The organism is Cellvibrio sp. PSBB006 (assembly GCF_002162135.1).
In the GTDB taxonomy this organism is placed as follows: domain Bacteria; phylum Pseudomonadota; class Gammaproteobacteria; order Pseudomonadales; family Cellvibrionaceae; genus Cellvibrio.
In genome coordinates this window covers 692,058-749,728 of record NZ_CP021382.1, presented here as the reverse complement: position 1 = coordinate 749,728, position 57,671 = coordinate 692,058, and the positions used below count along the sequence as shown (strand labels likewise).

Below are 57,671 nucleotides of genomic sequence, written 5' to 3'. Positions count from 1 at the left end.
CATCATAATATAACTGGTCACGAGGCAGAAGAATTGAGATGTCATCATAGAAATAGTTACGCACACTGGTGAAGATAGCAGGGTTCACTTCTTCAAGCGTTTCTACCGCAACCAACTGTTCGTTGCCTGAGGCCAACAGGTCAGACAGGTTTCCTTGAATGGTGGATGTATTCTCTACGAACTGCGGTGCGGTATCAAAGCCCCATAAAGGCGACCAACTTCTCAAACCACCAATAAATAATGAATCCTTCACATAAATGACAAGAGGCCGGCCTGGACTGCCAATATTGCCCGTGGGTGCAATCAACGCTGCATTGCGAGCAACGATATCAGGGTTGTTCAGGTTAGGTGTATTGATTGCAGCCAAATCACCCTGCGCCACATTGATTGTTAAGGTACCAATATCATAATTGGCATTCATGGTACCGCCTGCCGCTCTTGCATCAGGCTCATTGCGGCTGAAAAGCAAACCGTTTGTATTATCAAGCGTAACGCTACCGGAAAGATTGTTGAAGACGATATTTCCATTGGAGCGAAGTCGATCAACTGTGACTTCCTGGCTGTTCTGCAAACGAATATCACCCTGGTTATTGCTAACAGATAATTCACTTACCAAAGTTTCAATGACGTCACTGGCTCCAATGCCCGTTTCTGCATCGATTACTAGCCGCTGCGCCGTTACATTGACATTCTCCCCATTGCTGTCGGTCACCGCGCCGCGATGCGCCGTTAAGGTTACCGCGCCAGCTTCAGTTTTCATGCCGGTTACGGCAATATTGGCTGCCTGATAGATAATGCTGCCGGCAGCTTGTGTTTCACTATTCCCCGCCATGACCAGATCACCGTCAACATCAATTGCAATGTTACCTTGCTGTGACTGCAAGAGCCCTTGTTGCTGAAGTGCCCCGGTAGTCGACACAATATTAATGTCCGTTTCTGCTGAGAGATCACCTGCAAGATCAATATTCCGACCTTGAATGTCTATTGCGCCCGCACGTGCAACAAGGTTTTCATTAAGTTGGACATCGCCTAGCGCCGCAAGTGAAATATCGGTACCCGCATTGATATCTCGTGCAAGCAAATCCGCATCTGAATTTATGTAGATAGCACCTGTGGCTGCAGTTAAGCTTACACCGGAATTCATGGCAAAGTTTGAGCCTGCTACATTGATATCCCCGTTAGCCGTAGACAAATTGCCCTGTTGGGTAATTGCGCCACCCTCTACACGGATACCATTTTCAGCAGTGAGCATATTCATATTCAGGATGCCGCCCGCGGTAACGTCAATAGTATCAGCTTGCGTTGTGTAAGATCCGCTCATAAGTAAATCTGTACCGGCCTCCAGGATGATTCGGTTACTTGCAGCAATATTAGCGTTCTGGGTAAGCCCCTCGACAGCAGTAAGCCGCACATCAGTACCGGCGATGATCCGTCCATTTTGCACAATATTATTTGCGTTAACCGCGATGGCCTGGCCGTTGCCCGTATTAAGCTCTCCATTCAACAAGGTCTCGCCCTGTGCATTTAATTGAATGCTTGATGCGACAATATCGCCGGCAACGGAAAGGCTTTGCCCGCTAATAGTGGCTTCACCAGCCACGTCAATATTACTGGTCAATGTGACAGCACCTTGACCACCATTCAATATCAGGCTGTTTGCCGAAATAGCGCTATTGGCATTAACACCTTGCGCATTGATATTAACCGTTCCCGAAGCCGCCACCCCGATGAGGTTAAGCGTATCGATATTGTTGATCGATACACCCGCTGCAGAACCAATCTGTACGGAGTTAAAATTGTGCTCACGGTTAGCCAGATTAATATTGCCGCCTGATACAAAATTAGATAACCCGCTAATCTCGATTAAACCATTACCGTTAATAACACCATTCGAATTGATAGTTAATTGTCGCGCACTGATATTGGCAATGTTGGTAGCCGTCAGGTTGCGTAAATTGATATCACCTGATGCAGAAAGATTCAGGGCTCCGCTTAACGCGTTTTCTTTATCCAGAATTAAATTACCGTTGGTGGAGACCGCATTAAAGCCATGGGCAGAGGATAAAGCGATAGAAGATGTGAGATCACCATCAAGCCGTAAGTCAATTAACCCGTTGGCTGAAAACTCACTGATATTCAATGTGTTTTGTTCATTCAAATAAACGGCACCGCTGGTGGATCTTATGTACAGATCATTGACGTTAACATTAACGCGATTATTTTCGCTACCCACGGCGGCTGTACCGTCCAGGCGTAAGCCTGCAGCGACAATTGAACCACCCGAGGTAGAAGATACTTGCGCGTCCTGGATCGTGAGTAATTGCGGAATATTAACGGCACCACTGACGATGACCTGGTCATCCAATGATGCAGCAACCACTAAATTATTCTTGTTGTTATACGTCACAGAAGTCGTGTCGTTAAACGTATAAGCACGGTTGCGTAACACGATGTTATCAGCAGTCGCCGTTGTATTTATTGTTAGCGATGTTGCGGTTGTACTGTCAAGAATTCCGGTAACATCGGAATAGCTAATGGTGTAACCATTATTTGCACTATCCAGATAACGCAATTGCCCATTTCGATCTGAAGTAAACGTGTGTTGTGCAGTAAAACCTGCACCACCACCCGTTGTGGTCAGGCTGTTATTACCTGTTCCGCCAGAAAAATTTACTGTTCCGGTCGTGCCTGATGCAACAACGGTTTCCAATAGGTCATCACCACCTTCACCGTAAATGCCGCCAGAGATCACACCATAACCCAAGGTGAAGGTATCGTTACCCATTCCGCCAGAAGCGGAACCGGCCAGGCTACCTTGCGTTAAATTGAATTGATCGTTTCCTTCTCCACCAACCAGCGCAGTGAAACCTTCGAAAATGACGGTGCCATTGATATTGCCGCTGTTTTGTCCCATTAGATTCCAGGTGTTGGTACCCTGACGCCTTATCGTGCTGTCCTGATCATTACCAATAACCCGCTCGATACCACGGTATCCCAAACCCGAATCGGCCAGGAGTATATCAACACTGCCCAGCCGGCTCATATCAAGGCTGTCTTCGCCATCGCCTGGCTGGGTAGAACCGTCAATAAACCCATCCAGCGAACCCAGCTCGTAGAAAATAAATTGATCATTACCGGAACCGCCGACCAGGTTCCGAAAACCGATAAAGTTGATCTCGCTGCTTTCATTGCTCAGACTACCGATATTATTTCCTGATATCGACCAGGTATTATCGGCATTACTTGCCAGTAAGGTGTTTACAAAGTCGCTGTTAGCCTCAACCTGCTCCAAATTTATAATGCGCATCTCGCCATCAAGTGCCGCGTCTTCAGTCAATTGCAAACTGACGTCGCGATTTAAAGCAGTCAAATCGAGCGTATCCAACCCAGCTCCCACACCACCATCCATGACACCCGACAAGCTGGCATTTTCGTCAGCGAAGATAAAACTGTCATCGCCAATTGTGCCTGTCAGGTTTGCAAAACCGGAAAACATCAAGTCCGCATTGAGTGAACCTGTATTGGCGTCAGTGATCCGCCATACATTTGTTGCTGCATCACTAACCAATTCATTGCTGGCATGGTTATGTGCGTTCACCCTTTCGATGTCGAGAATATTAATATCAGCCGATACTGTTTCGCCTACACCAACGATCACGGAGGTATTGATATCCAGCTGCGAGAAATCAACCGTATCAATACTTATGTCGGAGCCGCCATCAATTAACCGCAATGGACTTTCAAGTGAGCGGATATAAAAGGTATCCACTGCCGTACTGCCAATCAGATTGGCAAAGCCTGAGAAAGCAATTTGGCGGTCATCTGTGGCCAGGTTATTAGTGCCATTAGCATTGATGTTCCACGTATTAGCACTTTCAGCACTGGCTAATATGCTATTCGTATCAGCATTAGCCGTAATACTGGCGAAGCCAAAAACCTGAGTAATATTTTGAACGGGAGCAAAGGTATCAAGGTTACTTAAATCCAGTGGAGCATTTTTTATATGTATCACCTGATCAGCGGTAGACGCTGATGGGTTGTTAGCGGAAATAGCAGCATTAAACGTATTGGTGCCCATACCGCCGTTGATGTAACCCAATAGCAACCCGTTGTTGTTATCGGCACGGGAGAAGTTAAACTCATCGTTACCGGAGCCGCCGCTGAGAATATTGAAATTCTCAAAAGAAATGATTTTGGACGATCCATCACCCAGCGTGATAGCAATCTGACCATCATTGATGCCATCCGTTACTGAGTCAAAACTACCGATAGTCCAGACATTATTGCCGCTTGTAATCCCCATGACACTGTTAAATTGTGCATCACCCGAGCCGCCGTTATTGCCAACAACACCCTCTATACCATTGATGCCTGTTACACCTAATGAACCATCGCCACCAAGAGCAACAGTAACGTGGGAATTGGTGTTTGAATAATCCGCGAAGTCTATACCTTCGCCATCACCACCATGAATTGTGCCTGCGATTGAGCCACCAGTAATGACTTCAAATCGATCATTGTTTTCCCCTCCGCGCAGTTGACCGAAATTAACGAAGCGGGTGGTGCTTTCATACGAAGGTGAATCAACACGGGCAACACTGCCTGCGTTGACATCGTCAATGGTCCAGATATACGCGCGGTCGCTGGCGCCATAGAGATAATTATTTTCGGCATAGCTATCTGAAGCAATAATCTGCTCCATATTCATAACGTGGAGATTGTCGGTGTCGCTGTCAAAAAGCTCTGCCGTGATCGCCTGATCGAGGACGCTGATATCAAGCGTATCCTGAATCAGATTATTACCGTTGGTTCCGCCATCTATCAGGCCGGTAATATCGCTGGTTATCGTGCTAAAAACAAAATTGTCCTGGTCACGACCACCGACAATATTCTCCATGCCGGTGAATACAAGATGCAATGTGGTATCGGTAATTGATAGACCTACACTTCCTGCATCTACATCGTCGATACTCCACTCATTTGTTTGATTCTGACCTATCAAGGTGTCTTCTGCGGTGCCGCCTTCCAGGGTATGAATGTTGTTAAACAAGGAGACATAATTGGTAGTACTTTGATCTTCAGCAAGGCTGCCAGAATAACTTCCTGTTAGCGTCCAGGTAGTATCCGCGTTTCTTCCTTGTAATATGTTAGTTCCCGCTCCACCATCGATGCTGTCTGCGGCCCCGGCATTATTAATACTGGCGAAGGTAAACTCATCATCACCACCCTCGCCGTCTACCGAATTAACATCGGCATTAATTGTAAAAATATCGTTACCATCACCGCCGTAAATATTGCCATTGAATGCGGCGTTAATTAGAAACTGATCAATGGCATTGCCACCCTGGAGTATTTGAATATTAATAAAGTCGGCCACATAGGTTTCATCACCACTGACGCCAAGATTATTACCGCTTGAAAGATTCCAGGTGTTGTTGAGGTTACGTGCAATTAATCTGTTTTCACCGTCGCCGCCATTAATGCTGTTGGTACTGCCATCGTTGCCCACGCTGGAGAACTCAAACTGATCATTCCCTGCTTCACCAAACAACGAATTTACAAATGCGTTAATGCTGAAAAGGTCATCGCCACTTCCGCCGCGGATTTCGCCATCAAATGCTGTATCAATCAGGAAATTATCAACTGCGCTGCCACCCTGAAGAATATCCACATCTTCAAATGCGGTCACATATGTGTTAGTAGAATCCGCCAGACTGTTACCAGCCGTTGTCAGATTCCAGTTGTTGGTGGCATTACGCCCAATCACGGTGTCATCCCCGTTGCCGCCCACAATGCGTTCAGCCCTTCCGGCATTACTTACACTGGAGAAAATAAACTGGTCATCGCCATCTTCCCCCCGCAGGGTGTCGGCGGCGGCATTAATAACGAACAGATCATTGCTATCACCACCAAAGATAGTGCCATTAAACACACTATTAATATTGAACTCATCAATCGCGCTGCCACCTTGCAAGAGTTGGATGTCTTCAAAGGAGGCAACATAGGTGATTCCATTGGTAGCTCCCAGCAGGCTGCCACTTGCTGCAATGTTCCAGGTGTTCGCGAGGTTACGTCCTACCAGCGTGTTTTCGCCATCGCCACCTTGAATGCTGGTGGCATTCCCTGCGTTGTCGGAGCTGTTGAACAGGAATTGGTCGTTACCGGCTTCACCGGCGAGAAGGTTAACTGTGGCATTGATATTGAAGGCATCATTGCCGGCACCGCCAAATATATTGCCGCTAAAGTCGGCGTTTACATTATAGGTGTCGGTATTGTTACCGCCCTGCAGTATCTGCATATCAATAAACAGTTGAACATAATCACTACCGCTGCCGGTGACCCGTAAGCTGCTACCAATATCGTCAATAAGCCAGCTATTGGCTGTATTGCGCCCAACCAACATATCGTTACCATTTCCGCCATCCAGAGTATCGGCACTACCGGCATTGTTTGCGGAAGAGAAAATAAACTGGTCATCGCCAGCTTCGCCGGAGATAGAGTTGACTAAGGCATTAATATTAAATATGTCGTTGTTGGCACCGCCGAGGATGCTGTTGAACAGATCATTCTCTATATTGAAAGTATCTACTGCATCCCCACCTTGAAGTGTTTCGATTGCTACAATGCCGCCAACATAAATATCACTACCTGCAGTTAAGGTATTGCTCGTGTTCAAGGCCCACACCGTTACCATATCGCGACCAATCAGGATATCGTTACCAGTACCACCATCAAGGACGTTGGCTATTCCTGCATTATTAATTCCCGAAAACGTGAATTGATCATCGCCTGATTCGCCGTATAGGTTATTAACCTCCGCATTAATATAGAAGATATCCGCGTTGCCGCCACCAGCAATGCTTTCCAGATAGTTGCTGTTGATATTAAAGGTATCAATAGCATTTCCGCCCTGTGCCAGCTGGATGCTCGAAAAACTTGTAACATAAGGTGTCCCTGAGCCACTGACACTGAGACTATTAGCGCCACTGTTCAAATTCCAGGTGGTTGATGTGTGGCGCCCCTGAAGCGTATTTTCGCCACCACCACCGTCTATAATGCTTGCGCTGCCTGCGTTATTGGTACTTGTAAAATCGAAATCATCGTCGCCATCTTCACCAAATAAATTAGTCGAAGATGCATTAATGATAAAAACATCGGCTCCTGCACCAGCATAGATATTTCCTCCAAAGTCATCATCAATAACAAAGGTGTCATTAGCATTACCACCTTGCAGCGTTTGAATATTGGAGAAATTTTCTACATATATAAAATTATCATTGCTAACGAGATAGTTGGCAGTGCCAGTAAACTGCCATGTTGTAGCGATATTGCGTCCCCTCAATATGTTTTGCCCTACCCCTCCGTCAATGTAAGATGTATGGCCACTATTATTTACGCTGGTAAAGTTAAACTGATCATTCCCATCTTGGCCAAATAATTCATCTACTGATGCATTGATATGGAATACATCATCACCAGCACCACCAAGAACGCTGCCGGCAAAGGCATTATTGATGGCAAAGATGTCTACATCATTGCCACCTTGAATAGTTTGGATTCCGGAAAAAGATGCAACATAAGTCGCGCCATCGGTAACGCCAAGGCTATTTCCCGCACCTGAAAGCTGCCAGGTATTAGTTGTATTTCTACCAATTATTGTGCTGTCACCGTCAGCACCACCTGAAACGCTACCAGTAATAGATCCAGAATTTTCATGATCAAATGTAAAGATATCTGTACCAGAACCGCCTTCCAGATTACTGAAATCAATAAAGGTTATACTTGAGCCATCCGCAAGATTCACTTCACCGTCATCCAATCCGTCTATTTTTGGATCACTCGCATTACTTGTATCAAAATCAAAGATCGTCCAGGTATTAGTTCCCGTTGTATTAGCTGTTTTTAATGTGCTGGTTGCTCCATTGCCAATAAATTGCTCGATACCGCGTACACCATTAAGAGTTGCTGTACCCAAAGTCACAACGACATTTTCAATGCCTGCAAAACTGATGGAATCGATTCCATCGCCACCATCCGCATCAACAATACTGCCATTGTTAGAGAATGAAAATGTATCAGAACTACTACCTCCAACCAGATTTTCAACTCCCTGAAATTTAGCGTAGGGTTCCAATGGGTTGGCAATTTCGTCGGTCACTCGTCCTTGATTTACACCATCAATAAGCCATATGTTTGTTGTGTTACGGGAAATAAGAGTATCCGTTCCATTACCACCAGTCACCGTACCTTCAATAATACCGGCATTTAAAAATGTAAAATAATCATTGCCGGCTCCACCGGTGATATTCTGCATACCAGAAAACTCAACGCGATCCGCAGAGCTGCCGTTAATTTGAACGTAGCCACCGTTTGAGGCATTAATTTGCCAGTCGTTAGTTTGATTACGTCCAACGAGAGAATCTGATCCACTGCCGATGAGTGTGTGAATATTGGTAAATTCAGCGATAGTGGAATTGGAGTCGTTTGTCAGATCGCCTTGACGGCTACCAATGAGAACCCAGGTGCTATTAGACGTATTATTGGATAATGTGTTAACTGAAGAACCAGAGCCGCCGTTAATCGTCCCGGTAATTGAAGCGCCGTCAAAAATTGAAAAATTGTCAGTAGCTTCGCTGCCAATTAAATTTGCAAAATCAATAAAGCGAATATTATCCCCATTGTTATTGGAAACCAGGCCATCATTTTCGCCATCAGCTTCTGCAACAATTTGCCCCACATCATTAACTTCCCAGGTATGGACGTCGGCCGCATCACCCTGGACCGTGATAGATCCCAGACCATTGCCCATCACGATGTCAGCATTCAAGACACCATTAATACTCTCGCCCAATACAATCGCAATATTCGCGTTGACATCCTCAGCGATACTGACAATGTTGTCATCGCCTACGGCATCTATAATACCGTTGTACTCTTCTTCCATGGCAAAGATAAAGGTATCTATCTGATTGTTGCCATTAAGATTTTCTACGTCGGAGAAACTCAGTAAGTAACTATCTGGAGCCGCAGTTTCCAATGTGCCTGAGGTGGGTGAAACCAACACCCAGGTATTCAATAAATTATCAGCTTGTAGAGAATCCACAGAACCGCCGCCGTTGATTTGCGCTACATTGCCGCCATTCAACACAAATGTATCAATATCTGACCCACCATTTAAAACCTGAATATTCTGAAAGCTAGCCAGATATACTTCTTCTGAGCTGGAAGAAAGGTCTGATATTGCGCCTTCATTAGCGCTTGTAATATTCCATTGATTCTCAGCGTCACGCCCCGTAACAGCATTTTCTGAGCCTCCACCGCCGGTTAACAAGCCAGAGATAAATCCTGATGTACCAAAGGTGAAATAATCGTTTAGATTGCCACCGCTGAGGTTTTCTATGGCAGAGAAATTGATGGTATCGGGCGGCGTTTCAAGTCGTTGAGCAAGTGTGCCCTCGTTATTACCTGTAATTTGCCAGTTATTAAGCTGGTTTCGTCCTTGTAGAATATCGTTTCCTGTCCCGCCATCAAGAGTCTCTATACCTGAAAAATTGATGGTAGCTCCGTTATTTATCAAGGTGCCAGCGTTTGCGTTAGTGAGCGTCCAGAAATTCGTGTTTATTGCATCATTGAAACCTTTGACGGTGTCATTGCCGTTACTTCCACCATCAATGTCAGCGGTAATGCCGCCTAAAAGTATATTGTAGGCATCATCACCGTCGCCGCCCATTAATGCTGATGTCACATTACTTGCGATATTAAAAACATCATTACCGTCATCACCATCAATGGACCCTGTGATATCAGCGTTTAACGAAAAGGTATCAATACCACTACCACCAACAAGATGCTCGATGTCACTAAAAGAAACCGAGTCTATATTGCCATTACCTATGTTTCCTTGATTATCGCTAAGGATCGTCCACCTACTATCAATATCAAAGCCGTGCAGTGTGTCATCACCGCTACTGCCAATGATGTTAATCATTGATGTAAAAAAGTTAGCAGGATTAAGAAAAACGGAGCCCGCCGATGCCAGTGTTATATCAACATTACCTTGAGCGCTGTTATCACCAGATAGTGCATTTATGTCGCCATTTAGTGTAATGGACGCATTTTCACCTGACGCCGTAACAGAAATAGAACCGCCACTGGCAACTCCGGTACCTGATGAATTCATAGCACCGATACTGATATCTTCTGCTGCGACGGTGATGGACCCGCCTGTTGTATCAGGAAGCTCTGCGAAGGTATTGATATCACCGGTATAAAAACCTGTGGCTAATGCGATCAGGGTACTTGCATTTAGACTGCGTAGCTCCGCGTCCATTGATTGCGCGGTCACATCGCTAATAGCATTTACATCCAGGAGACCTAGCCGATTAACCTCACCAACATTTTCTCTAAAAGTAATATCGTTTGCGACGAGATTAAGATTCCGTGGGGCGCTGTTATCAGAATTAAGTATGCCGTTAAAAACAATATTTCCTAGAACCACATCACCGGTAGCATTTTCTTTAACGCCTGCATCGATGGTTATATTATTAGCTAGTTGTACTGAGCCGCTGAAATTTATATTACCACCTGTGCCATTTTGATGGTTCGGGTTACCCGCTAGCCCACCTTGGGAGGACAAGTTTCCATTTAGTGTTATATGTTGTGCTGGAGCTTGTGCTGTTATTATGATGTTGCCAGCTTGGCCACCATTTCTGTTATTGTTACCTGTAGATTCGTGCCCATTTCCACCATCGGTATTGATAGTTACCACGTCAACCAAACCGTTAGTGGAGACAATGGATACCGTACCACCATTCCCTCCCGTTCTGTTGCCAGAATCGTTCAGCCCTTCTGCACCGATAGCAGAAATACTTGCGATCTCAATATTATTATTGGCGGAGAGTGTGACTTGCCCTCCATCGCGATTTGACGTATTACCTGTCGGACCATTTGCTGTAATAGCGCCAGTTACAAGGTTGCCACCAGCCGAAAGGGTAATATCTCCGGTTACGCGCGTTGAGTTACCACTTGTATTGATATCGCCAATGCTCAAATCATTACTGTCTGAAAGCACTAGCGAACCCACAGAAGAAACATTAATTACACCAACGAAATCATTAGCCTCATTGGATAGATTGATACTGTTATTGTCTGCGCTGAGTGACGTTTGCCCATACACCGTTAACGAAACCGTGTCATCAAACTGTGTCACTTCGCCGCCGCTGGTCAGTGTAAACCCTCCATCAATCGTCGATTGGCCAATAACCGTTCCAGCATCATTGCCGTTAACCAACTCAACGGTTCCTGCATTATTAAAAATAAGCGGCCCAGTGAAGCTGTTTGATGTGTCTGTTAGGGTTACACTACCAGCTCCAACATCAACGGTTAGCGATCCCGCTACCGATAAGCTTTCAGTTTGGCTAATGCTTGGAGAGTCTGCACCAGCTACACGGCCTTGAACTGTCAAGTTTCCTGTACAAATCGTTGCCTCAAGACAATCTGAATCTGTAACCATTTGTCCTAAAGTAATTGATGATGATGCTGATATGGTGATATCACCGCCGTCTGACCAGGTTGCTTCTTCTTGAAGCGTTTGGTTACCAGGTTCAGGTCCTTCACCACTATTGGCATGATCTGTATTGACCACAAAACCTGATGAGTCAAAGATGTTCCCGGAGGCAGTGAAGGTTCCGCCAGATGTGTAAATATCTGCATTGATATTCACGGTGCCAGTATTAGTATTATCCGCATCGGCAGCCAACCTGACTTCCATCAAATCACGTGCATCACCAATACGATCGTAGATCAAGGCATCAATATTAATATCGCCATTCGCAGAGAAATCGATGAAAACTTCTTCTCCATGATTTGGTAAGGTTCCTTCTGCATCAACATCCCTTGGCCCTGTGTCGTTATAGTTAAGTAATCTCGCTAGCGTTATGTTTCCTCCCGCTGTCGCGGTAACTGAACCGACCCTTACCGTATCGTTATCATTTGTGGTAGCGGCATAAGTAAAGTCCATCAGACCAAGGATAATATTACCATTGGCATTTATTTGGATATCTCCGCCTCCGGCTCCAACGGGTGCAGATGACGATGTGGATGTATCAATATAAGCGTCATTTATATTACTGTTAAAGGAGCCGGATTCGACCACAACAAAGTCGCCACCGCTGGTCGCGACGGTCGATCCAATGGAAACTGCACCAGAGGACGTCACTGAAAATACACCACCACCAGTACTGATTAGTGCATCTCCATCATTAAAGTTATTGGAAAACTCAGAAGAAGAATTGACGGTAAAGGTACCGCCCGCCGTATCAATGGCAGAGCCGATTGAAACTGCACCAGTGGAGTTAATAACCACATTGCCATAAAAGGTAGTAGCGTCCTCGTAAGTACCGAGTGTACTAATGCTTGCCCCGCCATCATCCGCCGTAGTCACAGAAGCTGAATTAAGAATTGTGACATTACCACCAGAAGTCGCAATGGAGCCCTGAATATCAACAGCACCGCCAGCGTCGAGTGTTATATCAAAGATATCCCTGTCATCGGTTCCATGGGAATCAGTAATTGAGCCAATAATATTGATATCACCAACAGAAGTAATTACTAAGGACGAATCCTCACCATTATTGGGATCAACATCACCACGAATTTCAGTGTTGTTAAAATCGATGTTCTCATGCAAATAAACATCGCCACCAGATCCGACAGTTACCGATCCTGAGCGCACAGCCTCATTTGTATAAAGATAGCTAAAATCAACCGCGCCAAGATTCACATCGCCAGTGGAGTTAATAGTAATGTCTCCACCGCCAAAATTATTGGAGGTGTTGATGGTTGCATCGTTAAAATTATTGGTAAAACTGAAAGAAGCGAGAACAGTAAATCCTGCACCACCCGTTACAATACTGGAACCCGCTGATACATCTCCTCCCATATTAATGATAACGGTACCACCTATATCATCAGTCCCGGTTGAGGTATCAATAGTAGCGAAGTCATCGTTATTATTTGCATAAGCAAGAAAATCATTTCCTTTGGGTGTTGCTATATCCTCTGGTCGAGCAACCAATTCGCCTTGTTCATTAGTATCAAATCTGACACCAGCAGAAAAATAGCCGCCAGAAGTTCTTATATAGCTTCCTTGGTTGAAAATAATGTCGCCACCATTGCTGGTGTCGCCGTCAAGGTTAGCGATTAACTCAATGTTTAATTTACCTGAATTATCAGAAGCATTTCTTATATAACGATTATTTCCAAAAACGACATTATTATGAGCTTCTAAGCGTAATGTAGTAGTATCTCCTTGAGCTATGTCATATTCAATATTACTGAGAAGAGAAATATTTCCTTCGCCATTACCACCAGCTCCCGTTCTGATAATTACAACACCTTCGTTTCCCGCGTCATTTAAAACGGCTTTTAATGTATCAAAATATACGACAGAACCTGTTTCTGAGGAAGTGAAGACATTATCTACTACAGGTATGTTGTTGGTGTCGCTACCGGAGATGGCGATGCTGTATGGATCAATCAACCATGTCCCACCATTTGCCGCGGGGCTGGATATCCGAGGTGTGCTGGATAATTCAAACCCTTTTAATCCCGAAGTTTCAATAAACCCACCATTACCACTAAACTCACCACCACGCGCACTCAATTCACCATGAATGCGGGCAGTATCCGAAGCGAAGGTAATAATTTTTCCTCCATGGCCATCCAATATCCCATCAGCATTAACCTGTGTATCTTGCCCAACATAAATAAAATCAGCGTTACGAATGCGTGTGTTAGTGCCGCTTTCATCACCGCCAACTAACACTTCACCACCACCATGAGTACCTGAAGCACTTATTTGGGCTTCATCGAATAGCCCGACTTTATTACCCAGGATTTTGATTTTACCGCCGGTACCCGCAGCTTCTGCTTCTGCCACTATATTTGCGGATTCCGTGAGACGTGTTGTGTCAACACTGTGTAATTCAATATTCCCGGCGTTGCCTCTATCCGTATTCGCGCGAACCTGACCACTGTGGGTAATATTTTCCCCGATAACCACAACCTGCCCTGCATCACCGAGGTTGCTGGACACATCAAGTGAGCCGGTATTAATCACATCCGCGCCTGCGCCCAGGGTGAAACTGCCATCCTCATGCATCACCACACTGCTTGCAGAATTCAACTCACCATGATTCACCGCCTGAGAGAATATATCCTGACTCATGCTGGCGCTTAACAGAATCCTGCCGCCCTCCGCAGAAATCTCGCCGCTATTGATTAGCGCTGCATCAACACCTAACTCATCCTGCAAAATTTCTTTGGTAATCCGTACACCTACCAGCCCTTGCTGGTCGAAGGTTATGACAGCTTCCTTACCCGCCGCCAGGCTCACTGCACCCAGCCTTGCCGAAATCACGCCTTCGTTTTTTACCTGTTGCCCAATCAGGGAAACTGAACCACCTGTTGCCGCATTTATAATGCCGGAATTAATTACCTTGCCTTCGCTTCCCTCCAGAGCAGTCAACGTGAATTCACCATTCATAAAATCTGCCGGATCTATGCTTAACCCACTGGCAATCATGCCGCCAACATTGATGTGTGAATTTTCACCAAAGAAAACACCATTTGGATTCACCAGCAAGATATGACCATTAGCCTCAATGCGACCATGAATCTCTGAACCCGTGTGACTCAATACCCGATTAAGAGAGAGCGATGAAGATGATGGTTGAATAAACTGCACCCGCTCATCAGCAGCCACATTAAAACTTTGCCAATCAATTGCCATACGGTCTGTTTGCTGCTGAATCGTCGTATTCAACCCTGATTGATCAATTGTGCCACTTCCACCAACAACCCGTCCGCCTTCCGGGCCAGCTAATACCTCGGGTATCAGTATTAGTTGTGATGCAGCAGTTATTGCCAGGTACAGGGTCTTGCGGGTTTGGATATTCTTTTTCATAAAGTGATTTTTTGGGTAAGTAATAGCGCTAAAAGGCTTTAGTTAAAGGATCTATTTGATAAATGAAAAGATGGTTAGCCAGGCGGGCCGGATTCTACTGACTTAAAACGTAGATGCGATTCAACCACGCGAGCACGGGTTTCCTTTTGCATTTGACGTTGCCGTTTTTTCTCTATTTCCCAAAGCCTTTTAACCTCTTCATGGGGTAATTCAAAATTGTGCTGAGCACTGATATTACCAATTAATTCATATTCATTATCAAGCTCAAATTCCTCAAACTCATAAGGCGGCAAGGTTTTACTTAAGCCCTCGTTTGGAAATTTTTGTCTAATGTATTGCTGTTGAGATTGAGCATCAGATGACAACTGAATCTCAAAGCTATTCATTACCCAGTCAATAATGGTCTCGTAGATTTCTGCAAGGGTTCTTTTCTTTCTTATTACCTGCTCGAATCGCACTGTCAGTAGGTGCTGGTCGGTAATTGGTGTGTGCCATACTGATTCATAGCATTCTTCGGCATTGCGATATCCTGGATAACCCATGGATTCGTAATTCACCCATTCCTTACCATTGATTTTGATAACTCGCCAGTTCTGCCGACACTCGCCCGGTATACGATAAGCGGTATAAGCTGTATAGATGTAACGTTCGACAGCACATTCCAAATGCCTTGGATGGAACAGGCTGGCAAATTCTGGCATAGATACAATGGAGACTTTGAACTTCATGTCACCAATTACACCAGTCCCATCAAGAAGAGGAATACCATTGAAACGCCAATCTTTTAGTTCAAGAGTAAAAGAAGCGGGTTCTACCTGATCTGTTTTATTAAAACGGCCAAAATGTGATGCATCATATAGATTGAATGAACCTGAAAGCGGTGGAGTAGCCGGAATAGCGTCATGCCGATGCGGAGGTGCTGAAAATGCTATCCGGGTTCCGGATACAGAGATACTATGCTGCTCAGAAGGTTTCAGATCCGGTCCCTTGGGAAATTTGCGTGTACCGATCAAAAGCATGGATTAAGTCCAAAAGGTGTCATTATTTTCTATCCTTGCCGTTACTCTTTTTCCATCAACTTAAATCGCAGATGCGATTCAATCACGCGAGCACGGGCTTCATTTTTCATTTGACGTTGCCGTTTTTTCTCTGTCTCCCAAAGTTTTTTAACTTCTTCATGGGGTAGTTCAAAATTATTCTGAGCACCAATCTCGTCAATAAGATCGTATTCATTGTCAACTTCATATTCTTCAAATTCATAAGGCAGTAAGGTTCCACTTAACCGCTCATTTGGAAATTTTTGTCTAATGTATTCCTGTTGAGATTTGGCATCACATGACAACTGAATCTCAAAGCTATTCATTACCCGGTCAATAATGGTCTCGTAAATTTCTGCCAAGCGGGTTCTTTTCTTTCTTATTACTTGGTCAAATCGCACCGTCAATAAGTGCTGGTCGGTAATTGGTGTGTGCCACACTGATTCATAGCATTCTTCGGCACTACGAAATCCAGCATATCCCACCGATTGATAACCGGCCCATTCTATTCCATTAATAGTTTTAAGTTGCCAGTTTTGGCGGCATTCCCCCGGAATACGATAAGCAGTGTAAGCCTTGTAAATGTAGCGCTCGATTGCACACTCCAGGTGTCGTGGGTGAAATAGACTGGCGAACTCCGGCATATTTTCTATTGATACCTCAAAAGTCATATCGCCAATCACGCCAGTACCATCCAGAATGGGAAGCCCGGTAAATCGCCAGTCTTTTAATGCCAACCCCATTGAGGCTGGCTCTGCCAGATCATTTTTTTTGTAACGACCAAAACGAGATTCATCATATAAATTAATTGAACCAGCCAATGCTGGCTGTACTTGAATTGCATCATGTCGATGAGCTGGAGCAGAAAAAGTGATTTCTGTTCCAGATGCAGTAACACGATGATGTTCCAGTCGTTTTAGGTCCGGTCCTTTTGGATATCTGCGCGTACCGAGAAACGGCATAAGCGTTAGCCTCGAACCATCATCTTGTGAACAGGGTCCCACACAAGCTTTCTGTAGCTGCGTATACCTTCCTGAACTGCTTTGCCGTTGGTATCGATAACCTGTTTGTTTAAGCCTCTGTGAGTACCAAGCAAAAAGGGAGCGACTCCCATACCCCAAGTTGCCGCACCCAGCAAACCCTGCCCTACGCTATGGACACCATAGGCTCCCAGACCCGCTGCCAAAGTGTTATACAAACTGGCCATACGGTCTGGATTATTGGCTTTAAATGCAAGGACAGGGCCACTAACAGCGTTGCCACTCAATATAAATTGCTGTGCGCTGACAGTATTGATCAGGGGCGGCTTCTGAGCTAATTGCATTCCTGTTCTTGCTCGCCACTTATCTACCAGCTCCAGATTATGGGTCGGGTTAGCATAAAACACGGTAAAGCGATCAAGTCGTACCTTCATATCACGATTGACGATGCGCAATGCCTCCTTAAGAAGTGCGTGCCCCGACTCATGTACTGTCAAATTTACATCCATATTTTTTTGCCCGTTTGTAGACAGAACAGCTGCCAATTTTTGTGCAGCTTGAGTACCGCTAATGCCTGTGCTATCACGCAAGGCTCGCCAATCACCTCTCGCAACCCCCTGGGAGGGATTAAAGAAAAGAGAATAGGTATCTTTTAATGTCGATTCCCCATGTCCGTATTGGATGAAGGCTGGCATATAACGAGCAGCGTCAGCAATATCTTCGCAGTGGCCATTGATAGCTAAATGTTTGGTCCTAAGCTGGTCAATTTGTATAACAGCATCATCCTTTAAATCCAGCATCCATTTTTTATTCGTATCGGCATTCTTGCGCACACGATACAAACCAGCCGGAATATTCTTAGCGCCCTTAGTAAATTTATAATCCAGTTGAATCTTAATGTCAGTGATATATACCCGACCATGCCACACGCAATAGATGATCTGCCCTCCCTCAATCGGCAACATTCGGGATAGCACAGTGTAACGGCTGAACATACTGTTAAAGATGCCAGCTCCTTTCAGACTGGCTAGTTGTTTATATATATACAGATGGTTATAACTTACATTTCTGCTATTAAATATTTCTTGGAAACGCTCTTGCCGATTCTTGCTTACAAATATTTGTTTACCACTTGATCGATTTAGTGGGTCGGTAACTTCGACAAAATTATTCGTGAAGTATTTGTCAATTGACTGCCCCATATCAGAAATCGTCGGATGCATAATTGATATCCTTTCCTGGATTTAATTTTTGGAAAAATAAACTCTATGGCCTGTCTCTATATCCACAGCAAATATAGAAGCAGTATCTGGATCACCAACAAAAATATAGGAGTCAAAATCTTTAACTGCCATTCCGTAAATCCGACTCATAGGATTGTTTTCATCAATTTCTGATGAACTAATGACGGATCGTGAAGCATCGCTTAATCGAACAGCGAATATTTTCCCAGTAACATCCTCAACAACAATTGCTCGTTGTCGTTTTTCATCAACGATTATTCGACGAAGATATCCAGTAGCAGCTGGCGAAAATTCATCTCCACTACCTGCGCCCATACCAGAGAATATGCTTCTATCACCGTTAACACGATCGACAGCGTATACAACTTGATTGGTTGGACTGGCAAGTAGATAACGACCATATGTACGGTCCAAAGCTATTCCGCGAATAATCTCAAGCCCAACCCCAAGATTTGTATCATTGTTGTCAGAAAGGACAGTCGGTATAGAAAGATCTAATTGAACCGCTAAAACGTTGCGATTATTTGTGTTGGGAACAATAAGCTTTTCTCCATCAATGTCATCCAATAAAAATGTAAAGGGGGAGCCTAAATAACTTTCATCCCAGTTATCTTCTACAACGTCTGAGCTTGCGAGATCCAAAGCCACAATGCTAGCTTGATCCATGATGAATAATTTATCGTTATCTTCATTTATTAAAAGATCTTGTATCGCACCGAGCATTTGAGTTAAGTCAAGAAATAAGCTACGTTCTCCTGTTTGTACGTCAATACTGGATATTATTGAAATGCTTTCATCTCCAGTAACTAATAATCGATCATTACTTTCGTCATATACCATTGCTGTTGGAGCAAGCAATGGAGGTTCAGAATCAGGAAAACCATTTAGCGTGGAATCGCGGTGAACCTTTACTTGTGCCACACCTTCCCCCTCAAAGGAATCATTACCTTCGCCATCAATTGCCGACACAACCAACGTGTTTTCGCCTTCAACCAACCCCACAGTTACATCCCATGAAACTGTGCCATCCTCGTTTTGTATAATTGCTAGTGTCTGCTCAATACCATTAACACTTATAGTCGCACTCACGACGCTACTGTAATCATCCTGAACCTTTCCCCTTACTCTGAGAGTATCGCCTTCGGTCATAGAAACCGGTGGCGGAAACATAAATTCAGCAACTGGAGCTGTGGTATCCGCTAACGTTGTAATCTCAAAACTGCCTTCTACACCGCCGATATTCAAAACCGCTGTCTGCTGTGTATTCAGATTGCTAGAAGCGGTTGCACGCAATACAACCGTCTGTCCTTCGGTCACAGTAGATGCAACAGCAGTGAAGTCACCACCATCAATGGCGTATTCGCCACCAGCAATACTGATTGATACGGCTACATCAATATCGCTAACGGTAATTACATTTGAAGTGAGTATTGCGCCTAGTTGTGCGTTAGTAATTGGCAGTAGCTCTGAACTGAAATCAGCTGGTGTGGTATCAGGAGCCGTTGTTACAGAAAAATGTGCGGAGAGTTCACCGACCGTTAGTACTGCTTGTGTTTCGGTGTTGGTATCAATCGAACTAGTCAACCTGACGGAAACTGTTTGGTCATTGGTCACCGTGCCATTGGCACTGGTGTAGGCTCCATCGGCAATACTATATTCGCCGCCGGTAATACTGATTGCAGCTGCCGTATTAACACCGCTTATCGTGATGGCCTCCGAGGTTGTCTGTGTTTCTACAGCAACGCCAGTGACAGCGGGAAAAGAGAAGGTATCCGGTGTTGTATCGTCCGGACGCGTAGTCACTATGAAGGTTGAGCTGACGCCGCCAATTGTTAAGGTAGCTTCGCTGGTTTGATTGCCGTTTTCTGCAGTAGTCAACCTGACTGTGACAGATTGCCCATCAGTAACCGTGCTATTTGAAGTGGAGTAATCGCCAGAGGCAACTTTATATTCGCCGCCGGTGATGCTAATTGTTGCGGCCGCGTTGATACCGTCAACGGTAATGCTGTTCGACTCTACGACTGCATCTACATCGGCATTAGTTACAGCAGTGAATGTGAAGCTGTCAGGTGTGGTATCACTTACTGATGGCGGGGTGCCATCGTCATTACCGCCCCCGCCTCCGCCACAGGCGGTCAACACCGCGATCAGTCCCATTATGATTATGTTAGTTTTCCAGTACTGCGGTGCTTGCACTATCGCCATGACGATGGTTACTCCTTTTTTAACGGCTTTCTTGAGAGCTTGGGGCAGGCGCCGAATTCATCATATCCCAAGCGAGGCAAAGTATGACAGGGGTCACATTGTGCAAATGTGACGGCGTTAAAAGTTGCTCTTTAAGTTATAAACAGAATGCCCGATTTCAGGAGGCTGCCACCGGCAAAAAAGCCAGGTTCCTGACATTGAGTCGGTGAGTGGTGGCAGGTCGGTACTGTAACCTTTAGTGCCACGGCTGACTGTAGGAAATTGACTACAGTGTGCGTAAGTCATGTGCTCCCATATCACCATTAAACTCCCTTTTTCCAATGGTCTATGAGGGTAAAAACTCGATGGGGTAAGTCACCGTTACCGGGTCTACATCATGGGCTTCGAATTTAAACATCTTGATGCGGCTGATAAGTCTGGCTTCCAATGCCGGATTGTTCAGCTCACTGGATACAATCTTGACGTTGGTGACTTCTCCATTCGGTGCAATAGTAATCTGGAGAACAATCTTGCCTTGCAGGCCGGGGGTTTTACGGCGCTCGCGCTCGTAAAGTGAATAGAGGCTACCTTTATTTCTGTCGAAGACAATGGTGACATCTTCTTCCGAGCGACCATTTCCAGAGCGGGTATTAGCCGTTTTTCCTGCTGTATTTGTAACCTCGCCATCGTCCTCTGCAAACAAACCGCTTCTGACGTTAGCGATTTCCCTAGCCGATAATTGGGTTCCACCCACTTGACCTGTGTAGCGTCCGGAGTCCACTCCGCCCCCACCGGCAGCAACACCAGCGGTAATGACATTGGCATCGTGACCGGCGATAGCATCGGCTCCTGATGAGTCTTCGGATAGGTTTCCGGCAACTTGCGCGCTGGCTTCCGTAGTATCCATCAAATCATTTAATTCGCTAGACAAGGCCAGCAAGCCACTCTGCTCCGCTACTTCGCGAGCTTGCTTTTCAGTTTCTGTCAGCGGCTTGCGTTCTACTTCACTGGGACGTTGCCTCTCCACCGTTGGCTTGGGCTCAACTTTGGGCAGAGGCTTGGGTTCCGGTTTTGGTTGCGGGGGTTGGACTGGAACAGGTGGTTTTTCTCGCTGAGCAATAAATTTGGCAATACGGTCGGGAACCTCCACACGAGCGCGACGTTCTTTCTCCGGCACGGGCACAAATGACAGGCCAAACGCCAGAGCAACAATCACCACCGTCACTGCCGCAGCAAGACGATTAAAGCCTTGGGTGTTTTTGTCTGCGGGCTGCCAATCCAGCGCTAATCGCTTGTAGGTAATTACTGCTGCCATCCCGAGTCCATCTTTTTGCTGTTCACTGAAACAAACCTTTACGTCTATGCCTTGGGTTTGGCTTTTTGCACAGCGGCAAACGCAATGCGTGTGTAGTTGGCTTGTTGGCACGTAGTCAATATTTTTCGAACCAGATCATATGAGATATTTTCGTCACCCATAATGGTGACTCGACGACCTTGGCCTTCGCCAGCTGGGTTTGAATTTGAACCTGCCGCCAAGAAATCCAATTCTTCTTTCAATCCCGGTATGACTTCATTCGACCCAGCCAAAACCTCCGCCACCTTGGCAACGCTGATGCCTTTTACCAACACATCTTCCTGGGTCACCGCTATCACCAGTGTTTCGTCAGGAACCGTTTGTGAACTTGATGTCGGCAGACGTAAATCTTTGCTGCTGGGTAATTGTTGCGTGTTTGAAGAACTGACTAACAGAAAGAATACCAGGATGGTAAAGATATCCATCAGAGATACCAGATTGAGCGCTGGCGTCTTGGCTTTTTGATGGTGACGTTCCATACGCCGGGCGCGACGTGACATCTTCATGGTTGCGCCTCCGTTGCTGAAGGTTGCTCAGATTCCACGATAGTTAATGCGGGGGCATCGCCAATGGAAATTTCCGGGAACAACTCAACCGTTTCGAGGCTGGCCAACTGCACGACATCAGCACTGCGAACATGATCCATCACTTCTATCATGGTTTTATAGCTGACACCTGGCTCCAACAACAATGTAATATTTTGCTCTTCAGGGAAGCGCGATTTAATTTCGATTAGCACTTGCGAAAATGTTTTCCAGTCTTCGGCGGCCGGGTTACGCTCAATACGACGAATCAGCCCTAAATTAGCATCCTGAATATCAAAACTGGATTCTCGTACAACCAATTGCAGCGCTAACTTAAGCTCTTCCTGGGCATTTTCCTGCGCTTCATCCAGCGCGGGCAAATTGAGTTCCAGCACTGTCATGCGCGAAAACACGGCAGTGATCAATAGAAATGGAACGAGAATAACCATCAGGTTCATGAAGGCGGTGATATTTAGCTCCACTGCCTCCTGAAGATGTTTTCGCCGGGGAAACTTCATGGGTTACTCGTCTACCATCAGGTTTGAGCACTTAACCGCAGCCATCTCGATGGTATCAATCAATTTACTGGTACGCGTTGCCAGGTAGGAGTGTAATAACAGCAAGGGAATCGCCACGATCAATCCGAACGCTGTGGTGTTCATGGCCACAGAAATACTGGCCGATAACAAGTCTGCTTTCTCGGCCGGGTCAGCCGCCGCCACAGCGGTAAATGCCTGAATCAGACCAATAATCGTGCCCAGCAATCCTAACAGCGTCGCGACATTGGCCAAGGTTGCCAGGTAATGTGTCCGCTCTTCCAATTCAGGCATGACTTCCATTACGCCTTCTTCCATCGCAGATTCAATCTGCTCACGTTTTACGTTGGGCTTGAAGCGCGCGAAGCCATAACTTAACACGCGCGCAAGTGGATTTTTGGAGTCAGCAACAGATTGTTGCGCCCTGCCGAAATCATTCGCTTTCAACATAGGGTTAATCTGTTTCCAGATCTTTGTCGTGGTCTTTGCTGTACGCGACAGATACAACAACCGATCCAGCGCTATTGCCAGCCCCAATGCCATCACGACCAGAATCGGGTACATGAAAGCCCCGCCGGATTGGAAAAACGTTACCAGTTCCATATTTTTACCTTTATTTCTCGCTGCACTACTGATTGTTTAGATATTGAATCTCGCACACACAATCCTAATCAAAACACTTGATCATCCGCTTGATTACCGTTTGGCTCGGTATTCTTTGTGCCGTTAAATTCTTCATCCATTTGATCAAGAATTCGTTTGCGCTGGGCGCGGTATTCTCCCATAGAAATATTGCGTTTGTAATATTCCTGAAACAGATTCTTGATGACCGCTGCATATTTTGTTTCCAGCATAGGGAATTTCCGCCTGCTAATGGGATATAAGGTGATTATCCATCTATTTCTCTCAATATCCTGAATCCGGTGATTGCATCTGCGCGGCCATCATGAAGAACGCTGCTATTAAAATCACACTCTTCCATGGCCGTTTCAAAAGAACCGCCAACCGCAAGATAAGCACCGCGATCATTCACCCATTCACGCGCATTGCCGAGGTAATTTACCACACCCCAGGTATTCTGTTGCCCGATCGTTGCTTTGATCAAAGCGTTACCTTTTTGAATACCACGAGAATTAAGCTTACAGTTTCGATTAGGATCAGCACGGCCGCTGCCAGCTTTGGCTGCATATTGCCACTCTGCCAGCGTCGGTAAACGATAACGTCGCCCTGACTTATCGCTCAACCACTTGATGTAAGCATTGACATTGGCCAGCGATAAATTAGTCGCCGGCAGGTTATCATCCGTGCTGGTAATCGTCGGGCAATTTTTAGTTGCCTGGCAGAATTCATTGAATTCATCGACCATTATTTCGTATTTACCGAGAGCAAAAGTTTTAATACTCCCTTTACCGGGAATAACAACCATTGCGGGTGCATGACTGACGCCAGCCATCCGATCGCGGCAACTGGTTCCCATGCCGCGCGCACCCAAACCCGCCAGCGAGGCGCTACAGGGGTCTTTGGGAATTATTTTGATTCCTGCAATCGTAGCGTTCCCCCTGAATAATCGCATTGCTTGTATCTTTGCTGCTTCGCCACGTTCAGGAAATGATGAACCAATACGCTCAATACATTGTGCAAGAGCCCGGGTGATACGCGGCTCCTCCCGACCATACCGGCCAGAGTCAAGCGATCGCAATTTGGTGATCGCAATATCAAAATCTTTCATGTCAATATTGCTGCGACACGCTAACTGTTTGTTGACATTCTCAAGTGCCACATCGAAGGCTGTCTTTCGCTCGGAGATAGCTTCCGCTTGTTTAGCTGCGCGTTGCTGCTCCTGTGCCAATAACGCCTGTTGTTTTTCCCGTTCCGCTTCAAGGCGTTTTTTATCTTCCAAGGCTTTGGCAATCCTCTGTTCGAGGACGGTGAGCGCCTGTTTATCATGGGTATAACGAGCTGCGTTAACGGTCCATAGCTGCGCGTTCTCAAGCGTACCATCCGTTAATGCTTGGTCAATATTTTTCAGGTATAGCTGATAGATGTTAGCTTCCTGTTCGGCTAGCCACGTATCGTCTTTCCCAAGTAATTTGCGCAGCTCCTGTATTTCCTCCCACAACTGTTTCTCCCACGCAGGGGTGAAAGATGCAGCGGCATAAAGATCGGCGATGGATTGCATCTTCATTTCAAGACGCAGCTGCTGTTCTATTTGATTGCGCACCTGGTCTTCCGATAAGCCTTCCTCTTCGACTGGCTTGAATTGATAATAGGCAGCGCCAGCAATCGCCAGCAGTACCAATATGGCAAAGATAATTTTACCGATATGCCCCGTTTTCCGCGTAAATTCTTCCCAAAATGCCTCAACGGATTCGGTGCGGTTTTCGCGATCAAAAGCCAGGGCTCGTTCAATGGCTCGCCATTGATGCTTGGTAAGGCCCGGAATACGTTTTGGTTTGAGCTTTTGGCGTTTTGCTTCGTCAGCATGAACGCGATTGTAAGGATGTTCTCCGGTAAATAACTCATAGGCAATGCAGCCCAACGCATAAATGTCGTCGCGCACATCCGGCGTTTTGCCCTCTAGCATTTCCAGGCTGGCGTAGGCCGGTGTCAATGCCCCCAAGTTTCCCGCATCAAAGACTGTGCGATCGTCATGGCTGTCTTCACGGTGTTCAGCTTTGGCGACCGCACGGGCAATACCAAAATCAAAAACCTTGGGCGTACCCTTGGTGTTAACAAAGATGTTGCCGGGCTTAAAGTCAGAGTGAATGATGTTCTGGCCATGAGCATAAATAAGTGCCGAGCAAATGCCATTCAGAATTTTCAGCACTTCTTCTGTCGGTAAACCAATGGAGCGGTACTGGCTAATCAGTTTGTCCAGCGGTTTGCCGTCCAGGTATTCCATGGTCATAAAGACCGTGTCACCATCGCGATCAAAATCGTGCACATTTACGATATTGGGGTGCGCGATTCGCTGCGTTTTGCGCGATTCGCGCTGGAGTGCAATAAACGCTTCAGGGTGTGCCTTAAACTCATCACTTAAAACTTTGATTGCCACATAAGGATCGCGGTCCTGCGCTTCAACCTTCAACAAATCCTTTGCTTTATAAACCACTCCCATACCACCAGCGCCAAGCAGCTCTTCAAAAACAAAACGGTTCTTGATGATGCCGTAATCGCTGGCTGGCTCGTTGTTTTCAGCCAACATATCAGGCGCAACGCGAGTAACATCCTGATCTTTCTTTGGAGGTGTTGCAGACTGCGCTGGTCTTTTGGGTGGAATGAAACGGGTTTTATCGGGACGGTCTTCCGCTTGCGGGGTATTTTTTTTAGGGATTACACGCGTTTTATCTGCCTCGCCGCCAACCGATGGCACTGCTGATTTAATTCGGGTTTTGTCGGGCGTTTCGCTGGTCGCAGGTGATTTTTTAATCTGCGTTTTATCTCCGCCATCCTCCGCTTGAGCTTGACTTTTTTTGGGCGGAGCAAAGCGAGTTTTGTCCTCACTATCGTTAGCATTATTCGCCGGCGCTTTGATGCGCGTCTTGTCGTTATCGCCCGAATTATTCATCTTGATTTAACCACATTACCTTCATTCTATCCTTGAGTGTCATCCGCCGAGGGAATCTTTCCGGGATTACCTTGTACCACAATGACGGAGATGTTATCTGGCGCGCCGTTGGCAATAGCCTGATTGACGAGCATATCGACGCTTTGCTCGACGTCACGCACTAACATCGCCTGATAAATATCGTCTTCGCTGACGGCCGTATAAAGACCGTCACTGCATAATAAAAACGTATCGCCGACCTGAGTGGTAAACACATTGATGTCAACATACAAGGGCATTTCTACTCCTACAGCCCGGGTTATCACGTTGCGCTGCGGGTGGTTTTCAGTATCCTCACGAGAAATCAAACCCAACTCAATCATCTCTTCAAGCTGACTGTGATCGCGGGAAATTTGCACCAGGTGTTGATTGCGAAAACGATACAGGCGCGAATCACCGACCCATAAACAGACGCCGATCCGGCCCTTGATAATCAGGGCAACCAGGGTGCTGCCCATGGTGCCTTCTTCAAACATGATCTGGGCGTATTCCAACATATTTTCATTAACGTCAATCAGGCAATCCTCGACTGCATCAACATACGCACTCAGGCTTTCCTGTTCCGTCAAGGCGCTCAATGCAGTGACTATTTTGCTGCTCGCTATATCACCCACCTGATGGCCACCCATGCCATCCGCCACGGCCCAAAGACCGATCTCAGGTTTTTCGAAGATGGCATCCTCATTGACTTCACGCACAACACCCACATCAGTGCGGGCGCAGCTTTTCCATACAATGGGACGTCTGAAAGTTGTATCTGTCATTCACTATTTCCGCTGAGAATGGCACACGTGCGCTATTGCTGCACGGGTTTAAGTCGGTAGGGTTCGTGCCAACCCCGAAAGTCCCACTGGCCATCCATCATAGCGGCAATGCCACGCATCTGAGGAAGCCCCCGAGAGTAAAACAGGCAAGGTTCGAGTTGTTGGGAGCCTTGGGTAGACCATACGCTATAACTCGATAAGCTTTCGCGCAAGGATGCGTCGAGCAGCCAGGAATACATGGAATGCGGTGACTGTTCCTCGAAATCCATCTTGATGATGGAACCTGATTTATTGGTTGATGATGCAGCGGGTGTATAAATACAGGTTTGATCGAGGCGGTGACGATTGATTTCTTCCACCAGGTCGTCAATTTGCAATTGGCCTTCGAGTGCTTGCAAGGCAGCATCTTCGACAGATTCAAACCAGCGATTTTGATTGATCAATTCCAACGGATTCAGGCCGGATGGTAATCGCGTTGCAATCGAAAAGGGAAAATAGCGCCCTACCCGATCAACACTAGGCAGCATAATGCCGGCCCAGACATATTGATCAATCACACCTTCTGAAAAGGCAAATCGCCAAATTGGGCTCGTCAGATAGATCTCCAGCCAGGATTCACCAATCTGTTCCTGGGAACTGCCTACATAACCCTGGAGCCAGGCATCCCAGGTGTTAATAAAGTTGCTGGGCAAATCACGGTAGATAAAGTCTCCGTGAGCAGGCAACTTGCCAAACAGGCCGATGGGTTTCATCTGGTTCACTTAAATGGACTCCGGGCATCTGAACGCACCCAACAAATCATTCTTGAACGGATTATGAATGCTCGTTGCCTTACCTTCATAAACAATCTTGCGTGGAGTGGCACCGCCGCTACTGCTCGTACTGAAGGTAATTAAATAAACGTTGGATTGCGTCGTTGCCTTAATGTCTGAATTGTCCATCAGGCGGAACCACGCCCAAGGCCCGGTGTAGGCGCGATCATAGATTGAACCGTTAAGATCCTCAAAGATGACACGAATACGGCGGGCATCATTGTCGCCAGACCAGACAACAGGCTTCCAGAACTTCGGCCCATGATTGTAGGTAATGCGCTGGTCACCCAGATCCAGAGTAAACAGTGCTTCATCCCGACTCATCGTATAAGGGCGCAGTTCAAGACTGATACTGGGTGTCTCGGGATTTTGACGGAAGAAAATGTTGCGAATACTTGCCGCGCGTTGCAACTGGTTAATCGCCGTCGAAGAGAATCCGATACTGTAGTTATCGACGGAGCGATTAGCCCAGTTACCACGCGTTTCAATAAACGGTTCCATGAATTCCTTAACGAACTGATCAATGGTTCCCTGAGGTTTAAAGAACGCACTGAAATCCAGCAAAGCCAACTCATCACTCGACGAACGATTCAGTGGATAGCGACCTGCCAATCCTTGGGAATAAGGACTATAAACCCGTGCACGCCATTCAGCATTTACATATTGATGCGCAGACTGCAACACAATCCGCCAGGTTTCATCCGACAATGACGTAAGCCAGCGCTGCACTGGTTCAGGTGTTGATTTTGCGTAAGCCCGTAACGCGGTGATGGGGTTCGCCGCACCACTCTGGAAACGTGCCTTGGCAACTTCAAAGGACTTCTGATTTGGGTCCGGAGCCAGTGTAATTTCCTGAACAAACTCTTTGAGCTGTTCAAGGCGTTGCATCGTGGCATTGATAGGTGCTGGACCGCGAGATGATTCCTGCAAGAGTAGGTTCAATTCATGGAAACGTTTATCAACTATCGTTCCTTCTACCTTGCTGGCCAGATAATCCACAGCGCGATCAGTTCTGGTGCCCTCAGCTGTTTTATCAGCCAGATTATCCAGCAACGGCGGTGTCAATTGCGTATTGGTCTTACCTACCTGCAATACAGAGAGCAAGGGCGAGTAAACAGGATCAACCATGCTGGTTAATACATCATTAACTTCACGCAGGCTGGAGAAATTAGCTACGTGCAGGCTGTCGTAAACATTGGTCCAGATTTTGGTGTAATCCGCGAGGTAATGTTCTTTCACCTGCTCGCTGATTTCATCCAGATCCTGATTGACAAAATCAACGTTTTTGTCATCGTCATCAGCAAGAATCCAGCGCTCGTTAATTACGTCTGACACAACAGGAGAGTCGACAGAGAAATCGACGTTTTTATATCCCTGAATGGTGTACAACGCAGGGATAGACAATGCAGATTGCGCGCGCTCATCCATCTTGAAAGCTGTGCGTACTGACTCACCGTAGAAATTCAGCATATCAACACGTTGATTGTATTCAGAGTGCGATTTGATTCGACTGTAAACTCGCTGTGATACGGGGACGCGCAGCAAGGATGCGCGTGTCTGCGCAACCAGTTGTTCATTTAAATTTGACGGTTGTAAATCCTGTTCAAGCAAGGCGTTCAGGTGAGCCTTCAATTCCTGCCTGCGGGTCCCCTCACCGTGGAAAACTTTATCCCAGTAAGACTCAAACCACTCTTTGATGATTGGCTTTTCCATGTGTTCGAGTTTATTGAACATCACATAGATACGGAAGGTATTGTATAAGTCTCCCTCAGGATCTCCCTGCCTTAGCACCGTCTCCAGAGTTTCCAGCAGTTTGGGCAAAAATAATGTCTTGAGTTTGACTTCGTAACTGCGATTCGCCTCTGCATCGACGCGACCATCGTACAGCCCCATGCCGGACAACCAGGGATGATTTTCCTGGTTGTAAACAATGCTGGCTTTGGCCAGTGCATTGAGTGGTGGTAACACAGTACGAATATCACTGTTCCACCGGCTCAGGCGCTTCTCTTCTTCTTTGTATTCATCAACGTAGGTGTTTACTTCAGACATATACATCTTGTTACGCGTGACGCTGCCACTCCACACCACAATAACAATCAGCGTCAGCGCTGCCAGGCCCACATACGCAGCCCGCTGAGACCAGCGGATAATACGCTCATAGCGTGTATTAACACCGACCAGTTCCGCCTCAGGAAAAATAACTTCACGGAACAGGCGTGAAATAAAGAAGCTTTTACCACGCTGTGTTGGTAGTTGCGCTACGTCGCGCGCAAAACCAAAATTGGCGGCGACAGATGTCATGAGACGATCAATCGGTGTGCCGTCCTGGGTGCCGCTGGAGAAATAGACACCGCGCAAATAGGGCTGGAATTGGTAGCGGTTTTGAACGAACGTTTGTTTAACAAAGGATTCGACGATGGTATTCAGGTTTTCCATTTGTTGTGGAAAACCCTCAATGGCCGCACAACGTTTTACATCGCGCTCCTGATGCATCCGCCACAACACACGATCATATAAACGGCTGGAAAGTTTGCCCAGTTCTTCATGAAGAAAATCAAAATCAGGGCTCTGTGCCACTTTAGGCGCATTGGGCAGCGAAACGCCCCAGACTTGATCGCGTTCTTCTTTACCCAGATCCTCAAAAAATTCGCTAAAACCGGATACCAGGTCTGATTTGGTAAACAGCAGATAAATAGGGAAACGTATCTCCAGTTTATCCATCAGCTCGTCAAGACGCATACGAATTGTCTTGGCATGCATGATGCGTTCTTCTTCCGTTTGAATGAGCAGATCATGCAAACTGATTGCCACGATAGCACCGTTGATGGGACGGCGACGGCGATTGCGTTTGAGCAGATTCAGGAAGCCTTCCCAGGCAGAGCTGTCAACGACACGGTGGCTGTCCTGCGTGGTGTAGCGCCCGGCGGTATCGATCAATACGGCTTCATTGGTAAACCACCAATCACAGTTACGCGTTCCACCAACACCCTGCAACGAACCTTTACCGAATTGTTCAGCCAAGGGAAAATCCAGTCCGGAGTTAACCAGCGCGGTGGTTTTACCGGAACCCGGTGGGCCAACGATGATGTACCAGGGCAACTCATACAGCGCTTTATTTTTACCCTTACCTTTAAACTTCAGCTTTTTAAGCGTTGCAAGGGCCTGCGTAAAGCGCTGGTTGATCTGATGAATTTCTTCGGTGGCTTGTTCTGAAACAATATTGGCCTGAGAGTCCGTATTATTCTGCTGCAGATCCTCAACCAGCGACTGATTGCTTTTATTATTTTGCAACTGGATGCGCAGATTATTTAACCCCCACAACACAATGATCACCATAATGGTGACCAGGCGTGCAATCACGCTGCCGAGTGGAGCGGTATTGGCTTCACCAAATTTAATATATGGACCGGCAAACCATATCAACAACGATATCAGCAACAAGCCGAACAGCGATATAACAATGGGATTGGTAAAAAAACGTCCAATTTTTTTCATAGAAACCTGATCTCTTTTATACTCCGTGGCGGCCCCAACCTGTAGCCACGCCTTGACATGGCGGGCAAATTACGGTGTTTGGTTTTCTGTCGAAATATTGATTAGCTCTTCGGTTACCGGTGTTGCTGAAACATACAACCAATAACGGAAACCCGAATAACCGAAGAACAGGATCACCAGTACCAGCGCAACAACAACCCACATAGGAATATATTCAGTCAAAGGGTTACGCATGTTCCCCAGTCCCATCCAGCGGGGCGAAAGTGCCCGCTCGTATTCACCGCGATGGCGTCGGATAATAGCAAACAGCTCTTCACGAATCTGGTCCAGTGCATCTCGCCCGCGGCTCATCAGTCGGTATTTGCCTTCAAAACCCAAGCTCAGGCAGATATAAAACAGCTCAAGAATATCGAGATTGTCTGCCGGCGTTTGACGCATGCGATCAAGAATCAAAAATGATTTCTCACCACCGGACGTTTCTCCATGAAATACACTCAGAAGCGTTCTCTGGCCCCAAGCACTCTCGCTGCCCCATGGTGTATTCAGGACCGCTTCATCAAGTACGGAGCACATCAAGTACCGTGCAGAGAGAATCACTTCCTGGCGCACACCCTGATCACGAATACGCGCCTCAAAGGCTTTAATTTCATTCACCAAACGTTGGTGCAACCCGCCAACGTCAGGATGGCTTAAAGACTGTCGGGTTTTTTCGAAGACAGCGATTAATGTAGAGGCCGCATTAACCAGCGGATTTAATCCTTGGTCGGTGCGAAAATAAGCGGCCCCGGCATCCATGGCTGGTGCGCGTGTTGGACTCGGGCCGACAGAAGCTCGCCCGGGCTGAGGAATATTCGATGCTGGCGGGACACTGGTTTGCGAACCAGCCCGACCTCCGGGTGTAGGACGCATGACCGTGCGGTCGCCCCCCGGCACAGGTTGTTTGAAAACGGTTTTATCAGAATCGTCCGGAGACATTGCACGCTCCCTTTGTCAGGTTCGCTTACTATCAGATTCGCTTATCTATCAGGTTCGCTACGTAAAAAATTATTGCCGTATAGCCCAAAATTCCATCTCAATACCGGGAAAGTCGCCACCCAAATGCAATGCAAACCCACCGGACTGTTGCAGCTCTTTCCAAAACTCACTGTGACGATCAAGTTCAAAATAGGTATAGCCGGAACGGAAAGGAATTTGTCGCGGGGCCACGGGCAAAGGCTTGATCACAATACCAGGCATGGCGGCATTCACCAGTTGTCTGATGCGTTCAACCGGACCAATCTTGATTTGCGCCGGTAGGCGGGAGCGTATGACATCATCCTTAACATCGGCGCGTACAGCCAACACAAACATGGCTGAAGACAGCAATGATCTGTCGGCAATCTCCGACACGCGAATGCCATATTTTTTCTCTACCAGGTTCAATGCAATAGCAGTTTGCTCGTACACCATGGACAGACATTCGCGTAGCGCACTCATCACCGGGGTAAAGGTTTGCTGCAAATTGTCATGGAGGTAAACAGGAAAGCTGGCCGGTCGTTTGGTTTTGGTAACGAAAGTCGATAGTTCGCCGGCCATTTGCATAAACTCGGAATACAAGGCTAGCGGATGCAAACCTTTGATATTGGCCAGATGATTAACAAAAGGTTCAAGACGATTGACCAACTGCAACAACATATAATCCGCTATTTCCGCTGTACCGCCGCGCCGTGCATCAGCCAAACGCCCAGCAATAGATTCACCACGATGATGTAACAACCCCGCCAGTTCAGGAATAAAACCGGACAACCGCGGCACAGCTTTGCAATCCAGGCAGGTAGCGAAGTATTGCTCGTCCAACAAGATATCCTTGTCATCCCGTGCTTCTGCAACACGAATCAGACCAATACAGGCATAGCCACTTAAATCATCGGTCTCCAATAACAGGCGTAAACGTAATTTGGCAATATCCAGCGTTTGACTATCACCACCCTCCACGGTCACATCACGCACCTGGAGTTCGTTTGAATAATAGCGGGCAAGACCTTGGGAATTATCTTTGGGGAGCACATCAACGGCTCCCGGGCGGCGCACAGGAACAGCCAGGTAAACCACACAGTTATGGATACCGGGGGGCACCTCCAATACCGGTGGTGCATCGTCCGTCTCAGGAAAATTAAAAGGTGTGCCATCAGGAAAAATGCCGCTGGCATGCAACAAGGAGATTTTTCCGAGCTTCAATAGCTGCTGGTCAACCTCAAACTCATGAACGCCCCACCCGTATGCACCGTAAGCTGAACACTTGCTGTCGACATAGCGCTCAATATACCGATCCTGCTGCTGGAAATGCTGAGGATTCAGGAACATTCCTTCAGACCAAACCACTCTGCTGTCTAATGACATAGTAATCTCGCTGCAATGAAACCCGTTTACATTAACGAGTTGAATTATTTTTCTACAATGGAAATATCAGTCCCTGAGATTTTCACAGTAACCGCATTCCGGATGATATTGTTTGCAGTGACCGGGAAAACAACTTTGTAGTTTGAACCCCGGTACTGAGAGAATTCGGCGTAAAGTGCAATCTGGCTTACGCCACTTTCAAGCACAAACCGCTCGGTCCGGGCCTCACCAGGTGCAATTGGTTTTAGTACCTGCTTGCTGACGATATCGCCCTTTAACAGCTCTTCATCACGCTCGTAGAGATCAATAAAATCTGCTTTGTTAAATGACGTAGCAGATTTGAGTTGATAAAGGCGCACAAACACCGGTGATGGGCGTTTGTTATCGTCAGGATTAATGTTGCTATCAACTTCAAATGTCAGTTTCAGGTCGGTATCCAGATTCAACACGCCACCAACACGGCTCTTGGATGAGCTACAGGCTGATAGAACCAGCAAGCCCAATGCCACAATCAGGAGTCCTCGCAACACACGTAAACACGACATAACAATCTCTCCATAATGTAGATAAACAGGTTAATTATTTTTTCTTGCGCGCAGCAGCAAGTTTTCGCAACTGATCCTCATAGGCATTCACAAAATCACTGCCAAACAAATGCTGAAAAGAGGATTCCATGTTGTCGACAAAACCGGCGTAATACTCGGCATAACTGGACCAGTACTTGGCTTTCTGCATCCCGGGAATAACCCCACCCTTGCCCTGCTTATTAAAATTCTTTTCCAGGTTTTCCGGGTTGAATCGCTCCATCATGCGCTCAAAGCCATATCGAATGCCCGCAATCATCGCTATCTGATGTTCCGCGATCTCCTGAAAACCTTCGCGAAAGGCTTCTACCGGCTTTTTATAAGCGTTGGTCTTTTTGATAAACATATTCTCAAGCGCATCATCGACACCAACAGAGAATTTCAATGGGTTGTTTTCCACCGGCTGGATCGTCGTGACATTCATACGAAATTCATTCTTGATACTGGTACGCGAGCGCAGCACCTGCATCATGCCATCTACAATTTCACGCATAAGCTCACCCGCCATGTCACTGATTTCGTTGACCTGGTCGTCACTGAGGCGGCTGACATCGAGCCCCATAGCCGTAACCAGACGCCGATCGATTGATGCGGGGTTAACGGGTGCCTGGGGTTTAGACTCCGCAACAGGCTTTACCGGCTTTGGCGGTGGAGCAACTGGCTCAGGCGCCGGTGTCTGTTCCGGCGGCAGGGCGACTTCACGCACGGGTGGAACCGGTCTTTGAGGCCGAGGTTGCGGAGTAACAGGCACAGGCTCAAGGTTAACTTCACGCGCCGGTGGTGCTGGCGGAGGGGATGCAAACGGCGAGTCTGACAAAGGCCCACTCCCCAAAAGGTCGTCCTCCCAATCTTCAGGGATCATGTTTTCCTGATTGGAGTCGGGCCAACTGATTGATTGATCAAGCCCAGGCGAATAATCCAACTGACTACCGCCGGAACGGTGTTGATTATCCGTCGAAAATGAATCCTGACTACTGCCGAAAAGAGACTGATCATTATCCAGCGGGTCGGGTCGCAGAGAACCGCCATGCAATTTATCCAGAGCCGCAAGCGGGTCAGTCTCAAGACCGGGTTCGAGAGAAAAATCATCAGGTATCGCACCTGAGCTGGCAAAGGGATCAGCGAAGGATTGGCCGGTCGGCAAGGGAGAGCCAAATATATCGTCGATACTGGAAGGCGTTTGCGCCACCGCAAAAGGTGGCTCCTGGGCAAAGGGTTGTGTCGCTATGACACTCACCGAAAACCGGTAATCACCGATTTCAAAATAATCGCCGTCACTTAAAGGTGCCTTGACACCTTTACCGAGAGGTTCCGGAGAACTGTTGAGGAAAGTCCCGTTAGTACTCAGATCGAGTATGTAATAACGGCCGGCATCACACAGGATTTCGCAATGGCAGGAGGATAAGAATTTATCCGGATCGGGCAATACCCAGCTGTTACTATCTGAGCGCCCGAGAGTACCTCCCTGCTCATTGAATGTTTGATTTGTCCTGGATACAGAAACCTTCCCCGGTGTTTTTACCAATGTAATCTGTAAAGCCATTCGACTATCATCCTGAAACGGTCCGTCTACTTTTTAAAACATATGGGTTTTCAATAGCTTGCAATGACACAACCGAAGTTGAGCGGTGCAGTATAGTACCCCTCGCAAAGCAATTCCAAATATTATCACGTCGTCAAAAGCACATACCACCGCCCCATCCACAAGCCGAACATCTGAATGGCTATGAATTTACAATGTTACTTGTTAATTTATGGCGCTGATTGTGCTAGCTTACCCGTTCGGCATCACGGCCAACAAAATAACCTGGGGGTTAAAGCAGGTTATAAACCGGGCAACGCAAACCCGAAGAGCAGCAAATACATCCGTATTTTTGCAGCAACAATGCACAGTCCATAACATGCAATTCTGTGCTAAAAAATAAGCATTTCTAAAGGGATCGGAATGTAATGGCTTCACCTGAAATCATTGATTTGGCCAGACTCCTGGCCCCTATCGAGGGCGAATCACCTGCGGGTAATGATATTCGCCAGGACTCTTCGCCCACATCCAACTACCACAGCATCAAAACGGCACGCGCGGCCGCACGTGCTGCCGAACGCAACAGCGTTCACGACGGTGACACATCTGAAGCCGATGAGCATTGGCGAAAAATCATTTCATTAGCACCAGAGATTCTGGCGAAACAAAGCAAAGATTTGGAAATTGCGAGCTGGTTCACAGAAGCACTAATTCGGCGCCATGGTTTTCAAGGGTTGCGTGATGCGTTCCAATTGATTCAAGGTCTGGTTGAGAATTTCTGGGATCACCTCTATCCAATGCCCGATGAAGACGGCATGGAAACGCGCACCGCTCCGCTGTCCGGGTTGAATGGTGAAGGGGCTGAAGGCGTGCTGATTGCCCCCATCAGAAAAGTACCTATCACCGAGGGACAGGACCCAGGCCCTTTCAGTTTCTGGCAATACCAACAAGCGCTTGATGTGCAGCGCTCCGCCAGTGAGGATGCGCGCAACAGCAAGGCGGATAAACTCGGCTTCACATTGGACGACATTGAGAAGGCTGTTAATGAATCCAGCGAAGCCTTTTATACTGATTTGCTCGATGATGTCACCGATGCTATCGCCACCTATCGCAACATTAATCAAATGCTCGAAGCGCACTGCGGTAGCGATGAAGCACCACCAACCCGCAACATTATTAACATTCTTGAAGAATGTCGCGGAGCCATCAGCCACATCGGCAAGCATAAGTTGCCGGTAGCCGTGGAAGAATCCGTTGCAGATGAAACCGCAGAGGGGGCTGACCAGCCCCAAAATGGCTCACCGGCAGCAGCGGTCAAGGTGGGTGCAATCAATTCGCGCGAGACGGCGTTTAAACAGCTCCTGGATATAGCGCAATTTTTCCGTAAAACAGAACCCCACTCCCCCGTTTCCTATGTCCTTGAAAAGGCTGTAAAATGGGGAAACATGCCGCTCAATGAACTCATCGTTGAGCTCATTCCAGACTCTTCATCGCGAGAGCGCTACAGTGAGCTTACTGGCGTAAAAAGTAATGAAGATTAAATCAACATACCTAGCCAAGAGGATTAGGGATCATGTCCGATAGCATACACGACAAACTAAAACGCGTAAGAAAACCCAGGGTTCATATCACCTATGACCTTGAAACAAACGGCGCTGTCGTTGAAAAGGAAATTCCGTTTGTGATGGGCGTTATGGGCGATTACTCCGGTGATAACGCCGATGGCAAGAAAACCCTGAAAGAGCGCAAGTTTTCACAAATCGATCGCGACAACTTCAACGACATCATGTCGAAAGTTAATCCTCAACTGCGCATGAAAGTCGAGAACATGCTGGAAGGCGACGGCAGCGAAATGTCAGTCAACCTCGACTTTAAAAACATGGAAGATTTTGAGCCACACAAAATTGTGGAGCAGATCGAGCCCCTCAAAAAACTGATGGAAACGCGCAACAAACTTCGCGACCTGCTCACCAAGGCAGACCGTTCTGAAGACCTCGAATCCATTCTCGAAGATGTATTGAGCAACACCGCTGCGTTGTCCTCACTGTCCAGTGAGCTCGGTATTGATGGAAGTGAAAACAAGGGTGATAAAGATGGCGAATAATGAACAACAACTGGACACTCAGGCCGCAGAAGCTGAAGCCAAAGAGGTCAGTTTTCTTGAGCAGGCAATTGGTGCAACCAAGCAAACCTCCCGCGATGAAACAGAAGAACTTCTGCGCACCCTGACCAAGGAAGCAATGAAGGGAACCGTTAAGTGGGACAAGAACCTCTCGGTAACTATCAATGCCGCTATCGCCGCAATTGATAAGGCGATGTCCAAGCAATTATCGGCCGTGATGCACAACGAGAAATTCCAAAAACTCGAAGGCTCATGGCGTGGCTTGAATCACCTGGTGATGAACTCGGAAACCAGTTCACAACTCAAGATTCGCATGCTGAATATCAGCAAGAAAGAATTAAGCCGCGATTTGGAAAAAGCGGTAGAGTTTGATCAAAGCCAAATCTTCAAAAAGATTTACGAAAGTGAATTCGGCACTGCCGGTGGCCAGCCTTACGCTGCATTGGTCGGTGATTTTGAGTTCTCGTCTCACCCCGACGACATCTCCTTGCTGTCCAAAATGTCCAATGTGGCTGCGGCTGGTTTCTGTCCGTTTGTTTCTGCTGCTGCGCCGCAAATGTTTGGCTTTGACAGTTACACTGAATTGTCCAAGCCTCGCGACCTGGAAAAAATCTTTGACTCCGCTGAGTATATTCAATGGCGCAGTTTCCGCGACAGCGAAGATTCTCGTTTCGTTACCCTCGCCATGCCGCGCGTTCTGGCTCGCCTGCCCTATGGCTCAGCAACCAAGCCAGTAGAAGCGTTTAACTTCGAAGAAGTCGATCTGAACGACGAAGGTAAACATACTGCGACGGATCATGAAGATTATTGCTGGATGAACGCGGCTTACGCTTTAGGCACCACCTTAACCAAGGCTTACGCTGAATACGGTTGGTGTACCAGCATCCGCGGTGCGGAAGGCGGCGGTAAAGTTGAAGGCCTGCCCAGCCACGTATTTGTGAGTGACGACGGCGACGTCGACCAGAAGTGTCCGACAGAGATCGGCATTACTGATCGCCGCGAAGCTGAATTGAGCAAGCTCGGCTTCCTGCCCTTGTGTCACTACAAAAATACGGATTACGCCGTGTTCTTTGGTGCTCAAACAACCCAGCGCCCGAAAAAATTCGATGACCCGGATGCAACAGCTAACGCTGCGATCTCTGCTCGTCTGCCCTATATCATGGCCACTTCTCGTATCGCTCACTTCCTGAAAGTTATGGCGCGCGACAAGATCGGTTCATTTATGGAAGCGTCAGAAGCAGAAGAGTGGCTGAACCGCTGGATCAACAACTACGTCAACGGTAGCCCCGGTGCAAGTGCTGAAATGAAAGCACGCTATCCGCTCGCGGAAGCGCGTGTTGAAGTAAAAGAAGTTCCTGGTCAGCCCGGTGTTTATAACGCCGTAGCCTGGATGCGTCCCTGGTTGCAAATGGAAGAGCTGACGGCATCGCTGCGTCTGGTTGCCAATATCCCCAAAGCGGGCTAATTGGAGTTCAACTCTGCTTAAAGAGGGGGGATTCCCCCTCTTTCTGTTAACGAAACGGATTATTTTGTGTCAGCACTCAACGACCAACGTGCATCAGCAGCCTCGTCCCCTATGACACAGGTTAGATTTCTCGACACACTTTATTCTCAAGAAGCTTACATCACCACGCTTGATGGATTTCTCGCCGAACCCGATACGCTCAAAGCACTGCGCTATTGGGTAAACGAATTCGAAGATCGGCAACATATACACTCGGCGGACGACATTCATCTCGCCCTGCACCGCTCCATTTCTGTTATCGATCACCTTATCAATGATCAACTGAATGCCACGATACATCACCCGGATTTTCAAAAGCTTGAAGCGTCCTGGCGTGGGCTCTGGTATTTGGCTGTACAGGCGGAAGGCAGTCGAAACATCAAGATCCGTTACCTGGATATCAGCTGGCCTGAGATAGTAAAAGACATAGATCGCGCATTGGATTTTGATCAGAGCCAACTTTTTCAAAAAATTTACAGTGAAGAGTATGGCAGTCCGGGTGGAGAGCCCTACGGTGTGCTGATCGGTGATTATGAAATAAGCCATAAGCGCTCACCACGGCATCCTCACGACGACATTGCCACCCTGAATGGCCTCGCTGAAATTGCGGCAGCATCCTTTGCGCCCTTTATTGCATCAACATCCAGTGAGTTATTTGGCCTGGACGACTTCTCCACGCTTGGTATGCCTCTGGACCTTCAAACTATTTTCGGGCAAGACGAGTACATCAAGTGGCGCGCCCTGCGCGATAAACCCGACAGTCGGTTTATCGGTCTGACCATGCCGCGCGTATTGATGCGAACGCCCTACCGCACCCAACCCGGCAGTTACAAAGGGTTGTTTTTCTATGAAAAACCGGGAACTGGCAAAAAAACCGGTTATCTCTGGGGAAATGCGTCCTATGCCTTCGCTGGCATTTTGATTCGGGAATTCGCCAATGTTGGTTGGTTTGGTCATATTCGCGGCGTGCCGCGCGACCAGATTGGTGGTGGTCTGCTTACCAACTTTCCTATTGCCAGTTTTGAAACGGATGCGCCTAATATTGTTTACAAACCAGTAACAGATGTATTGATTACCGACACGCTCGAACGAGAGCTGAGTGACCTGGGGTTGATCCCTTTATGTCAATGTTACGACACGCCATACAGTGCGTTTTACAGTAATCAATCGCTGCAACGGCCACGTCGCCGCAGCAATCGTAATGAAGAGATCAATGCAAAACTCTCTGCCATGTTGCAACACGTATTGTGTGCATCGCGGGTAGCGCATTACATCAAGGTGATGATTCGGGACAAAATCGGCTCGTTTATTACCGCCGATGAATGCGAGCATTTTTTAACAAAATGGTTATTTAAATACACCACTGGCCGCGAAGATCTGGATTGGGAAGAGCAAGCCAGATATCCCTTGCGCCAGGCTTCGGTCAGGGTAAACGAACATCCGGATAAACCCGGCCAGTATGTTTGTGTTATTCACCTGGTACCTCACTACCAACTGGATCAAATGGTATCCGAGTTGGAATTGGTTACTGAATTGGTTCAAACCAGTTAAGGGTTGACAACGTATGCGCGTCGATAAAAAGAAAGAATTGCGCCCGTCAATCCTGGATCGTTTGCTGGATGACGAGCCCCACATTCAAGTGGAAGCGGACAAGAACCGCCACCAACACCTGCGCGAATTGCGCAACAGTGTCAAACGTGATCTGGAAAATCTGTTGAACACGCGCTACCGCATGGTCGAACCGCCGGAAGAGTTCACGCAACTGGAGTTATCCCTGTTAAATTACGGGCTGCCGGATCTGGCCACCGTGAATATTGCGGATACCGAAAAGAAACGGAATTTCACCCGTCACCTGGAAAAAATTCTGCGTGATTACGAGCCACGATTTAAAACAGTAAAAGTGAACCACGTCGATAACAAAGATAACACTGACAGAACCCTGAGATTCAGGATCGACGCGACACTTTATGCCGATCCGGCGCCGGAGATCGTGATCTTCGATTCGGTCCTCGATCCGGTCTCACGCACTGTCAATGTAGAAGAGTCAAAACATGGCTGATGAGTTACTTCCGTACTACGAAAAAGAGCTGGCTTTTATTCGGCAGATGGGCGCCGAGTTTGCCAAAGAGCATCCCAAAATTGCCGGCCGCCTCGGCATCAGCTCTGAAACGATTGAAGACCCGCATGTTTCGCGGCTGATCGAAAGCTTCGCCTATCTCAATGCGCGTATTCAGCACAAGCTGGATGACGATTTCCCCGAGTTGAGCGATGCACTGCTGACGATTTTATTTCCCCATTACCAGCGTCCGATTCCATCCATGGCTATCGTGCAGTTCGTTGCAGATGATGAACAACTCGATGCAAGCTACCAATTGCCTAAAAATACCTTGCTGGAAACCGAGCAATTTCAAGGCGAAAATTGTCGTTTTTCCACCGTTTATAACACCGAACTGTTGCCGCTGTCCGTGGTGGACGCTAATTTAATCGGGCGCCCTTTCAGCACGCCGGGTTCTTCCTCCGTACGTGGAGCCGGTGGTGTGCTGCGCTTGCGACTGAAGACTTTTAACAACGATATTAACCTTCATGAACTGCGTCCGGATCGGTTGCGTTTTTATCTCAAAGGCCAGTCACAGCACATTCATCCGTTGTATGAGATGTTGTTGAATGAATGTCATAATATTGTGCTGACAACCTCGGAAACCGATACCGCTCCTGTTTACCTTGGCAAAGATGTTATCAAGGCCGTTGGCTTCGGCAGTGAGGAAGGCATTTTCCCCTACCCCCCCTCGTCATTTGTTGGCTACCGTTTACTCACGGAATTTTTTGTCTTTCCGGAAAAATATATGTTCATCGATATTCAGGGCTTGGCGGAAGCGCTACCTGACGATGCGACCAATGAGCTTAATCTTTATATTTATTTAAACAGTTCAGATGTGGAACTGGAGCACAACATCTCTGCCGACACCTTTGTCATGGGATGTACGCCGGTGGTGAACCTTTTCAATCATCGCGCAGATCCTATCAAGATTGATCACACCCGACTGGAATATCAGGTAGTCGCTGACACCCGACGCCCACTGGGTTACGAAGTGCATTCAGTGGATAAAGTCGTGGCTTCCACCTCCTCAGGCGAGAAGAAAGAATACCTGCCTTTTTATGGGCTTAAGCATGAACATCAGGATAATGACAATCACGCATTCTGGTTTGCAGCACGTCGCCACGCCAAATTAAACTATCTGGAACGCGACGAAGGCACGGATGTTTTTTTAAACCTGGTCGATCTGCAATTCAATCCCAACGTACCCGATGATCGCACCCTGATTATCGATACCACCTGCAGCAACCGTGATTTGCCATCAAAGCTGCCGTTTAACCTGGACCAGCCGAAGTTGCAATGCGTGAATGGTGCGCCACCCTGCGAACGTATTCGATGTTTAACACAACCAACCGCGACCATAAGACCACCCTTGCGGGATGGCGCTCGTTGGCGATTGCTCTCGCACCTGAATCTGAATCATTTATCTATCACTGGCGGCAACGATGCAACGGAGGCCATGAAAGAAATCCTGCGTCTTTATGATTTCAAAGAATCCTCAGCCACACGAGCATTGATCGAATCCATCAAATCACTCAATGCACGCCCTGTCAGCGCGCCCTTGAATATTGATGGCCACGCCACACTCTGTCGCGGTATTGAGATTGAAATTGTGATTGATGACGCACTGTCATCCGGCAGTAGCAGCTACTTGTTTGCTTCAGTATTGGAGCATTTTTTTGGACTTTACTGCTCTATCAATTCTTTTACGCGTGTACTGGTAAAACGTAACAACAAAGAAGGCTATCTTAAGAAATGTCCACCCCGAGCCGGCGAAAAAATTCTGCTGTAGTTGAGCAACTGCTTCGTTCACCGCACGCCTATTCGTTTTATCAGGCGGTGCGCTTATTGGAACGAGCTGCATTGTGGGAGTCACGCACACTGACGCCTGGCACCCGCGTACTCGGCGCACGTAATTCTATTGCCAGCTTTGTGCCTCCTGCCACGGAAACCATTCGCCTGCAAACCCAGTCCAGTTTTAAATTCCCTGAGGCAGAAGTTCATAACATCGTGCGTCACAGTGGAACCGGCCCGGGTCCTTCGTGGCGCATGCAAACGAATTTCATGGGTTTGACCGGCAGCATCGGAGTAATGCCCTACCACTACACTGAATTAATCCTGCAACGACTTAAAAAGAAAGATGAATCCCTTGTCCATTTTCTGGACCTCTTCAACCATCGCATCATTTCGCTGTTTTATCAGGCGGGCACCAAGTATTACCTGCCGATTGAATATGAACGAAAGAAGATGGCAAACGGAAGCAAAAAGACGCGCGATACCCACACGCAGGCGCTCTTGTCTTTAATTGGTTTGGGTACACAAGGTTTAACCGGGCGATTGCAAATAAAGGACGAGTCGTTATTATTTTACAGCGGCTTGCTGACGCAGCAGGTACGGACTGCCAGCGGCTTAAAGCAGGTATTGCAGGATTACTTCGATATTCCCGTAAAGATTCAGGAGTTTGTGGGGCAGTGGCAGGAACTGATTCCTGATATTCGCACTCGCCTCGCCTCCCGGATGATGCCCAAAGGGCAAAACGCTCGCCTGGGCCAATCCGCCATGGTGGGCCACAAGGGGTGGTTTGCGCAGGGGAAAATCCGTATTTCCCTGGGGCCGCTCAATCGTGAGCAGTTCTATCGTTTTGCGCCCGGGACCAAAGCCCTGCGCGCGCTCAACGATATGGTACGGATGTACGTGGGCATTGAACGGGATTACGATTTCATCATTGAAGTAAAGCGCAAGGATATTCCCAAGAAGATTACCTTGAGTAAAAATCCCAGCCCGATTATTGGTTGGAATACCTGGTTGTCTACCAGCGACAAACCAGTCCAGGATAACAATGAAACGCTAAAAATTACCGTGTCGGCCAACCGCTTGAAATAAACCGGCACACATCCGACTTCATTTAACATTGGTAAGGATAGAACGATGATCAGCATAGATCTCAAATCTCTGGTAGGTAAGCTCAACGAGCCCTGTCGTAATGCACTTGAGGGAGCCGCCGGGCTTTGTTTGTCACGCACGCACTACAACGTTGAAATCGAGCATTGGCTGTTAAAGTTACTTGAAATTCCTGACAGCGATTTGCTTCTGATACTGGAAAAATTTGAGGTCAATCCAGGTAATCTGGTTCGGCAGTTGAATCGCGAACTGGACATCATCAAAGCGGGCAATTCCCGCGCCCCTGCCCTTTCCCCTACCATCGTCGACCTGGCAAAAAATGCCTGGATGCTGGCCTCTGTGGAGTATGGCCATAGTAAAGCCACGTCTGCACATATTCTCGCAGCCTTGATGCTCGATGAAAATTTGCGTCGCGCAACCGAAGCCACCTCCGGTGAGCTGAAAAAAATACTGCCGGAATCTCTGCGTGATGTGGTTCGGGCCATCGTCGGCACCACCACCGAATCAAGAAGTTCAAACGTTGGTGATACATCCTCCGGTGATGCGCCGGCCATGGGTGCACCCAGCAAGTCGCCCGCGCTGGATAAATTTACCGTTAACCTGACGGAAGCGGCCAAAAGCGGCAAGATCGATGCCGTGTTGGGGCGCGATGAAGAAGTGCGTCAAATTATTGATATTCTGATCCGCCGTCGCCAAAACAACCCTATCCTCACCGGTGAAGCCGGTGTGGGAAAAACCGCTGTTGTAGAAGGCTTTGCATTGCGTATAGCCTCGGGCGATGTACCTGATCAATTAAAAAACGTCACAATTCGCAGCCTCGATCTGGGTTTGTTGCAAGCTGGTGCGAGTGTTAAGGGTGAATTTGAAAATCGATTGAAGTCTGTCATTGCCGAAGTGAAAGCGTCCCCGGAACCCATCATCATGTTTATTGATGAGGCTCACACCTTGATCGGCGCTGGCGGTAAAGAAGGCCAAGGTGATGCCGCAAACCTGTTGAAGCCTGCTTTGGCTCGCGGAGAATTGCGCACTATCGCCGCAACAACCTGGGCTGAATATAAAAAGTATTTCGAACGCGACCCGGCACTGACCCGTCGTTTTCAGGTAGTAAAAATCGAGGAGCCCAGCGAAGAGAAAGCCATCAATATGATGCGCGCCATCTCTGAAATGCTGCAAAACCACCACCGCGTGCGCATTATCGACGAAGCGATTGTGGACTCTGTGCGACTTTCCAGTCGTTACATTACCGCCCGCCAATTGCCCGATAAATCTGTCAGCCTGCTGGACACCGCCTGCGCCCGCGTCGCGCTCAGTCAAAGCGCAACACCGGCAGCAATTGAAGACACACGCCGTCGTATTACCCAATGCGAAGCGACTATCCAATCCCTCGGCCGCGAAAATGCATCGCTGGGCAATTGTGAAGAACGTATTGCACAACTGATTGCAGAAAAAGACAGTTTACAAACCCATTTAGTGGAACAGGAAGCGCAGTGGCATAAGGAAGCGGAAAAAGTTAAAGAAATCCACGCGCTGCAAAAACAAATTGAAGATGACTTCCATGCACGCAACCTGAGCCCGGAGAAAGCCAAGGACCCGAAAGCACCGCAAGCATTGAGCGATGAAGACCTGGCAAAAGTGAAAGAATCCCTGCATAAACTGCGCGAGGAGTTGGCAGAGTTACAAGGCGAGACGCCTATGATCCAGGTTAACGTCAATAGCCAGGCTATCGCCGAAGTTGTGGCTAACTGGACCGGCATCCCCGTAGGCAAGATGGTTTCCAACGAAATCAAAGCCGTGCTGGAATTACAAAACGTCATGGGCGAGCGTGTAATCGGACAACCCCATGCGCTGGAAGCTATTGCGCAAAGTATTCGCACATCCCGTGCAGGTTTGACTGATCCGCGTAAGCCTATTGGTGTGTTCTTTATGGTGGGTTCGAGCGGTGTGGGTAAAACCGAAACGGCTTTGGCGCTGGCGGACATTCTTTACGGCGGCGAACAAAATATTACCGTCATCAATATGTCGGAATTTAAGGAAGAGCACAAAGTTTCCATGCTGCTGGGCTCACCACCCGGTTATGTAGGTTACGGCGAAGGTGGTGTGCTGACCGAAGCAGTGCGACGTAAACCTTACAGCGTAGTATTGTTAGATGAGATGGAAAAAGCCCACCCCGGCGTGCAGGATATTTTTTATAACCTGTTCGACAAAGGCACCATTAAAGATGGTGAAGGCCGCGATATCGACTTCCGCAACACCGTTATCATCATGACGTCTAATGCCGGCGAAGAACACATTCGTGCAATGTGTGCAGCGCAAGAGGAAAAACCTGATCCAGAAGTATTGTTGGATAACTTCCGCCCGCAATTGTTGCGTTATTTCAAACCGGCATTTCTGGGACGCACCACCGTCATCCCTTACTATCCTTTGGGCGATGAAGATCTGATGAAGATTTGTGTGATCAACATGAACCGCATCAAGAAACGCGTCAAAGAGCATTACAATGCGGAATTCAGTTACGATGAGGATGTGTTATTGAATATTGTCGCACGCAGCCAGGAAGTGGATACCGGCGCGCGCAATATTGAAAACATCCTGACGCGCACGATGCTACCGGCGATAGCCGCAGAATGTCTGGCACGGATGGCCAACAATGAAGACATTCAAAAGATTCACATCGGTGCAACAGAAGAAGGCGGTTTTAGCTATAACATTGAGTAAATCCGTGGCTCGCCACCAACAGGCTCACTGTTGGTGGCGGCTTGGCCTGTAACCCAACTGCATGCAACCGTTAATGACTATCCTCTACAGCTACTGTTTATTTGTGCCCTTATGTTAATCAATCACACCCACGGACGCGGCGTGAACAACCACCGCCAATTCGTTTTTCCTACTGGCATCCGCTACCAGCCGCTTAAATCATTGTTGCGTGTCATCGTCTATCTATTGGTAATCTGCTGGTGGTTACCGGCTCATGCATCGTCAGCACAAGAAACCGCAGCAGTGATAGCGCTGGATAATGACTATCAGCGCATCAGTGCCAGCGCGTTTCAGGAACTGGCAAATAAGAATCCTACCTTAGTACTCGATAAAAAAAATATCGCAGCATTGGTGCGTCAAACTTCGCGCGCAGATGAGGCAGGCAACAGCACACAGGTTATTCTGTTGATTGCAGCCAATATACCGCTGGTCCAACATAATATCAGCGATAAATCGGTCGCCACTCTGGGTCGCTTGCTGTTCAAACACCAGGCAACGGGGTTGGCAACAAATCTGTTGGCGTTGGCGGCACGCAGCGGTGATGAATACGCAGAAGCACGACTCAAATTTGAGTACGCGCGCTATCTGGCGTCCTCGCACCAATGGCAAGATGCCTACGCTGAGTTAAAAGCAATTGACATCAACAATGCCTTGTCGCAAAAGGAAGCTGATGAAGCCCAGATCATTATGGGGGCAGCCTTGCAGCATCAGAAAAAACACCGCAAGGCAGTGGAATATTTCTCGCGGTTAAAGCCGGAATCCGAACAGTACCGTATCGCTCAACTTAACACGGCAGTGGCATATATCCGCCAGGACTGGTGGACCGATGCACACATTGCAATAAAAGATGCGCTTGAAGTGGGGCCATCGAAAGATGAAATGGCAAACCGTTTGTACACACTGCTGGGGTTTTCCCAAATACAGCATGGGTTTTATCGCGATGCACGGGAGAGCTTCCGTCATGTGCACTTAAACAGCGGCTACGCAAATCGCGCGTTATTGGGACTAGGTGTAGCCGCGCTGCATCAGGAAGATTTTATCGGTGCACTCAACGCATTCAATCATTTAAAAAAGAAAGATGAGCATGATATCTCTGTGGCTGAATCTTATCTGTTAAGTGCATTCTCTCTGGTTCAGCTCAAACAAAATAAAACGGCATCCGCCAGCTATACCGAAGCCATTACCTACTATGAACAACAGGTGAATTTGTACAACACGCTGTCCAGGAATATGGCGAATCCGGCACAACTCTCACCGGAACAGCGAGATGTTTTGCAGGCAGAATTGCGCGATCACCCGACATTACAAGCGCTAAACACCAGGCGACAACTACTCAGCTTTTTGCAAACACAGCCGCTGTCAACCAGCACAGACAAGGCTGTTGATGCCTTGGCTAGTCGGTTGAACCAAACCTATCTTGAACAAGTGCGCGCGCTACTCGACAAAAAACGCACCGTTATTGACAGCTACCTCAGCCAATCGCGCTTTGGCCTGGCCCGACTATTTGATACCCAATGATGCGTAACATTACTTATTTTTTATTCCTGATACCCGGGCTGTTGACCTTGCATGCATGTAGCACCCAGCAGCCGGAAGAAACACTGCGCCTGCTGGATGTGCAGGGTGACAATGTCGAACAAAACGAGGTTTTTGTTAAACCGAAAAGCGAAGAGGAAATCAAGGAAGCTTATTACAATTACATTAAATCCGCGCCGGCTGATGACAAGTCGCGACTCTCTGCCATTAATCGCCTGGCAGAGTTGGAGATGAAACGTATCAACGACCTGGTAAAAAACACTCAGGATCAGGCGGACGTCGAAGACCGTATTTACCGGGAGTCCTTGGAGAAAACACTGAGCCTGCTGGAAACCTCGTTGCGTGAATATCCCGATGCCAAAGGTAACGATAAAACCCTGTACCAGCTCGCTCGCACCCATGATCAGCTTGGCCATCACGAAGAGTCCCTTGCGGCACTTGAGCGATTGTGTGCAACCTACCCCGCCTCGCCCTATTACGCCGAAGCCCAATTCCGCATTGGCGAAAATGCTTTTATTCAGGGCGATTACATCACCGCTGAAGATGCCTACACAGAAGCTATTTTCACGTCAGTAGGTGACGTTTTCTATGAGCGATCGTTATTCAAACGGGGCTGGGCACGTTACAAGCAGGCGCTCTATCTTGAAGCGGCAGACGATTACCTTGCGGCACTTAAGCATCATAAATTTGGCGATGTTGATGCACTCTCCAGCAGTGAAAAAGATCAGTTTGACGAATACTTTCGCGCTATCGGTTTAGCCTTTGCTAACCTCGATAGCACGGAGATTCTGCAAGACTATTTTTCCGACGAGGCTGATTTTCAGTATCTCTATCACACCTACAAGGTTATCAGTGACATTTACCTGAAGCAGGAGCGCTATTCTGACGCAGCGGAAACCTTGCAAGAATTTATTTCTGCCAACCCCAACTCGCCCAAAGTGCCGCGCGCGTATTTGCAACAGATCGACATCTGGAAACTCGGCAAATTCAAGACACGCTTTCAGGAAACCATGGAGGTTGTTTACAACCGTTTTCAACCGGACAGCAGCTACTGGCAAACTGCGGATAATGCCGCTGAGCAAAAAATAGTTGCGGACTCGCTGCGCAACCATCTATTGCAGGTGGCGGCCTGGCATCAGGAGGATTATCAACAATCCAAAAAAGCGGCGGCCTTTGCCCAGGCGAACAACTGGTATCAACGTTATCTGCAACACTACACGGCCTACGCGCAACAGGATAAGGTTTACACACTGTATGCAGAGTTACTCGCTGCAGAAAACCGTCATCAGGATGCCATTCACTACTTCGCCCTGGCCGCGTATGACGGTGATATTGTGCTGAACAAGGAAGCCGCCTATGCAACTATCGTCCTGTCCGATAAATTGTACGAGACAGACAAAAACAATCCGCTATGGTTGGACAAGCATATTCAATATGCATTGACCTCGGCACAGCTCTACCAGACCGAGCCGCGCTATCAAAAAGTGGCTCTGCACGCAGCGGAGCTGGCCTTTAATCATCAGCGTTATACCGAAACCATTGCATTAGCTAACACACTACCCGACAGTGCCGCTGAAGGCACCCTCTACGAGGCAAATCTGCTGAAAGGTCTTGCTTATCTTAAACTGGCACAACATAAAGAAGCAGAAACCATCTTTGCCGACTTGCTTGATCAACCACTTGGCCGGGAACAACAACGACGCATCAGCGATAACCTGGCATTGGCGATTTATCAGCAGGCGGAATTGAATATCAAAGAAAATCGTTTGGCTGACGGCATTCAGGATTACGCGCGCGTAGCGCAACGTGTGCCGGCATCAGAGATAGCGCCGACATCACTCTATGAAGCCATTGCGTTATCGATGAAACATGAACAATGGCAAGGCGCTATTGGTTACATTCAGCAATTCCAGCAATTATTTCCCAAACACGCTTTAAATAAAGATGCGACCCGGCAGTTGTCGACAGCGTATTTAAAAGCTGGTGACGGGGCAAAAGCGGCGCAGGCGTTTGAGCAGATTTCTGCCCAGGAAGACAATCAGGATGTGAAGATGGCGGCACTCTGGCAGGCGGCAGAACTGTATGAGTCTAAAAACAATCACGAGGCGGCTATTCGCTCCTATCGCACTTACGCCAATACCTACACTCGTCCGTATCCGCAATACATGGAAGCTATGTACAAATTAACCCAGCTTTATGAAAAAACACGGGAACAGGATAAGGTGGTTTTCTGGCAAGAGAAAATTGCATTGGCAGATAAACAAGCCAGCAAGAATAATAAAACGGAACGCACCAATTTTATTGCATCGCGCATCACGCTGGATCTGGCAAAACAAAAACACCAGCAATTTGCAGCTCGCCGTTTGGTAGAACCCTTAACAGAAAACCTGCGTATCAAGAAAAAGTTAATGCAGGATGCCATCGCACTCTATGGTCAGGCCTCTGTGTACAGCCACCCAGAGATCACGACCGAATCAACCTATGCTATCGGTCAGATCTACCAGCATTTCGCCAGCGCCCTGCTCGACTCAGAGCGACCAAAACACCTTACCGGTGACCAGTTGGAGCAATACAATATTCTTATTGAGGACCAGGCGTTTCCGTTCGAGGAAAAGGCCATCGAGTTTTACGAAATCAATCTGGCCCGCACAAAAGATGGAACCCGTAGCGAGTGGATCAGTGAAAGCCGTAAGGCGTTGGTGGTGCTCTTCCCGGTGCGCTACGACCGCAAGGGTAAACTGGAGGTTTATCGCCATGATATTTAATCCACTGAAGAGCCAATGGTGGTTCGGTTTGACGTTATTGGTTCTGGCGGGTTGTGCCACCCAATCGCCCTCGGAAAAAACCCCGGACTCAACCAGCGCGCTTCCGACCACCCTGACACCAGCCGAAGCTAAAAACTACCAAAGCGCCGTAGCACGTATCGAGGAAGGTGAGGCAGGCAAAGCGATTAATAGCCTTAAAAAACTTACCCAGGCACACCCGGGGCAGCCTGGTATTTGGCTCAATCTGGCTATTGCCTACTACAAGAATGGCGAGCTGGATGAAGCCAAAGTTACTCTGGACCAGGCACAAGACGTTAACAACAAGATTCCTGAGATATACAACCTGGCTGGATTAATTGCGGTCGACCAAGGGGATTACACCGCTGCGAATAAGCATTACCAAACAGCCTTGAAGCTCAACAAGCATTTTGCCGAGGCGCATTACAACCTGGCGTTGCTATGCGACATTTTTTATCAGGATATTGGTCGCGCGGTGGAGCATTATCAACAGTACCTGGCCCTGATCAAACAGGAAGACAAAGCCACTACCGCCTGGGTAGAGGAACTGAAATTGACACTGAAACGTCGAGGTGAAGGATGAGATACAGCCTGATAACTGCACTTATGGTATTCACCCTGCCCGCCTGGTCAGCTGAGGATCGTATTGAGCTGGAAACCACGCGCATCAAGGGAAATCAGGAGCTCCCGCAAATTCTGTATGTAGTGCCCTGGAAAGATATGGAAACCACAAAGGATGCCGAACAAAAACTGGTCCTCCATGATTTTTTTGGCGAGTTGTACAGCCCCGTCGTACCGGCACAGATGCAACAAGAATCAGAGCTGGGAGAATGAGATAAGCAACGCCAGTCGTCGCACCCATTCAGTGCACGCCAGTCACACGTTTGCCGTTTCGTTAACCACTCTAGCGCCGAGGCGGACGCGCAAAGTCACATTCTTGTGATGGAATTTCTCCATATCGCTCAGCAAATGAACAAAGCCCCGACTGCCCTGTCACTGGAGGTTTCGGGCGTGAATTTTGCTGCTAAAACAACAGAGATTCATCAACACATCAAATAAGCTGGGCTACTATAACCAAGGCCGCAGCCATTTTTCTGGCCCGGACTTCCGAATAACACAGAGTTCATGAGTTAGTATGAAGCACGCCCATTTGCTAGAGCAGTTATTTCGCGAAATCGACACCGTTATTATCAGTCGACAACACCCCGTCACCGGCTTACTTCCCGCCAGTACAGCAGTCAATAACCACGGCAACTACACCGATGCCTGGGTGCGCGATAACGTTTATTCCGTTATCTCCGTCTGGGGCTTAAGCGTGGCATTTCGGCGCCAGGGGGAATCCAGCAAAAGCGACTTGCTTGAGCAAGCCACCGTCAAACTGATGCGCGGCCTGTTGCAATCCATGATGCGTCAGGCAAATAAGGTGGAAGCCTTCAAGTACAGTTTGAGCAATAACGACGCGCTCCATGCCAAATACGACACAGCCAGCGGTTTGCCAGTGGTGGCGGACGATGCCTGGGGTCATTTGCAGATTGATGCGACGTCACTTTACTTACTCATGCTTGCGCAAATGACCTGTTCCGGCCTGCGCATTGTTTGCACGCCCGATGAAGTGGATTTTGTACAAAACCTGGTTTACTACATCTCCAGCGCGTATCGCACGCCGGATTACGGTATCTGGGAGCGCGGTAATAAGATCAACAATGGGCGCACCGAAATCAATGCCAGTTCGGTGGGCATGGCAAAAGCAGCTTTGCAGGCATTGGATGGTTTTAACCTGTTTGGCGAGCACGCCAACAAGCGCGCAACGATTCACGTGATTGCCGACGCCGTTGCTTTGGCGCGCAGCACCCTGGCGTCATTACTACCGCGGGAATCGCTCTCGAAAGAGTCGGACAGTGCGCTGTTAAGTATTATCGGTTTTCCAGCTTTTGCCGTCGGTAAAGAAACCCTCGCCACCCAAACCCGCGACGCTATCCTCACCAAATTGGGTGGCAATTACGGTTGTAAGCGTTTCCTGTGGGATGGTCACCAAACCATGCTGGAAGAAAGTTCGCGCATCTATTACGAACATTCCGAATTAGCAAATTTTGAGCATATTGAATCCGAATGGCCGTTGTTTTATACCTATCTGTATATCAATGCGCTCTTTGATGGAACGCTCACTACAGCGAAATACTACCGGCAGAAACTGGAGTCACTGTTGGTGTTCCGCGATGGTTTCGGCCTCTTGCCCGAACTCTATTACGTGCCGTTCGACAGTATTGCTGCTGAAAAGAAAAATCCCCGCTCACAAAAACGTTTACCCAACGATAACGTGCCGCTGGTGTGGGCCCAGAGTTTATACCTCACGGGTTTGATGATGGATGAAGGTCTGCTGCGCAGTGATGACCTTGATCCGTTAAAGATGCGGCGGCGCTCCACCAAATTTATCAAATCGCAAATTGCGTTGGTGGTGCTCGCGGAAAATGACGAAGTTAAACAGCATCTCGCCCGGCACGGCGTGATCGCCGAAAGTTTGCAGGATATCAAACCCATGGCGGTAGCATCGGCACCCGCATTAACCGAAGTCTATGCCCATGTTGGGGAAAATAAATCGCTCGGATTGACCGGCCGGCCACGCCGTCGCCTGCAAAGCCTGGCAACGTCCCAGACCTATGAAATTAATAACAAGGTGTACCTCTGTCTGTCTTCCATTCAAAGTGAACGGGAAGATTACCGTATGTACGATGCGCATCTGATGAGCCAGATCATCACTGAAGAAATCGCACATATCTACAAGCATTGGTTAAGCCCCGAAGTCGCTGTATTTACGTTGTTAATTGATCAACACCTGGCGCATATTCCCAACGTGGAAGAGTTATTTGCGACCTTGCAGGAACTGCAATTACGCAGCAAACATGACTACATCGGCTACGCCTCGGCCAACCTCGCCTACCGCGCCTCGCGCGTTAATCATTTAAGTGTGCCGCATCTCCAGGTGCATTCCGTCAGCACCCAGTCATTACAGAAAGTCCATGAGCATGAAGTGCATGTCAGCAGCGAATTCTTGCGCGCGCCGGCCAAAAAACTGCTCGATGAATTCTACCAGCAAAGCGAAATCATCACTTATCGTCGCCTGACGCAATTTATTAAAGACTTGTCACTGACCGACAATATTGCCAGAGATGGCCAATTGGTCCTGCTGAAAGATTTTCTTAAGGAAGTCTATCGCCGTGCCGAGAAAAACAACTTTTGGTTGATCGCTCGTATGTGCTTCGGCCAATTGAACTATTCATTAAATGAATTATCGGACAGCCTCACGCTGATCGCTGCGCGCAATCTTTCCATTATCGTAGGCGACAAGAACTTTACCGAAATCAAGGTGGATCAATCCTTTTCCAACAAAAGCTTCTTTGACAATGTGCAGCATATCTTCCCCGATCCGCTGGAGCGCACCTTGGTGTTGGAACTGTTGTCGGCGATCGGCTATTTGATTCGCATTGAGCCTAAACTGTTTGATGGCTTGCGTTCCATTCAATTACGCAATTTCATCATGTTATATGCCATGGACAAAGGTGATGCCGATGATGTCTCCATGCACGAGTGGCTGGGTTTGCAATCGCCGTGCAAGCTGTTGCGCAAACTGGAAAGCATTCTGGTTTCACGCAAGCGGGTCTTTGCCCAGGGTGTCAACCATGTTGCGCCCTATAAAATCTTTCACGAGCAAGACATTCTGCACGATAGCATGGCTAATGCGGTCGATACGGACTGGCTGGAATGGCGTATCGCACGCGGGCTGATTACTCACTTTGATGACAGCTTCCTGCGCGATATCTGGCACAGCCTGATGTTTACGCCCAAGCTTATTTTTGGTGATGCCAACTGTGCTGACTTTGTACTGGACTGTGAAATTATCCGCAGCTCCATGACGCCGGGAGAAGCCAGCTTTGCTCACCTGATTGATCACTTGACCCACCAGCTCCACCCGGCTTATTACAAGAGTGCTGTTGTGGAAGCGCTCTATGCGTACACGCAATTTTGTATCAATAATCCACAAGTGCGTTTTAATCAACCGCTGGCATTCAGTGAGGTATTGGAAAAAGCGGCAAAGCGTTTTGCCGCTGAACACAAGGATAAACAACCACCGTTTGGTCGCGATCTGGATGCACTGATGCGCCAGTCACCCCACGTGTTCAACCTGTATGTAACCTTGGTTTACGCGGACATTACCCAGCCGTATTAGCACCGGTTTCTTCACCGTCCACAGAATTGTTTACTCAAAATTTACGCGCTGACCAGGAACCGACATAGCTTTTTTATGCGCCGCATTCGTACCATGTGTTTCCCTTTGCAAACGCGTTGCCGTTATGAAACTCTTTGGTCCGATGTGGCTCATCCTGGGCGTTATTCTGAATATCCAGGCGTTTTTTATGCTATGGCCGCTTGCTCTGGCAAGCATCCTGGATACCGGTGATCAATTACCTTTCTTCCTCTCTGCTGCCATAACGTGCTGCGCCGGTATCTGCGCGTTGGTTATCGGTCATCGCGCCAATGTTAATAATATTGTGCCGCGCCAGGTATTCCTAACCACATCAGCCGCCTGGTTAAGTGTTTCAGCATTCGGTTGTTTGCCTTTTCTGTTGGTTAAACAGCCGCTCACGTTTACCAATGCGTTTTTTGAGTCTGTCTCCGGCGTCACCACCACGGGCTCTACGGTATTGATTGGATTGGATAACATGGCGCCAGACCTGCTGTTGTGGCGATCATTATTGCAATGGATGGGTGGTATCGGCGTCATTGGTATGGCTGTGGCTGTGTTGCCCTTCTTGCGCGTTGGCGGCATGCGTTTGTTTAAAACCGAATCATCGGATTGGTCCGAAAAAGCCACGCCCCGCGCCCATAGTCTGATCAAGGCCATGGTGTATTGTTATGTCTGTTTATCGCTGCTGTGCATGGTGAGTTATCGACTGACCGGCATGGATTGGTTCAATGCCATCAACCATGCAATGACCACGGTCTCCACCGGCGGTTACTCCACATCTGACAGTTCCTTCGGGCAATTTAGCAATCTTGCCAGCCATTGGGTTTCCATTATTTTTATGCTTCTGGGTGCCATGCCCTTTGTATTATTTGTTCGCTGGTTTATGCACGGCAAATTCCTGCTATTAAAAGACTCCCAAGTGCGTGGTTTATTATTAATTGTTGCTGTTACTGCCATAGTGCTCGCTATACCACTGTGGCGTGAAGGCGCTTCGATATTTAACGCGATTACTGTCACGACCTTTAATCTGGTTTCCGTTATCACCACCTGCGGATACGCATCGACAGATTATCAACTCTGGGGACCGCTGGCTGTGTTAGTGTTTTTCTTTTGTACCTTTATCGGCGGTTGTTCCGGGTCAACCAGCGGCGGGTTAAAAATATTTCGCTTGCAATTGCTTGCGGGCATGGTGAAGGGTCAATTTACAACGGCGATTCATCCGCGCGCCGTGGTTCGCCATCGTTACAATAATCGCCTGGTCAGCCCGGAAATTATCTCATCGTCGGTTGCGTTTATTTTAATGATGGCACTTTCCTGGGTCATGATCTCTGCCATACTTGCCGCTACCGGGCTTGACCTTGTCACCAGTATTACCGGTGCCGCCACCGCTCTGACAAATGTCGGCCCGGGATTAGGCACTATCATTGGCCCTGCTGGTAATTTTGAACCGCTCAGTGACATGGCAAAATGGGCATTAGCCGTTGGGATGCTCCTGGGCCGATTGGAATTTTTAACATTGCTGGTGATATTTTCCAAAGCTTTCTGGAAAAATTAATGTTATGAAGATTATCACTAAAACATTGCATCCCATGTTATATAAAGCCGGGCTGGCACTGGCCCTGTTTCTTCCCTGGCTAATCACGCCGGTAGCCTTTGCCATCGCCAGCTTTATGCCCAAAGCTAATCTCGCCTTGTTGTATTTATTAGTGGTCATTTTTATCGCCACGAAATTTACCCTGCGTCTGA

General features: G+C 47.8%; 33 protein-coding genes (2 of these 33 cut by a window edge). 15 read left to right on the top strand and 18 right to left on the bottom strand.

The genetic code is table 11. The features are described from left to right. The 18 genes from CBR65_RS03305 to tagH all read right to left on the bottom strand — a co-directional run. Positions 1-14,965 carry the 5' portion of a filamentous hemagglutinin N-terminal domain-containing protein gene (locus CBR65_RS03305; RefSeq protein ID WP_087465525.1) on the bottom strand. Its footprint begins 14 nt before the window's first position, so 14,965 of the gene's 14,979 nt are visible here — the first part of the coding sequence; the start codon lies at positions 14,963-14,965; the stop codon falls past the left edge of the window. A gap of 74 nt (positions 14,966-15,039) precedes the next feature. Further along, entirely contained in the window at positions 15,040-15,984 is a 945-nt protein-coding gene (locus CBR65_RS03300) for a hypothetical protein (RefSeq protein ID WP_087465524.1), read from the bottom strand. Positions 15,985-16,025: 41 nt separating this feature from the next. Further along, positions 16,026-16,964, bottom strand: coding sequence for a hypothetical protein (locus tag CBR65_RS03295; protein ID WP_157671956.1), 939 nt, complete (start codon positions 16,962-16,964; stop codon positions 16,026-16,028). A 5-nt stretch (positions 16,965-16,969) separates the two neighbouring features. Then, a complete protein-coding gene (locus tag CBR65_RS03290; RefSeq protein WP_087465522.1) occupies positions 16,970-18,205 on the bottom strand; it encodes a hypothetical protein in 1,236 nt (411 codons plus the stop codon). Between the two features lie 21 nt (positions 18,206-18,226). Continuing rightward, positions 18,227-20,431: a hypothetical protein gene (locus tag CBR65_RS03285; protein ID WP_087465521.1), complete on the bottom strand. Its 2,205-nt coding sequence runs from the start codon at positions 20,429-20,431 to the stop codon at positions 18,227-18,229. A 325-nt stretch (positions 20,432-20,756) separates the two neighbouring features. Continuing rightward, entirely contained in the window at positions 20,757-21,725 is a 969-nt protein-coding gene (locus CBR65_RS03280) for an AgmX/PglI C-terminal domain-containing protein (protein ID WP_087465520.1), read from the bottom strand. Positions 21,726-21,769: 44 nt separating this feature from the next. After that, on the bottom strand, positions 21,770-22,270 hold the full coding sequence (locus tag CBR65_RS03275; RefSeq protein ID WP_087465519.1) for a biopolymer transporter ExbD: 501 nt from the start codon (positions 22,268-22,270) through the stop codon (positions 21,770-21,772). After that, the gene (locus CBR65_RS03270; protein ID WP_087465518.1) at positions 22,267-22,806 is read right to left on the bottom strand and encodes a biopolymer transporter ExbD; all 540 of its coding nucleotides are present in this window, start codon (positions 22,804-22,806) and stop codon (positions 22,267-22,269) included. The genes CBR65_RS03275 and CBR65_RS03270 overlap by 4 nt, the downstream gene beginning before the upstream one ends. A 3-nt stretch (positions 22,807-22,809) precedes the next feature. Beyond that, a complete protein-coding gene (locus tag CBR65_RS03265) occupies positions 22,810-23,427 on the bottom strand; it encodes a MotA/TolQ/ExbB proton channel family protein (RefSeq protein ID WP_087465517.1) in 618 nt (205 codons plus the stop codon). Positions 23,428-23,495: 68 nt separating this feature from the next. Beyond that, positions 23,496-23,678 (bottom strand): hypothetical protein, encoded by a 183-nt coding sequence (locus CBR65_RS03260; RefSeq protein WP_087465516.1) that lies wholly within the window; start codon positions 23,676-23,678, stop codon positions 23,496-23,498. Between the two features lie 35 nt (positions 23,679-23,713). Beyond that, positions 23,714-26,392 carry a bifunctional serine/threonine-protein kinase/formylglycine-generating enzyme family protein gene (locus tag CBR65_RS03255; RefSeq protein WP_087465515.1) on the bottom strand — a complete coding sequence of 893 codons (2,679 nt, stop codon included), beginning with the start codon at positions 26,390-26,392 and terminating at the stop codon, positions 23,714-23,716. 26 nt (positions 26,393-26,418) lie between these two features. Next, positions 26,419-27,195, bottom strand: coding sequence for a PP2C family serine/threonine-protein phosphatase (locus tag CBR65_RS03250; RefSeq protein ID WP_087465514.1), 777 nt, complete (start codon positions 27,193-27,195; stop codon positions 26,419-26,421). Positions 27,196-27,227: 32 nt separating this feature from the next. Beyond that, positions 27,228-27,947 (bottom strand): type VI secretion system-associated protein TagF, encoded by a 720-nt coding sequence (tagF, locus tag CBR65_RS03245; RefSeq protein WP_087468908.1) that lies wholly within the window; start codon positions 27,945-27,947, stop codon positions 27,228-27,230. Between the two features lie 9 nt (positions 27,948-27,956). Beyond that, positions 27,957-31,502, bottom strand: coding sequence for a type VI secretion system membrane subunit TssM (gene tssM, locus CBR65_RS03240; RefSeq protein WP_087465513.1), 3,546 nt, complete (start codon positions 31,500-31,502; stop codon positions 27,957-27,959). Positions 31,503-31,571: 69 nt separating this feature from the next. Then, positions 31,572-32,477, bottom strand: coding sequence for a type IVB secretion system protein IcmH/DotU (gene icmH, locus CBR65_RS03235; protein ID WP_087465512.1), 906 nt, complete (start codon positions 32,475-32,477; stop codon positions 31,572-31,574). A gap of 69 nt (positions 32,478-32,546) precedes the next feature. After that, positions 32,547-33,881 (bottom strand): type VI secretion system baseplate subunit TssK, encoded by a 1,335-nt coding sequence (tssK, locus tag CBR65_RS03230; protein WP_087465511.1) that lies wholly within the window; start codon positions 33,879-33,881, stop codon positions 32,547-32,549. A gap of 44 nt (positions 33,882-33,925) precedes the next feature. Beyond that, a complete protein-coding gene (tssJ, locus tag CBR65_RS03225; RefSeq protein ID WP_087465510.1) occupies positions 33,926-34,426 on the bottom strand; it encodes a type VI secretion system lipoprotein TssJ in 501 nt (166 codons plus the stop codon). A 34-nt stretch (positions 34,427-34,460) separates the two neighbouring features. Further along, positions 34,461-36,008 (bottom strand): type VI secretion system-associated FHA domain protein TagH, encoded by a 1,548-nt coding sequence (gene tagH, locus CBR65_RS03220; protein WP_087465509.1) that lies wholly within the window; start codon positions 36,006-36,008, stop codon positions 34,461-34,463. A 407-nt stretch (positions 36,009-36,415) separates the two neighbouring features. Between tagH and tssA the strand changes: the two genes are divergently transcribed. The 15 genes from tssA to CBR65_RS03145 all read left to right on the top strand — a co-directional run. Next, complete coding sequence (gene tssA / locus CBR65_RS03215) at positions 36,416-37,528, top strand: type VI secretion system protein TssA (protein ID WP_087465508.1); 1,113 nt, start codon at positions 36,416-36,418, stop codon at positions 37,526-37,528. Between the two features lie 32 nt (positions 37,529-37,560). Further along, positions 37,561-38,091: a type VI secretion system contractile sheath small subunit gene (gene tssB, locus CBR65_RS03210; RefSeq protein ID WP_087465507.1), complete on the top strand. Its 531-nt coding sequence runs from the start codon at positions 37,561-37,563 to the stop codon at positions 38,089-38,091. Then, positions 38,081-39,574 carry a type VI secretion system contractile sheath large subunit gene (tssC, locus tag CBR65_RS03205; RefSeq protein ID WP_087465506.1) on the top strand — a complete coding sequence of 498 codons (1,494 nt, stop codon included), beginning with the start codon at positions 38,081-38,083 and terminating at the stop codon, positions 39,572-39,574. The genes tssB and tssC (CBR65_RS03205) overlap by 11 nt, the downstream gene beginning before the upstream one ends. Before the next feature lie 66 nt (positions 39,575-39,640). Next, on the top strand, positions 39,641-41,164 hold the full coding sequence (gene tssC, locus CBR65_RS03200) for a type VI secretion system contractile sheath large subunit (protein WP_232461339.1): 1,524 nt from the start codon (positions 39,641-39,643) through the stop codon (positions 41,162-41,164). 13 nt (positions 41,165-41,177) lie between these two features. Further along, positions 41,178-41,672: a type VI secretion system baseplate subunit TssE gene (gene tssE, locus CBR65_RS03195; protein ID WP_087465504.1), complete on the top strand. Its 495-nt coding sequence runs from the start codon at positions 41,178-41,180 to the stop codon at positions 41,670-41,672. Beyond that, entirely contained in the window at positions 41,665-43,500 is a 1,836-nt protein-coding gene (tssF, locus tag CBR65_RS03190; protein ID WP_087465503.1) for a type VI secretion system baseplate subunit TssF, read from the top strand. The genes tssE and tssF overlap by 8 nt, the downstream gene beginning before the upstream one ends. Beyond that, complete coding sequence (gene tssG / locus CBR65_RS03185) at positions 43,464-44,591, top strand: type VI secretion system baseplate subunit TssG (RefSeq protein WP_087465502.1); 1,128 nt, start codon at positions 43,464-43,466, stop codon at positions 44,589-44,591. The genes tssF and tssG overlap by 37 nt, the downstream gene beginning before the upstream one ends. A 45-nt stretch (positions 44,592-44,636) precedes the next feature. Further along, positions 44,637-47,324: a type VI secretion system ATPase TssH gene (gene tssH, locus CBR65_RS03180; protein WP_087465501.1), complete on the top strand. Its 2,688-nt coding sequence runs from the start codon at positions 44,637-44,639 to the stop codon at positions 47,322-47,324. 111 nt (positions 47,325-47,435) lie between these two features. After that, positions 47,436-48,881 (top strand): hypothetical protein, encoded by a 1,446-nt coding sequence (locus CBR65_RS03175; RefSeq protein WP_157671955.1) that lies wholly within the window; start codon positions 47,436-47,438, stop codon positions 48,879-48,881. Continuing rightward, positions 48,878-51,664 carry a tetratricopeptide repeat protein gene (locus CBR65_RS03170; RefSeq protein ID WP_087465499.1) on the top strand — a complete coding sequence of 929 codons (2,787 nt, stop codon included), beginning with the start codon at positions 48,878-48,880 and terminating at the stop codon, positions 51,662-51,664. Before CBR65_RS03175 ends, CBR65_RS03170 begins: the two co-directional genes overlap by 4 nt. Next, positions 51,654-52,265 carry a tetratricopeptide repeat protein gene (locus CBR65_RS22220; RefSeq protein ID WP_198300865.1) on the top strand — a complete coding sequence of 204 codons (612 nt, stop codon included), beginning with the start codon at positions 51,654-51,656 and terminating at the stop codon, positions 52,263-52,265. Before CBR65_RS03170 ends, CBR65_RS22220 begins: the two co-directional genes overlap by 11 nt. Then, on the top strand, positions 52,262-52,516 hold the full coding sequence (locus CBR65_RS03160) for a hypothetical protein (RefSeq protein WP_087465497.1): 255 nt from the start codon (positions 52,262-52,264) through the stop codon (positions 52,514-52,516). Before CBR65_RS22220 ends, CBR65_RS03160 begins: the two co-directional genes overlap by 4 nt. Positions 52,517-52,817: 301 nt before the next feature. Further along, the gene (locus tag CBR65_RS03155) at positions 52,818-55,907 is read left to right on the top strand and encodes a glycoside hydrolase family 15 protein (protein WP_087465496.1); all 3,090 of its coding nucleotides are present in this window, start codon (positions 52,818-52,820) and stop codon (positions 55,905-55,907) included. Between the two features lie 124 nt (positions 55,908-56,031). Beyond that, positions 56,032-57,480 (top strand): TrkH family potassium uptake protein, encoded by a 1,449-nt coding sequence (locus tag CBR65_RS03150; RefSeq protein WP_087465495.1) that lies wholly within the window; start codon positions 56,032-56,034, stop codon positions 57,478-57,480. Between the two features lie 4 nt (positions 57,481-57,484). Next, on the top strand, positions 57,485-57,671 hold the 5' portion of the coding sequence (locus tag CBR65_RS03145; RefSeq protein WP_232461338.1) for a DUF4118 domain-containing protein. It continues 1,331 nt past the right edge of the window; only the first 187 of its 1,518 coding nucleotides appear in the window; it begins with the start codon at positions 57,485-57,487; the stop codon falls past the right edge of the window.

Bases quoted from the DNA above. Each gene is read 5' to 3' on its own strand.
- CBR65_RS03300 (WP_087465524.1), bottom strand. From the start codon at position 15,984: ATGCTTTTGATCGGTACACGCAAATTTCCCAAGGGACCGGATCTGAAA.
- CBR65_RS03295 (WP_157671956.1), bottom strand. From the start codon at position 16,964: ATGCCGTTTCTCGGTACGCGCAGATATCCAAAAGGACCGGACCTAAAA.
- CBR65_RS03290 (WP_087465522.1), bottom strand. From the start codon at position 18,205: ATGCATCCGACGATTTCTGATATGGGGCAGTCAATTGACAAATACTTC.
- CBR65_RS03285 (WP_087465521.1), bottom strand. From the start codon at position 20,431: ATGGCGATAGTGCAAGCACCGCAGTACTGGAAAACTAACATAATCATA.
- CBR65_RS03280 (WP_087465520.1), bottom strand. From the start codon at position 21,725: ATGGCAGCAGTAATTACCTACAAGCGATTAGCGCTGGATTGGCAGCCC.
- CBR65_RS03275 (WP_087465519.1), bottom strand. From the start codon at position 22,270: ATGAAGATGTCACGTCGCGCCCGGCGTATGGAACGTCACCATCAAAAA.
- CBR65_RS03270 (WP_087465518.1), bottom strand. From the start codon at position 22,806: ATGAAGTTTCCCCGGCGAAAACATCTTCAGGAGGCAGTGGAGCTAAAT.
- CBR65_RS03265 (WP_087465517.1), bottom strand. From the start codon at position 23,427: ATGGAACTGGTAACGTTTTTCCAATCCGGCGGGGCTTTCATGTACCCG.
- CBR65_RS03260 (WP_087465516.1), bottom strand. From the start codon at position 23,678: ATGCTGGAAACAAAATATGCAGCGGTCATCAAGAATCTGTTTCAGGAA.
- CBR65_RS03255 (WP_087465515.1), bottom strand. From the start codon at position 26,392: ATGAATAATTCGGGCGATAACGACAAGACGCGCATCAAAGCGCCGGCG.
- CBR65_RS03250 (WP_087465514.1), bottom strand. From the start codon at position 27,195: ATGACAGATACAACTTTCAGACGTCCCATTGTATGGAAAAGCTGCGCC.
- tagF (WP_087468908.1), bottom strand. From the start codon at position 27,947: ATGAAACCCATCGGCCTGTTTGGCAAGTTGCCTGCTCACGGAGACTTT.
- tssM (WP_087465513.1), bottom strand. From the start codon at position 31,502: ATGAAAAAAATTGGACGTTTTTTTACCAATCCCATTGTTATATCGCTG.
- icmH (WP_087465512.1), bottom strand. From the start codon at position 32,477: ATGTCTCCGGACGATTCTGATAAAACCGTTTTCAAACAACCTGTGCCG.
- tssK (WP_087465511.1), bottom strand. From the start codon at position 33,881: ATGTCATTAGACAGCAGAGTGGTTTGGTCTGAAGGAATGTTCCTGAAT.
- tssJ (WP_087465510.1), bottom strand. From the start codon at position 34,426: ATGTCGTGTTTACGTGTGTTGCGAGGACTCCTGATTGTGGCATTGGGC.
- tagH (WP_087465509.1), bottom strand. From the start codon at position 36,008: ATGGCTTTACAGATTACATTGGTAAAAACACCGGGGAAGGTTTCTGTA.
- tssA (WP_087465508.1), top strand. From the start codon at position 36,416: ATGGCTTCACCTGAAATCATTGATTTGGCCAGACTCCTGGCCCCTATC.
- tssB (WP_087465507.1), top strand. From the start codon at position 37,561: ATGTCCGATAGCATACACGACAAACTAAAACGCGTAAGAAAACCCAGG.
- tssC (WP_087465506.1), top strand. From the start codon at position 38,081: ATGGCGAATAATGAACAACAACTGGACACTCAGGCCGCAGAAGCTGAA.
- tssE (WP_087465504.1), top strand. From the start codon at position 41,178: ATGCGCGTCGATAAAAAGAAAGAATTGCGCCCGTCAATCCTGGATCGT.
- tssF (WP_087465503.1), top strand. From the start codon at position 41,665: ATGGCTGATGAGTTACTTCCGTACTACGAAAAAGAGCTGGCTTTTATT.
- tssG (WP_087465502.1), top strand. From the start codon at position 43,464: ATGTCCACCCCGAGCCGGCGAAAAAATTCTGCTGTAGTTGAGCAACTG.
- tssH (WP_087465501.1), top strand. From the start codon at position 44,637: ATGATCAGCATAGATCTCAAATCTCTGGTAGGTAAGCTCAACGAGCCC.
- CBR65_RS03175 (WP_157671955.1), top strand. From the start codon at position 47,436: ATGTTAATCAATCACACCCACGGACGCGGCGTGAACAACCACCGCCAA.
- CBR65_RS03170 (WP_087465499.1), top strand. From the start codon at position 48,878: ATGATGCGTAACATTACTTATTTTTTATTCCTGATACCCGGGCTGTTG.
- CBR65_RS22220 (WP_198300865.1), top strand. From the start codon at position 51,654: ATGATATTTAATCCACTGAAGAGCCAATGGTGGTTCGGTTTGACGTTA.
- CBR65_RS03160 (WP_087465497.1), top strand. From the start codon at position 52,262: ATGAGATACAGCCTGATAACTGCACTTATGGTATTCACCCTGCCCGCC.
- CBR65_RS03155 (WP_087465496.1), top strand. From the start codon at position 52,818: ATGAAGCACGCCCATTTGCTAGAGCAGTTATTTCGCGAAATCGACACC.
- CBR65_RS03150 (WP_087465495.1), top strand. From the start codon at position 56,032: ATGAAACTCTTTGGTCCGATGTGGCTCATCCTGGGCGTTATTCTGAAT.